The organism is Micromonospora sp. NPDC047620 (assembly GCF_043205005.1).
GTDB lineage: Bacteria > Actinomycetota > Actinomycetes > Mycobacteriales > Micromonosporaceae > Micromonospora.
Map to the genome: position 1 here is coordinate 8,929 of NZ_JBIDDG010000014.1, position 55,692 is coordinate 64,620.

Sequence of the window (55,692 nt, forward strand, 5' to 3'; positions counted from 1 at the left end):
GGTCCCCGCGCCGGCGCTGTCCGCGCCGGTCCCCGCGCCGGCGCTGTCCGCGCCGGTCCCCGCGCCGGCGCTGTCCGCGCCGGTCCCCGCGCCGGCGCTGTCCGCGCCGGTCCCCGCGCCGGTCCTCGTGCCGGCACCGTTCCCGCCGGTCGCCGCGCCGTCGGAACCGGGGCCGCCCGCCGGGCCGGCCGGACCGGAGCGGAGGCTCGACCTGGCCGCCTGACCCGGACGGCGAGGACCGTCCGCCGTCCGGTGGCATCGCTTGCCATATCGCGATGTATCGCGTTAGTGTCCTGCCGTGGGACGCGCCGGGCCGGCGCGTCACCGGAGGGAGGACCGATGACCGGCTGGACCGTGGACGCCCCGCAGCGGCTCACCCTGGACGGGCCGGTCACCCGGCTGGACGTCCACCTGCTCAGCGGCCGCCTCAACGTGGTGGCCACCGACGGCCCGGCCCGGGTCGACGTCACCCGGGTCGGTCGCCGGCCGGTCCTGGTCGAGCACCGGGACGGCCGGCTCTCCGTACGCCAGCAGCGGCGCCGGCGGTGGTCGGAGTTCGTCTGGTGGGTGGGGCCACTTTCCCGGCTGGCCCGGGTCGACGTCTCCGTCGCGGTCCCCGCCGACGTGCTGGCCGACCTCGAACTGGTCGAGGGCTCGCTGGTCGCGTCGGGCCTGCGCGGCCGGACCCGGGTGGAGGTGACGGCGGGGCGGATCACGCTGATGGGGCTGCGCGGCCCGACGTCGGCGAAGACCACGTCGGGCCCGGTCGAGGCGCTCGGCGTGTCCGGCGACCTCGACCTGGAGACGGTCTCGGGCGAGGTGACCCTCGCCGACAGCGCGGCCGGGCAGGTGCGCGCGAGCACCGTCTCCGGCGCCATCACCTGCGACCTGGACAACCCGCGGCGCAGCGACATCCGGCTCAGCACGATCTCCGGCGGCATCACCGTCCGGGTCCGCGAGGACAGCGACCTCGCCGTGCGCCTGCACACCACGTCGGGCCGGATCACCAGCGGCTTCGCCCAGGTGCGGGGCAGCGCCGCCCCCGGGGCGGTGGTCGACAGCGAGGGAGTGCTCGGCGCGGGCGAGGGTAAGCTCTGGGCTTCCGCCACCTCGGGCAGCATCGCGCTGCTCGCCCGCCCGGTGGACGACCAGGAAGAGGAGCTGCCGTGACCGCCGTGTTCAGTCACGGGCGGCTCCGGCTCTACCTGCTCAAGCTCCTCGACGACGGCCCGAAGCACGGCTACGAGCTGATCCGCCTGCTGGAGGAGCGGTTCCTCGGCCACTACGCGCCCAGCGCCGGCACCATCTACCCCCGGCTGCAACGGATGGAGGCCGACGGGCTCGTCACCCACACCGCCGTCGGCGGCCGCAAGGTCTACGAGATCACCGAGGCCGGCCGGGCCGAGCTGCGCCAGCGGGCCGGCGAGCTGGCCGCCCTGGAGTCGGACATCGCGGCCTCGGTCGAGGACCTGTCCGCGCTGGCCGGGGAGATCCGCGACGAGGTACGCGGCTCGGTCCGCGACCTGAAGCGGGAGCTGCGCGAGGCGGCGCGGCAGACCCGACGGGCCCGCTGGACGCCCCCGACACCCGGTCCGGCCCCCGCCCCCGGCCCCGCCGCGGGGCCGGGAACGACGCCGCTCGCCGAGTTCGACCAGCGGCTGGCGGCCTTCGCCGTCGAGGTGGGCGCACTGGTGCGGGCCCGCAGGCTCACCGATTCGCAGCTGCGTACGGCGATCCGGCTGCTCGACGGCGCGCTGGACGGGCTGCGGCGGCTCCTTCGCTGATCACGACGGTCGGCTCACAGGCTTTTTCCAGGAAGTGCCCAGCGCGGACGCAGCGAGAGCGCGGATGATGGGCGCATGGCCGCTACCCAGACCGAGGCGCGACTGCTCGTCGTCGAGGACGATCCCAACATCCTCGAACTGCTCTCCGCGAGCCTGCGCTTCGCGGGCTTCGACGTGGCCACCGCGACGAGCGGCAGCGCCGCCCTGCACGCCGCCAAGGACCACCGGCCCGACCTGGTCGTGCTCGACGTGATGCTGCCCGACCTGGACGGCTTCGAGGTCATCCGGATGCTCCGCGAGGGCGGCACGCGCACGCCCGTGGTCTTCCTCACCGCGCGCGACGCCACCGACGACAAGATCCGCGGGCTGACCCTGGGCGGGGACGACTACGTCACCAAGCCGTTCAGCCTGGAGGAGCTGACCGCCCGGATCCGGGCGGTGCTGCGGCGGACCAGCACCGGCGAGCAGGCGCCCTCCCGGCTGACCTTCGCCGACCTGGAGCTGGACGAGGAGACCCATGAGGTGCACCGGGCCGGCCAGCGGGTGCAGCTGTCGCCGACGGAGTTCAAGCTGCTGCGCTACCTGATGCTGAACGCCAACCGGGTGCTGTCGAAGGCGCAGATCCTCGACCACGTGTGGAACTACGACTTCCGGGGCGACGACAACATCGTCGAGTCCTACATCTCCTACCTGCGCCGCAAGGTGGACAACACCCAGCCCCGGCTGATCCACACCCTGCGGGGCGTCGGGTACGTGCTGCGCAAGCCGGCGGCGTGAACCCGGTCCACCAGGGGAAGGCGCGGCTGCGCAGCGTCCCGCTGCGGGTGAAGCTGGTCGCCGCGGTGCTGGCACTGGTCGCCGCCGCGCTGCTGGTGATCAGCTCGCTGACCGCCTTCTTTCTCCGCAACTATCTGGTCGGCCAGGTTGACGGCCAGATCAAGTCGGCCAGCCAAGGCCTCGGCCAGGCACTTCCCTGGCTGCGCAGCGGTCAGGTCCAGGCGATGCTGCCCAGCAGCTACGTCGTCTCGATCGCCGACGAGGAACAGGTGTACCGGCCGGTCTACGACGTCAAGAGCCTCGACCCCGAGCAACTGCCGAGTTTTCCCACCGACCTCAGCGGATTCGTCGCGCTCGAAGGCGAGCCCGTCTACGTCCTGTCCCGGGACGGTCACACCCGCTGGCGGGTGGTCTACGCGGGACAGAAGGACGGCTCGGTGCTGGCCGTGGGTCAGCCGCTCACCCAGGTGGATCGCGCCGTGAAGCAGCTGATCTGGATCGACCTGCTGGTCGGCGGGTCGGTGCTGATCCTGCTCGCCTCGATCGGCGCGGCGATCGTCCGGACCAGCCTGAAACCGCTGGTGGAGATCGAGCGTACGGCCGCCGCCATCGCCGGTGGCGACCTGACCCGCCGGGTCCCCGACCCGGAGGAGGGGCAACCCGTCCCGACCTCGGAGCTGGGCCGGCTCTCCCGGGCGCTGAACGCCATGCTGACGCAGATCGAGGCGGCCTTCACCGCCCGGGCCGCCTCGGAGACCGCCGCCCGGGCCGCCGAGACCACGGCCCGGGACGCGGCCGGCGCGGCGCGGGCGTCCGAGGCGCGGGCCCGGCGCTCGGAGGAGCGGATGCGGCAGTTCGTCGCGGACGCCTCCCACGAGCTGCGGACGCCGCTGACCACCATCCGGGGCTTCGCCGAGCTGTACCGGCAGGGCGCGGCGAGCGCGCCGGAGCAGACCGCCGACCTGCTGCGCCGCATCGAGCAGGAGGCGGCCCGGATGGGGCTGCTGGTGGAGGACCTGCTGCTGCTGGCCCGGCTGGACCGGGAACGGCCGCTCGCCCTCGCCCCGGTGGAGCTGCCCGTGCTGGCCAGCGACGCGGTCGAGGCCGCCCGGGTGGTGGCGCCGGAGCGCCGGGTGGAGCTGGAGATCGAGCCCGGGTCCGGCCCGCTGGTGGTCTACGGCGACGACGCCCGGCTCCGTCAGGTGATCGGCAACCTGATGACCAACGCCCTCACGCACACCCCGCCGGACGCCTCGGTGACCCTGCGGCTGCGGGTCGAGTCGGGCAACCTGGCCGTGGTGGAGGTGGCGGACACCGGCCCCGGGCTCACCCCCGACCAGGCGGAGCGGGTCTTCGAGCGCTTCTACCGGGTGGACGCGGCGCGTACCCGGCGGGCCGGCGGCAACACCGGCACCGGGCTCGGCCTGGCCATCGTGGCGGCGCTGGTGCGCGCGCACCACGGCACCGTCGAGGTGGCCGACACCCCGGGCGGGGGCGCGACCTTCCGGGTCCGGCTGCCGCTCGTGCCGGACGTCGAGGGCGATGGCGAGTGACTTTCAGCCAACATTCAGGCCGGTTCCAGGCTGGTCGCAGTGCTCCGAGCGAAGGTGGATCCATGACCGAGTACGAGTCCGACCCGCAGCGCCGGCCGGCCGCCACCGACGCCGAGCCGTCGCACCCCACCGCCGAGCTGCCGCGCGTCGAGCGCGCGCAGTCCGACTCCCGCCCCGACCCCGCCCCGGGCGCCCCCGGCGACACCGCCGCCCCGGACCCGGCCGCATCCGCCGCGCCGGCCGCACCCGCCGCTCCGGTGGCGACGGGCGGCGACGCCGTCCGTACCGCCGAGCTGGGCCCGACCGTCGACGCCCCGCTCGCGGGCGACGCCGTCCCGCGCGTTCCGGAGCAGGCCCGGGCCCCCGAGGGCGTCGCCGCCCCGGACCCGGCCCGTGGCCCCGGCGCCCCGGCCGGGCAGCCCGCCCCGGCGGGCCCGTTCCCGCCCGCCACGGCTGGCCCGTCCGCCCCGCCCTACCCCGTGTCCGCCCAGGCCCCCGGTGGCCAGCCGCACGCGGCCGGTCAGCTCGGCCAGCCGCACGCGGCCGGTCAGCTCGGCCAGCCGCACGCGGCCGGTCAGCCCGGCCAGCCGCAGGGCACGACGTACCCGGGCGCGCCGTGGTACGGCCAGCAGTCCGGCTGGAGCGGCGGGGGACAGCCGGGACAACCGGGGGCGGGCTACGGCCAGCACCCGCACCACCCGGGCCAGCCGGTGCCGCCCTGGGCCCCCGCGCCGGCGGTCGGCCCCCGGCCGGGCCGGATCGCCAAGCTCGCCGGCGCCGGCGTCGCGGTCTTCGCCCTGATGCTCGGTTCGGGCGTCGCCGGCGGGGCGCTCGCGCTCGCCGTCGACGGCGACTCCGGGGCCACCCGTACCTACTCCGCCGCGCCGGTGATCAACAGCGCCGACCTGCCCCGGATCGCCGCTGCCGTGCAGCCCAGCGTCGTCTCCATCGCCACCGACAGCGGCGAGGGCTCCGGCGTGATCCTCACCGCCGACGGCTACGTGCTCACCAACAACCACGTCGTCGCCTCCGCCGGCCGGGACAGCGTCCGGGTGGTCTTCGCCGACGGCAAGACCGTCCAGGCCCGGATCGTCGGCACCGACCCGAAGACCGACCTGGCGGTGGTGGAGGCCGCCGGCGTCAGCGACCTGAAGCCGGCCACGTTCGGCGACAGCGACGCGATGCAGGTCGGTGACCAGGTGCTCGCCCTCGGCAGCCCGCTGGGCCTCCAGGGCTCGGTCACCGCCGGCATCCTCAGCGCCCGCGACCGCACCATCCAGGCCGGCAGCGGCGAGCAGCGGCAGGAGCCGGGCCAGGGCGCCAGCTCGATCGCCGGGCTGCTCCAGACCGACGCGCCGATCAACCCGGGCAACTCCGGTGGCGCGCTGGTCAACACCCGGGGCGAGGTGATCGGCATCAACACCGCGATCGCCACCGCCGGTCAGGGCAGCACCGGCAACATCGGCGTCGGCTTCGCGATCCCCAGCAACAAGGCCAAGGACGTGGCCGGCAAGCTCCAGCGGGGCGAGAAGGTTAGCCACCCGTCGCTCGGGGTCAGCGTGACGGCCGCCGAGGGCGGTGGGGCGCTGGTCGCCGCCGTCACCTCCGGCAGCGCCGCCGAGAAGGCCGGGCTCCAGCGCGGCGACGTGATCACCCGGTTCGGCGACAAGGTGGTCAACGACTCGGACGACCTGGTCGGTGCCGTGCAGGCCGGCAAGGTCGGCGACCGGGTAACGGTGACCTACAAGCGCAACGGTGCCGAATCCACGGCAACCGTGACGCTCGCCGAGACGTCGTAGTCCGTAACCGAGACTTTCCTCCTCCCTCCGGCGGCGGGTGGCGGAGCCAAGGGGGTTGGCTCCGTCACCCGCCGCTTCCTCTGACGGCGGTTCGCCCGGTGCGGGTGAGCCGCCGTCACCCGTCGGGCCAGCATCGTCGGTGGCAGACCCGGCGAGGCGTACGGAGGGATGCGATGACCACGGCAGCGGCCGTCCGGACCGACGATCGGATCCAACGGGACGTGCTCGACGAGCTGGCCTGGGACGCCCAGGTGCAGCCGAACGACATCGGGGTGACCGTCGCCGACGGCGTGGTCACGCTGACCGGTTGGGTGGACGGCTCCGCCCGCAAGTGGGCGGCGCAACGCTGCGCGCAGCGCGTACGCGGGGTGCGGGCGGTCGCCGACGACATCGAGGTGCGCCTGCCCGGCGAGGCGGGGCACACGGACGTCGAGATCGCGATCGCGGTGAGCCGGGCGCTGGAGTGGGACAGCTTCGTCCGCGCCGAGCTGCTGGACGTCACGGTGGCCAACGGGTGGGTGATGCTGCGCGGCGAGGTGGAGTTCGGCTGGCAGCGGCGTACCGCCGAACGGGAGGTGCGCCGGCTGCGCGGCGTACGCGGGGTGACGAACCTGGTCGAGGTGCGCCCCGCCGCCCGTCCGGACGCCGAGCGGATCCGGCGCGACCTGCAGCGGGCGCTGCTGCGGGGGATCGGCACCGAACGGGTGACCGTCGAGCTGGACGGGGACACGGTGACCCTCGGGGGCGTGGTCCGTTCCTGGTGGGAACGGGACGAGGCGGAGCGGCTGGCCTGGTCCGCCGTGGGAGTGCGGGCGGTGCGGGACCGGCTCATCGTGGGCGGGTGAACGCCGGCTTGTCCGGTTTAGCCGTGCCGTCACCGGGAAACCGCCCTCGATCCCGCCGTGTGGGGTGACCGGCCGGAGCGCATCCGGGCGCCGACTGCCCACCCGCACCACCGACCGACGGGGAGGACTCGTGGCCGTGAACCACCTGCCGACCGACCGGGCGGCGGAATGGCCGTTGCGGATCGCGATGGTGGTGCCGCCGTGGCTGTCGATGCCCCCGCCCGGCTACGGCGGGCTGGAACAGGTCGTGACCGGCCTGGTGGAGGGGTTGAGCGAGCGGGGACACGCCGTGACCGTGTTCGGGGCGGGCCAGGAGCACGGAACCCCCGCCGCCTTCGTCTCCACCGTGCCGGAGCTGCAGTACGAGCGGCTCGGCGAGGCGCTGCCCGAGCTGGCCCACCTGGCCCGGGTCAACCACCTCGTCGACGCGGCCGACTTCGACGTCGTCCACGACCACACCACGATCGGCCCGCTGGTCGCCGGCCGCCGGGCGGTCCCCACCGTGGCCACCGTGCACGGCAACCCCGTGGGTGAGTACGGCGCCGTGCTCAGCGACACCGACCCGGGCGTCGGGCTGGTCGCCATCTCCCACGCCCAGCGCCGGCTCAACCCGCGACTGCCCTGGGTCGGCACGGTGCACAACGCGATGGACGTCCAGGGCATCCCGCACAAGACCACGCCCAGCCACGGCCCCGTGCTCTGGCTGGCCCGGTTCAGCCCCGACAAGGGCCCGGACGTCGCCATCCGGGCGTGCCGGGTGGCCGGCCTGCCGCTGGTGCTCGCCGGCAAGTGCAACGAGCCGCCCGAACGCCGCTACTTCGACGAGGCGGTCCGGCCCCTGCTCGGCGAGGACGTCCACGTGGTGCTCGACGCCGACCGGGCGGAGGCGCTGCGGCTGCTGGTCGAGGCCCGGTGCCTGATCATGCCGATCCAGTGGGAGGAGCCGTTCGGCATGGTGATGGTGGAGGCCATGGCGACGGGCACCCCGGTGGTGGCCCTGAACCGGGGGGCCGTGCCGGAACTCGTCCGGCCCGGGGTGACGGGCCTGATCTGCGAGGGCGTGGACGACCTGCCCGGCGCGCTGCGTGCCGTGTCCGGCCTCGACCCGGCGGACTGCGTCGCGCACGTGGCGCAGAACTTCTCCACCGCCCAGATGGCCGCCGGCTACGAGCAGGCGTACCGCCGCTTCATCGCCGACTCGGCCCGGTCCGCCGGGATCCGGGAGCCGGCCCGGGTGGCCGGGCGTTGACCATGGCCGGCCGTACCTGACCGGCCCTCTCCGGCGGCCCGCTCGGCCCGCGCCGTCCGGCGCACCGACGCCCGGCCGGCACCGGCACCGGACGGCCGCTTTCCGGCCCGTGCCAGGATGAGGCCATGGCGCGGGGACCGGTGGCGTTCGTGCTCGGGGGCGGGGGAGTTCTCGGCGCGGTCGAGGTGGGCATGCTGCGGGCCCTGTTCCGGGCTGGGATCCGGCCCGACATGGTGCTCGGCACGTCGATCGGAGCGGTCAACGGCGCCCTGGTCGCCGCCGAGCCGTCCGAGGCGGTCACCGACCGGCTGGTCCGGCTCTGGGCCTCGCCGGAGGCGAGCGAGGTGTACGGCGACTCGGTGGCCCGGCAACTGCGCCGGTTCGCCGCCCGGACCCACCTGCACTCGCCTCGCCCGCTGCGCAAGCTGCTGGAGAGCGAGCTGGGCGCGGAGACCACCTTCGCCGACCTTCGGGTGCCGTTCCGCTGCTGCGCCGCGAACATCGAGCGGGCCGCCGAGCACTGGTTCGACAGCGGTCCGCTGGTGCCGGCCGTGCTGGCCTCCGCCTCGGTGCCGGGGCTGCTGCCGCCCGCCCAGATCGGCGACCAGCACTACGTCGACGGCGGGATCGTCAACTCCATCCCGATCGGCGAGGCCGTCGCCGCCGGCGCCGGGCGGATCTTCGTACTCCAGGTGGGGCGGATCGAGCGGGAGCTGACCCCGCCCCGGCGTCCCTGGGAGATCGCCCAGGTCGCGTTCGAGATCGCCCGGCGGCACCGGTTCGCCCGGGAGATGGCGGCCCTCCCCGACGGGGTGGAGGTGCACGTGCTGCCCACCGGCGGGCTGAACCCGCGCGACGACACGCCGTGGGCGTACCGGGACATGGCGGCGGTGGGGCGGCGGATCAGCCGGGCCTACACGGCCTCCCGGCACTACCTGGCCACCCAGGTGGAGCGCTGATGCCCCTGCCGCCGCGGTGGGTACGCCGGGCGCTCCTGGCCCCCGGCGTGGTGCTGCTCGCCTTCCTGGTGGTGACCACACTGCCGGTCTGGGCGCTGTTCGCGGCGGCCGCCTCGCCGCTGGTCCCGGGCCGGCTCCGGCCGCTGCGACTGCTCTGGATCGGCTGCGTCTACCTGGTCTGGGACGCGGCGGCGCTGCTCGCGCTCTTCGGGCTCTGGGTCGCCTCCGGCTTCGGCTGGCGGGCCCGCTCGCCGGCCTTCCAGCGGGCGCACTACGTGCTCGCCGGCTGGTTCCTGCGGGTGCTCTTCTGGCAGGCCCGCTGGACGTTGCACCTGAGCATCGACGTGGTCGGCACCGATCCCGACACGGCCCTGCCCGGCCGGCCGGAACTGGTGCTCTGCCGGCATGCCGGCCCCGGCGACTCGTTCATCCTGATCCACGCCCTGGTGAACTGGTTCAACCGGGAGCCGCGGATCGTGCTCAAGGACAGCCTCCAGTGGGATCCGGCGATCGACGTGCTGCTCAACCGGCTGCCCAACCGCTTCCTCGCGCCCGGCCCGGACGGGCGGGGCTCGGTGACCGAGCAGATCGGGCACCTGGCCGAGGGCCTGGACGACGACGACGCCTTCGTGATCTTCCCCGAGGGCGGCAACTTCACCCCGCGCCGCCGGCTGCGGGCCATCGCGCGGCTGCGCGCGCTGGGCCTGGAGCGCATGGCGCTGCGTGCGGAACGGATGCGACACGTGCTCGCCCCGCAGCCCGGCGGGCTGCTCGCGGCCCTGGACGCCGCCCCCGACGCCGGGGTGATCTTCGTGGCGCACACCGGCCTGGACCGGATGCTCACCGTGGCCGACGTGTGGCGGGAACTGCCGATGGACAAGCGGATCGTCATGCGCTTCTGGTCGGTGCCGCCCGAGGAGGTGCCGACCGGCCGGCAGGAGCGGATCGACTGGCTCTTCGACTGGTGGGCGCGGATCGACGAGTGGATCGCGGCCAATCGGGACGGCGCCACGTAGGGTGCGCTGGTGGACCAGATCTGCGTGGTGACGACGGTGGTGGACGCGCGGTCGGTCGCCGACGTACTGGCGGCCGCGGCCGTCGCCGGGCGGCTGGCGGCCTGCGCGCAGGTGGGCGGCCAGGTGGACAGCACCTACTGGTGGCGTTCCGGGGTGGAGACCAGCACCGAGTGGTCGGTGCAGTTCAAGACCGCACCGGACCGGGCCGCCGCGCTGGTGGAGCAGATCCGGGCCAGCCATCCGTACGAGGTGCCGGAGATCCTGGTGACCCGGGTGGACAGCGGCGACCCCGCGTACGCCGCCTGGGTGCACGAGCACACCCGGCCCTGAGTACGCGCACTCTGGGGCGGTGACGGGAGCCGGTCGACAATGGCCGGGTGCAGACCACCGGTTACCCCTGTCCCGCCTGCGGCGCGCCGGCCTCCCTCGGCTCCGGCTGCTCCGGTTGCGGGCGACCGCCGTACCCGGCCGCCGCCGAGGTGATCCGGCTCGACCGGGAGATCGTCGCGCTCGGCGGCGAGGTCGAGCGGGCCCGCGCGGCGTACCAGGGGCTCGTCGACCGGCTGGCGGCGAGTCGGCGGCGCCGGGCGGAGTTGGCCGCCGCGATCCGGGCGGAGTTCCCCGGCCCCGCCGCGCGTCCGGCTCCCGCCGTCGTTCCGGCATTCGCGCCGGCCCGCCCGACGCCGGCGTGGCCCGCCGGGGGGCCGGTCGCGCCGGTTCCCGCGCCGGCCGCCGTCGGCGGGGCGGAGACCTCGACCCGGACGGTCCAGAGCCTGCTCTTCGTCCTCGGTGGGCTGCTGCTGGGCACCGCGGCGGTGGTCTTCACGGCGGTCGCCTGGGCGGCGGTCGGGGTCGCCGGCCGGGCCCTGATCCTGGCCGCGTTCACCGTGCTCGCCCTGGCCGCGCCGCTGGTGGCGGTGCGGCGGGGGCTGCGCGGCACGGCGGAGACCTTCGCCGCGGTGGGGCTGTTGTTGGTGCTTCTCGACGGGTACGCCGCCTGGACGGTGGACCTGTTCGGGGTGGCCGGCTGGCCCGGCACCCGCTACGCCGCGCTGGTCGGGGGAGCCGGTGCGGCGGTCGCGGCCGGCTACGCCCGGCTCAGCGGGCTGACCGTGCCGTGGTTCGCGGCCCTGGTGACCGCGCATCCGGTGCTGCCCCTGTTCGCCGTCGCGGCCCGGCCGGACGCCGCCGGCTGGGCGGTGGTCTTCGTCGGGGTGGCGCTGCTCGACCTGGCGGTGCTGGTCGCGCTGCGGCCTCGGGGCGGCCCGGCGGGTGGCGCCGCGACCCGGCCCGGCGGGTCACCGACGGTCGCGTCCCCCGGGGCCGGGGCACCCACGCCGGCGGTGGCGGTGCCGGGGCCGGCTGTCGCGCCGCCCGGTCCGGCTGTCGCGCCGCCCGGTCCGGCTGTCGCGCCGCCCGGTCCGGCTGTCGCGCCGCCCGGTGCGGTGGGCGGATCGGGGGAGCGTCCGGTGGTCATCGCCGGGCGCGTCGTCGCCTGGATCGGGTACGCCGGCGCGCTGGCCGTGGCCGCGAGCTGCGCGCTGGTACCGCTGGCCCTCGGCCGGGCCGCCGGCACCCCGCTGCTGGCCGGGGGCCCGCTGCTGCTGGTGGCGCTGGCGTTGCTCGGCGCGGCGGTGCTCACGGGCGGTCGGGTGTTCCGCGCCGTCGCCGCCGGGCTGCTGGTGCCGGTGCTGGCCGGGGCGGTCGTCCGCCCCGTCGCGGAGCTGGGGACGGCACCGGTGCTCACGGCGCTGGTGGTGGTGGCGCTGGCCGGCGCGGTGCGGCTGCTGCCCGCCGGCTGGCGGACCGGTCCCCGGTTCGGCGCGCTGCTGGTGGCCGGGGGGACCGCCCAGCTCGCCGTGCTGGTGGCCGTGGTGCTTGCCGGCGGTGCGGTCGGCCGGTCGCTGCCGCCGTGGCACGGTGCCGCCGCCGGGCCGGACATCGCCCGGGGTTGGCAGTTGCCGGTGGTGATCGCGCTGACCCTGGCGGCCGTGGGGCTGCTGCTGCCCCGGGCCGCCCGGCCGGCGCTGGCCGCGTTCGGCGTGGCGGCGACCGTGCTCGCCGTGCCCGCCGGCTGGCCGTCGCCGTGGCCCGCCGTGGTGGCCCTGGACTTGGCGGCGGGGGTGGGCCTGCTGGCCGCCGGGGTGGGGCGGCCCGGCGCCCGGTCCTGGACGGCGGTGACGGCGGCGGCGTCCGGAGCCCTCCTGCTCGGGCACGGGCTGCTGGTGGGGTTCGCCGCCCCCGGCGGGGTGGGGGTGACGCTCGCGGTGGTCCTGGCCGCCGGGCCCGCCGTGGCCGCCGCCGGGCGGCGCGGCACGGCCGTCCAGCGCGGGATCGCCGGGGTGTCCCTGGCCGTCGCGTCGCCCGCGGTGCCGGCCGTCGCGGCCGTCGCCCTGATCGCGGCCGGAGCGCCGGCCTGGTGGCAGGCGCGGGCGGCGCTGGCCGCCGTCGCGGTGCTGCCGGTCGGGCTGCTCGCGGTCCGCCGGCACTGGCCCGACCTGCGGACGTACGCCTCCGTCGGGCTCGCCGTGGCGGTCGCGCCGGTCGGGTTGGCGCCGGTGGTCGTACCGGCCGACGAATCGGTGGCGCTCTACGCCGCCGTGGCGGTCCTGCTGGCGGCGCTGAGCGGTGCGGCGCGCTCCGACACCGTCCTGCGGGTGGCCGGCGTCGGGCTGCTGGTGATCTCCCTCGCCGCCGCCGCGCCGGTGGCGTTGACGGTGCTCCTCGCCCCGTACGGCGGGGTGTCGCCCTGGTCCGGGGCGCCGGCGGTCGAGCCCGTCCCGGAGGCGTTCCCGGCCGGCGTGGCGCTGGCCGCGCTGGCGGTGGCCGCGCTGCTGGCGGCGGGGCCCGACCGAGCTGCCCCGGGCGCGGTCCGGCCCGGCGCCGGCAGGTCTGGCGCCGTCGGGGGCGGTGCCGGCACGCCGGGTGCGTCCGGGTCCGGTGCCGGCGTGCCAGGCGCCGTCGGGGCCGGCGGCGGAGCGTCGGCGCGCGGCGGGTGGTGGCGGGCGGCGCTCTTCGCGCTGCCGTTCGTGGCGACCGCCCTGCCGGTGCTGCTGGTCGCCGTCGGCGCGCCGTGGCCGGTGGCGCCGGCTGCCACGCTGGCCGTCGGGGTGGTCGCGGTGCTGGTCGCCGCGCTGGCCGCGCCGCGCCCGCTGCTCGCCCCGGTCGGGGTGCCGGTGGGGCTGGCGTTGACCGCCTCCGGGCTGCTCGGGCTGTTGGCCACCAGGGCGGGCACGCTCGCCGGCCTGGGTGTGCTGGTGGTGGCGGCGACCGTGGTCGGCGTGGCCGCCCGCCGGGACGACGCCCGGCTCGTTGGTCGCCTGGTCGCGGTCGCCGCCGCGACCGGCCTCGCGGTCACCGCGCCGCTGGCCGGCGGGCTGCCGCTGCGGACGGCCGCGTTCAGCGTGCTCGCCGTCGCGGTGCTCACGCTGGCCGCCGCCGCGCTGCTGGGCCGCCACCGGGCGCCGGCCGGGGCCGCCCCGGCCCGCCAAGGGCCCGCCACGGCGGCGGTGCTGGACGCGGCCGCCCAGGCGGTGGCGCTGGTCGCGCTGCTGCTCGCGGTCGGGGCGCTCCGGCACGCGGCGGCGGTCTGCGTGCTGTGGGGCGCCGCCGTCGCGCTGCGGGTGCTGCGCCGGGGCGAGCCGGCGGGCCGCCGCTGGGCGTTCGCGGGCATCGCCGGCGGCAGCGAGCTGCTCGGCGGCTGGCTGCTGCTGGCCGCCGGGGGAGTGGCGGTCCTGGAGGCGTACACGGTCCCGGCGGCGGCGCTGGCCCTCGGGGCGGGCGTGGCGGCGCTGCGCACCCGGCCCGGGCTGACCAGCTGGCTGGCGCTCGGCCCGGGGCTCGCGGCCGCGCTGCTGCCGAGCCTGGTGTCGGTGCTGGTGGCGCCGGATCCCCAGCCGTGGCGGCGGCTGCTGCTGGGGGCCGCCGCGCTCGGCGCGGTGCTCGCCGGGGCGACCCGTCGCTGGCAGGCGCCGGTGCTGCTCGGCGGGGTGACCCTGGCGCTGCTCGCGCTGCACGAGCTGGTCCGCGGGTGGGACCTGCTGCCCCGGTGGATCTTCCTGGCCGTTGGCGGGTTCGCGCTGATCGGCCTCGCCGCCACGTACGAGCGACGGCGGCGGGACCTGGCCCGGCTCCGGGCCGCCGTCGGCCGGATGGGCTGACCGCCGGGGCCCGCGCCCGGCGGCCGGGGGTAGGGCCTGCCCTACCCCCGGCCGGGGGGTGGACAGGGTTACTCAGCGCAACCGTTCTCGGGAGACTGGACGGCAGGGGCGCGCCGGCCGGCGCGGTATCCGGGATCGAGGAACGGGAGCCGCAATGGTGCTCGCAGCGGTGGCAGACCCGCTGGTACGGCGGGGCAGTGACTACTCGCAGTTGTCCCGGCGGATCAGCGGGGCGGGGCTGCTGGAGCGGCGCCCGGGCCGGTACGTGACGCGGATCGTGCTCACCCTGGGCGTCTTCGCGGCGGGCTGGGCCGCGGTCGGGCTGGTCGGGGACTCGTGGGCGCAGCTCCTGGTCGCCGTGTTCCTGGCCGTTGCCACCACGCAGGTCGCGTTCCTCGGCCACGACGCCGGCCACCGGCAGATGTTCCGCCGGCGCGGGCCGAGCGAGGCGGTGGGCCTGCTCACCGGCAACCTGGCGGTGGGGCTCAGCTACGGCTGGTGGGTCGACAAGCACAACCGGCACCACGCCAACCCGAACCACGAGGACGAGGACCCGGACGTCGGGGCGGGTGCGTTGGTCTGGACGTACGAGCAGGCCGCCGCGACGCGCGGCGTCAACCGCTGGCTCGCCCGCCGGCAGGCGTGGCTGTTCTTCCCGATGCTGCTGCTGGAGGGGCTCGCCCTGCACGTGGCGAGCGTGCAGGCGGTCGTCGGGCGGGAGCCGGACGGCGGGTTCCGCACCCCGATGCGGCACCGGAGGGTGGAGGCGCTGCTGCTGGGCCTGCACGCGGTGGGCTACCTCGGCGGGTTGCTGCTGGCGATGTCCCCGGGCAAGGCGCTGCTGTTCGTCGCCGTCCACCAGGGACTCTGGGGCCTCTACATGGGCTGCTCGTTCGCCCCCAACCACAAGGGGATGCCGATGCCGACCGCCGACGACGAGCTCGACTTCCTGCGCAAGCAGGTGCTGACCTCGCGCAACGTCCGGGGTGGCCGGTTCGTCGACGTCGCGCTCGGCGGGCTCAACTACCAGATCGAGCACCACCTGTTCCCGAACATGCCGCGGGCGAACCTGCGCCGGGCCCAGCCGATCGTGCGCGCGTACTGCGTCGAGCAGGGCATCCCGTACGCCGAGACGGGGCTCGTGGAGTCGTACCGCCAGGCGCTCGCGCACCTGCACGAGGTGGGCCGGCCGCTGCGCGGCTGAGACGCGCGGCGGGGGCGGCGCCGACCGGCGCCGCCCCCGCCTCCGTGCGGTCGGGCCTAGGAGCCCATGGACTCGATCAGCTCCTGCGGGGCCTCCTGCGTCTCGCTCGCGGCGGGCTTCTTCACGGTGACCGGGGCGCCGAAGTCCGAGTAGGTGGTGGTCATCATGCCCAGCGACTCGTGCAGCACGCTGGTGTCGATGGCGAACTCGACGAGCCGGCCCTGGTCGTCCACCTTGGCGGTGAACGGGACGGCCTTGGCCTTCTCGCCGAGGGCCTTGATGGACGGGTCGTCGGCCTTCGTGCGGGTGTAGTCGAGGGTGCCGGCGTAGCTGCCGGTGCCGGTCTTCTCGACGTCCACCACGCTCTCGATCATCTGCTTCGCGCCGCCCGGGTCGCCCTCGGGCATCAGGTTGAACTGGCCGCTCTTACCGAGCTTGGTGGTGTCCATGTGCAGCCACTTCTTCGGCATCCCCTGCATACCGGTGATCTTCAGGTAGGCGTCGTCGCCGAGCAGCAGGATCCGGAAGGTGCCCTCCGGGCCCAGCTTCATCGTCATGTCGCCGGTCTTGGTGGCCGGGTCCATCATGCCGCTGCCGTTGACGACCGCCGACTTCAGTTCCATCCGGACGCTCTGCTGGTTGAGCTTCTGTGCGGCGGCGGTCAGCTCGGCGCGGGCGTCCGCCGGGGCCGAGCTGGCGGGTGCCGCGCCGGTGCCGTTGCCGGCCGGAGCGTCCGCGTCCGTCTTCGTGCCGCAGCCGGTGAGACCGAGGCTGAGAGCGGCGACGATAGCGACCCCCGTGGTCGCCAGCCGTCGAGTGTTCATGCTGAGAATCTCCTCTGGCAGGGTGGGCCGGGGCGACGCCGGTCGCGGCCCGGCCGGGCCGCCGGTCAGCCTAACGTCCGCCGTCCACAGCCGCGGATCTATGCCCCGCCCCGCCGCCTGCCGGGTGGGACACACCTCCCGCCGCTGGTCGGCGTCGTTCCGACCCCTCCCGGTAGGGTCTCCCCATGGCAGACGTGCTCACCGCCGAGGCGGTGCGAGACGAGCTGGGCGGGCTGGCGGGCTGGTCGGGAGACCCGACCGGGATCACCCGCACCGTGGAGCTGGCCAGTTTCCCGGAGGCCATCGCGGTCGTCGACCGGGTCGCCGTGACGGCGGAGGAGCTGGACCACCACCCCGACATCGACATCCGCTGGCGCACCCTGACGTTCCGCTGCGTGACGCACTCGGCGCGCGGGGTCACCCGGCGTGATCTGGAACTGGCCCGGCGGATCGACGAGATCGTGGGGAGCGTCCGATGAGATTCGAGATCAGCAAGGTGCTCGACGCCATCGAGGGGCGGGTCTGCACCGACCCGTCGCTGGCCCGGGCCGTCCTCGACCTGGCCGAGGTGATCCGCTACCAGGATCTCGACGGCGGCCGGCCGGCCAGCCTGCTCCGCCTCGGCATGGTGATCGACGCCCTCGCCCGGGAGCTGGAGGAGGACAGCGTCCCCGTCTACGCGGTCGTCCACCGGGCGCTGCTCTCCGACGCCGACCTCACCTCCAACGAGCGGATGGTGGTCCGCCGGTGGGCCGACGACGGGCTGGTCGAGGTGCTCGACAACCCGGGCGACCGGATGCTGGAGGTGGCCGACCTGCTCGGGCTGCCGGTGCTCACCCGGGTGCGGACGGACGGCCTTCGCGGGCGCTACCCGTGGCTGGTCGAGCAGCCCGGCCGCGTGCTCGCCCCGGTGCCGGGCGCCGGCGGGCCGGCCTTCGTCGCCCACGTCGGCGGCGGGCACACCCCGGTCGCCGGCGACCGGTCGCCGGTCGGCGTGAAGCTGCTCTCCCGGCAGTGGCGCTGCCCGGAGCCGGGCTGCGCGCTCTTCGGCGGCGGGGGCGGCGGGTCCTTCGCCGACCTGGCCCGGGTGGAGCGCAGCCCCGCTGCCCAGCCCCCGCCCTCCCTGCGCGGTGGCGCGCCCACCTGCCCGCGGCACGGCGCCCGGCTCGGCGACGCCGGTCCGCGACCGCGCAGCGAGGTCCTGGCCGTCCGCGTCGGCGGGCTGATCCGGCGCCGCTTCGTGCTCACCGAGGACCAGCCGGCGCTGGTCGGCCGGGCGCCCGACCAGGCCGGCGGGATCGTGCTCGGCCAGTGGCTCAACGACGAGGCGCGCCGCTGGATCAGCCGCAGCCACGTCCGGTTCGAGCTGCGGGTCGGCGAGGTGATCGTGACCGACGTGAGCACCAACGGCTCCGGCATCCGGCCGGGCGGGTCGATGGCGGAGGGCGACCGCGTCCCGCTGGCGCCGAAGCAGTCGCGGGTGGTGGCCGAGGGCGACATGGTCGAGCTCTACCCCGGGGTGCAGATCGGCCGGCCCGGCGAGCTTCCCGCCGGCGCGCCGTACACGCCGAACTCGGTGATGGCCGAGGCTCCCACGATGGCGATGCGCCTGCCCCGCTGACTGCCCGGAAACGGCGGCGGGCGCCGGGACCGTGTCCCGACGCCCGCCGCTGTCGTACGGGGTCAGCCGGCCAGCACGGCGGCGAGCTGGGCCACCGCGTGGTCGATCTCCTCTTCGGTGATCACCAGCGGCGGGGCGAGCCGGATGGTGGAGCCGTGGGTGTCCTTGGCCAGCACGCCGCGCTCGGCGAGCCGCTCACACGCCTCCCGGCCGCTCATCAGCGCCGGGTCGATGTCCAGCCCCGCCCACAGTCCGCGGCCCCGTACGGCGACCAGGCCCTTGCCGACCAGCGACTGGAGGCCGGCGTGCAGCCGGGCGCCCAGCTCGGTCGAGCGGCGCTGGAACTCGCCGGTGGCCAGCAGCCGGACCACCTCGGTGGCGACCGCGCAGGCCAGCGGGTTGCCGCCGAAGGTCGAGCCGTGCTGGCCAGGCTTCAGCACACCCAGCACGTCGGAGTTCGCGGCCACCGCGGAGACCGGCACGATGCCGCCGCCCAGCGCCTTGCCGAGCAGGTACATGTCCGGCACGACGCCCTCGTGCTCGCAGGCGAAGGTGGCGCCGGTGCGGCCCAGGCCGGACTGGATCTCGTCGGCGACGAAGAGCACGTTCCGCTCGGTGCAGACCCGGCGTACGCCCGGCAGGTAGCCCTCCGGTGGCACGACGACGCCCTGCTCGCCCTGGATGGGCTCGAGCAGCACCGCGACGGTGTTCTCGTCGATGGCGGCGGTCAGCGCGTCCAGGTCGCCGTAGGGCACGACCGTGAAGCCCGGCGTGTACGGCCCGAAGTCGGCGCGGGCGTCCTCATCGGTGGAGAAGCTGACGATGGTGGTCGTGCGGCCGTGGAAGTTCCCCTCGGCGACCACGATGTTGGCCTGGCCCGGCGTCACGCCCTTGACCTGGTAGCCCCACTTGCGGGCCACCTTGATGCCGGTCTCCACCGCCTCGGCGCCGGTGTTCATCGGCAGCACGAGGTCCTTGCCGCAGAGCTCGGCCAGCTCCCGGCAGAAGTCGGCAAACTGGTCGTGGATGAACGCCCGGCTGGTGAGGGTCAGCTTGTCGAGCTGCGCGTGCGCGGCCGCGACGAGCTGCGGGTGCCGGTGCCCGAAGTTCAGCGCGGAGTAGCCGGCCAGGCAGTCGAGATAGCGGCGGCCGTCCACGTCGGTCAGCCAGGAGCCCTCGGCGGAGGAGATGACCACCGGCAGCGGGTGGTAGTTGTGCGCGGTCCACCGCTCCGCGTCGCGGACCGCCTCCGGCGTCCGCAGCATGTCCTCGATCACTTGCTCGCCTTTCCCTGACGGAGTCGCAACGTGCAGCACTTCGGCCCGCCGCCGGCCTTTCGCAGCTCGGACAGGTCGACGCCGATGGTCTCGTAGCCCCGGTCGCGCAGCTTCGCGGCCAGGCTGGTGGCCTGCGCGGGCAGCACCACGTGCCGGCCGTCGCTGACCGCGTTCAGCCCGAAGACCTCGGCGTCGGCCAGGGTGGCGTGCACCGCGTCCGGGAAGAGCCGGCGCAGCACGGCCCGGCTGCCGGGCGAGAACGCCTCCGGCAGGTAGGCCACGGTCCGCTCGTCGAGCACGGTGAGTGCGGTGTCCAGGTGGTAGAAGCGCGGGTCGACCAGCTGCATGGTGACCACCGGGTAGCCGAAGACCTCCTGGAGCTGCGCGTGCGAGGCGTGCGCGGTGCGGAAGCCGGTGCCGGCGAGCAGGAAGTCGCCGGCCAGGAGGATGTCGCCCTCGCCCTCGTTGACGTGCTTCGGGTCGTGCATCTCGAAGCCGGCGGCCTCGAACCAGGCACGGTACGCGGGGGCCTCGTCGGCGCGCTGCGGGTCGCGGAACTGTACGGCCATCGCCTTGCCGTCGATCACCGTGCCGCCGTTGGCGGCGAAGACCATGTCGGGCAGCCCGGGCACCGGAGTGATCTCCTCGACGGTGTGGCCCAGGTCCCGGTAGATCTGGCGCAGCTGCTCCCACTGCCGGACGGCGAGGTCGGCGTCGACCGGGGCCGTCGGGTCCATCCACGGGTTGATCGCGTAGTCGACGGCGAAGTACGTCGGCCGGCACATCAGGAAGCGCTGGCTGGTGGCGTCCATCGTCATTGTCCTGCTCCCAGGGGGTCGGGCGCGCCCCGGCCATCTTCGACCCACGGGGCTGGCGCCGTCCGTCAACGCTATGCGGGCCGGGCCGACAGGATCCACCGGTGATGGTTGCGTGGAGCGGACGATCGTTGCGTATGAGGCCGCGCCGCCGTCGAATCGTTGCGTCCCGGCGGGAGAGGGCCGCAGCCGCCGCCCACCAGTCCGTCGGCCGCCCGGGTCCGGCACACCGCACGCCGGCTCCGGGGGCCGCGACGACCTGTCGGACGCCCGCGAGGGCGTGGCGGGGCCGGACCCGGCGGGGAACCGGCCGACCCCGGACGCACTTCGGGGGCGGCGAACCGCCGCCCCCGAAAGGATGTGCCCGGCTGGTGAACCACCAGGCTGGTCGGGCGTCGCCGATGAACCACCGGCACTGCCGGCGCACCGCCGGCGAGCCCGACAGTGCCCGCTAGAAGCGGTCCGCAAACTGTGAGTCGAGCCACTCCCGCAGGCGCCCCACCCAGTCGCCGTCGGTGGTCGGCCAGTCGAACTGGCCGGTCATCGCGAGCACGCCCAGGACCACCGCCCCGAGGCCGAACGCGATGCCCAGCAGGGCGTCGGTCTTGCCAGCGATGTGCCGGCGCCGGGTGGCCACGAGACCCAGCACGGCGAGGACCGCGCCGACCGCGCCGAGCCCGATGCCGTACCCGGCGAGGGTGCCGGTGAGCACGAAGAGGGCGCCGGCGACGCCGACGACCAGGCCGAGCGTGGCGAGCAGGCTGGCCCGGGGTTTCGGACCGGCGACCACCGGCCGCTCCGGGGCCCGGTCGGCGACGCCGTCGCCGTCCCGGTCGACGGGGCGGTCCACCGGTCGGTCCCGGTCCGTCCCGGCGGCCCGCGCCGCCGCCGCGTCCCGGTCCAGGTCGACCGTCCGCCCGTCGACGGTCCGTTCGAGGGTCGGGTCCGCGTCGGCGACCCCGGGGTCGCGCCGGGTGTCGTCGGCCGCCGGCCGGGCGGTGGCCGCCCGCGCGACGGCGGCGCGCTCGGCCGCCCGCCGCTCGGCGTCGCCGCCCCGCCCGTCGGCTCCCGTCGCCGGCCCATCGGCTCCGGCCGCCGCGCTGCCGCGGTAGGTCGCCTGGTCGCTGTCCCGGTCGGTCACCACCGGGCGGCCGGCCCGGCCGGTGTCCTCGGCCCGGTACCGGCCGTCGGCGTCGTTGTCCGTCGGTGCCGGTTCCGTCCGGCGCGACAGGGAAGGAATCTTGACCACAACACACCTCCTGGTGAATGCGCGGCGGCCGATGGAGCGGGTGGCGCCCGCGCGGTAACGAACCCGAGGTACCCAGCCGCGACCTCCGCGACACCCGGCCGCGCCGGCGCCGGCCCCGGCCCGGCTACCGTTGCCGTCGTGCCTGAGGGACACACCATCCACCGACTAGGCGAGCGGCACGCCGAGCTGTTCGCCGGCGACAAGCTGCACGCCGCCAGCCCGCAGGGCCGCTTCGCCGAGGGCGCGGCCCGGCTCACCGGCACCGTGCTGGAGGCCACCGAGGCGTACGGCAAGCACCTGCTGCACCACCACGCCGGCGAGCTGACGCTGCACGTCCACCTTGGGCTCTACGGCAAGTTCACCGACGGCGCGGGGGAACCGCCGGAGCCGGTCGGCCAGGTGCGGCTGCGGCTGACCAGCGACCGGCACTGGCTCGACCTGCGCGGCCCGACCGCCTGCGAACTGCTCACCCCGCCCGAGGTGGCGGCGCTGCGTGGCCGGCTCGGCCCCGACCCGTTGCGCGCCGACGCCGACCCCGACCGGGCGTACGCCCGGATCTCCCGCAGCCCCACGCCGCTGGCCGCGCTGCTGCTGGACCAGTCGGTGGTGGCCGGCACCGGGCTGATCTTCGTGACCGAGGCGTTGTTCCGGGCCGGGCTGCCGCCGACGCTGCCGGGGCGGCGGCTGTCCCGCGCCGGCTGGGACGCACTCTGGGCCGACCTGGTGGCGCTGATGCGGCTCGCCGTCACGCGCGGCCGGATCGACACCGTCCGCGACGCGCACCTGCCCGAGGCGATGGGCCGCGCCGCCCGAGTCGACCGGCACGGCGGCGAGGTGTACGTCTACCGCCGCCCCGGCGCGCCCTGCCACGTCTGCGGCACGCCCGTGGGCCGGGGCGAGCTGGCCGGCCGCAACCTCTACTGGTGCCCCACCTGCCAACCGGCCTGACGCCCGCCGCGCTCACCCTGGGCCGAGCAGCCAGCGGACCACCTCGACCTGTTGCGGGAAGACCTGCCCCTCGCCGATGCTCCACGCCAGCGTCTGCCCGACCGTCCAGCCCCGCACCCGCTCCCGGTCCAGCCCCAGTTCCGCGCTCAGCCGGTCCAGCCGGTGCCGGACGGCGTCCGGCGAGTGCCCCAGCTCCGCCCCGCGCACCAGCGGCACGACGCCGAACTCCCGCTCGCCGGTCAGTGGCTTCGGGTCGATCACCAGCCACGGCTCCCGGGTCGCCCGCAGCACGTTGCCGGCGTGCAGGTCCTGGTTGACCAGCACCTGCTCGCCCTGACTGCCGACGAGGTCGCCGAGGAGCCCGAGCGCCGCGTCGAGGAGCCGCCGCTCGTACGGCCGGCCGGCCCGTTCCCAGTTCACCGGAAGCCGCTCGCACCACCCGGCGGCCTCCTCGGCGAGCGGGGTGAACGGTGGGCCGGCCGGTCGCCACAGCCGGGGCAGCAGCCCGACCGCCACGTCCAGCGCCGCGTCGGCGGGCAGCTCGTGCAGCGGAGTGCCGGGCACACATCGCTCCACCAGCAGCGCCCGCCGGTCCGGGTCGTGCGCGAGCAGCCGGGCCGCCCCCGCCCCGGCCCAGTGTTCGAGCGCCGTCGCCTCGTGCGCGCTGTCCGGGTCCGGGTACTGGAGCTTGAGCACCGCCGGCCTGCCGTCGGGCAGCGCGGCCGGCAGGGCCAGTGACGCGAAGGCGTACGGGAAGGGGCGTCCCACCCGCAGGTGCCAGCGTTCGACGCACTCCGCCAGCCGGGTCGGCAGCACCGCCCGCCACGCCCGGCCCGCCTCGACTTCCTCGGTCCAGCGCAGTCCGTCGGGGATCTCCAGGTCCACGGCCATCCGGTCATCCTCGGCCACGCCGACATGTCGCGTACAACCGTTTCCGGGCCGGCACCGTCTGGAACAGGGAACCCCACGGAGGCCGACGTGACCACCGGAGCCGTGAACGGTCGGAGGTTGAATAGCTGGCGTGCTGTCTTGAACAACAGGGGCTGGGCGATGCGCTGGACCTGCCGCTGCCGGGCCGTTGGCCCGGCGCTGACCGGTCCGGGGGCGGTCCCGCACCGCCCCCGGACCGGAGCATCTCAGCGCAGCCGGCGGATGTCGCCGTACGCCCGGTAGAAGCCGCCCCGGCCGGATTCGCGGACCTGGGTGACCAGGTAGCGCGCGCCCGGCTCGCGGATGCCCTTGGGGAACTGCACCGACCAGTCCTGGCGGTAGCCGGGGGAGAGCACGTGCACGCGCAGCCGGCCGCGGTCCTCGACGCACTGCACCACCACGCCGCCGTCGACGTCGCTGGTCACCTCGACCGTCGTCCACGCCGCCGGCTCCGGCAGCCGGGGCGGGGCCTTGACGTCGACCACCTCCGGCACGCTGCCGGCCTCCGCCGCCCGGATCGCCGGCTCGCTGGCGTCGACGCAGGCAAGGTAGCCGCCGGTGGTGACCACGTAGAGCCGCTCCTCGTGGTACTGCATCGAGTAGGCCGAGCCACAGCCGGTGCCGAGCTTCCACAGCCGGTTGCCGGCCGCGTCGAAGCAGTAGATCGAGGACTGGCTGTCACCGGCGAAGACGAACCGGCCGCCCTCGGCCGTGGCGCAGGAGAAGACCGGGGCGTCGCACCGGTAGGTGCGCTCGGTGCGGCCGTCCTTCGCCAGCCGCACCACCTCCCGGGTGCCGGTGCCGGCGAACACCGCGCCGGGCTCCTGCCAGCCGAAGAGCACCGAACCCGTGCGGGTGTGCCACAGCTCCTGCCCGGTGCGCCAGTCGTAGCCGGTCACCCCCTGCGAGTGGCCGTGGTAGACCGCGTCGGCGTCGCACCGCACCATCCAGGCCGACCGGCCGCGTCCCGCCCGGCGCCAGAGGAACTCGTCCTCGTGGTCGACGGCGGCGATGCCGCCGTCCGCGTCGGAGACGCCCAGCACCCCGTCGTGGATGTCGAGCCAGTAGATGTCGATGTCGGGGGCGATCGCGTACGCCACCCGGGGCACCTTGCCGGACAGGTCGTAGACGTTGCCGTCGTCGCAGCCCGCGTAGATCCAGGCGTCGTCGGCGACGATGCACTTCACCCCGTCGGGCAGGCGGACCTGGTTGAGCACCCGGGCGTCGTGGTCGAGCGTGGTGATGACGCCGCGCTCGTTGCCGACCATGCAGCTCTGCCCGTCGACGAAGATGCCGAAGGCCGGGGCGCCGGAGTCGTAGCGCCAGAGCACCGGGGCGGTGCGGGCGGTGGAGCGGGTGCTGACGATCTGTCGCCGGGAGACGGCGCGCTTCTGCCGTGCGCCGCGCACGGCCGGCGCGTATCCCTTGCGGACCTTCTCGCCGATCTTCTTGGCGGCGGCCGCGCGGGCCCGGGCGTTGTCCGGGTACGCCGTGGTCTTCACCTGGCCCTGGTCGCCGATCCGGCCGTAGCGGACGGTCAGCGCGGTGTCGTCGACCACGACCTCGTAGAACTTGTGCGCACCATCCACTTCGGACAGTTCGAGGTAGGTCGTCTCCTGCGACATGGGGCCTCCGAGGGGTCAGCGACCGGCCCGACGTGGCCAGCGCGGCGACAGCGGGCACACGCTAACCGCCACCCCCGACAAGGACGGCCGCTGGTAAGGAAGGGCCCCTTCCCAACACCTGAGGTTGGGAAGGGGCCCTTCCTCTACCTCAGGCGTTAACAAGGTGCCCTTCCTTACATCTACTGGTCGGTGGCGGCCAGGGCGTCGACGGCCTTGCGGGCGGCGATCAGCACCGGGTCCCAGACCGGGGCGTACGGCGGGGCGTAGCCGAGGTCGAGGGCGGTCATGTCATCCACCGTCATGCCGTTCCACAGTGCCACCGCGAGCGTGTCGATCCGCTTCGCGGCCTCGGACCAGCCGACGATCTGTGCTCCGAGCAGCCGGCCGCTGGGCTTCTCCGCGATCAGCTTCACCGTCATCGGGCGGGAGCCCGGGTAGTAGCCGGCGCGGTTGGTGGACTGCGCGATCACGGAGACGAACTCGAAGCCGGCCGCCCTGGCGTCCCGCTCGCGCAGCCCGGTGCGCCCCACCTCCAGATCGCAGACCTTGGTGACGGCCGTGCCGATCACGCCGAGGAAGGTGGCGTACCCGCCGCCGATGTTGATGCCGGCCACCCGGCCCTGTTTGTTGGCGTGGGTGCCCAGCGGCACGTGCACCGGCATCCCGGTGACCCGGTGCACGGTCTCCACGCAGTCGCCGGCGGCCCAGACGCCCGGCACGCCGGCCACCCGCATCCGGCGGTCCACCCGGACCCCGCCGGTGACGCCCAGCGGCAGGCCGGCGGCCTCCGCGAGCGCGGTGTTGGGGCGTACGCCGAGACCGAGGACGACCATGTCGGTGGGGATCGGCCCCTCGGCGGTGACGACCGCGGAGACCCGGCCGTCGGTCTCCTCCAGCCCGGTGACGGCGAGGCCGGTGCGGATGGTGATGCCGATCGCGCGCATCGCGTCCGTGACCAGCTCGGCCATGTCCGGGTCGACGGTGGACATCGGCTGCTCGGCCTGCTCCACCAGCGTGACGGAGAGCCCGCGCTGGATCAGCGCCTCGGCCATCTCCACGCCGATGTAGCCGCCACCGACCACGACCGCCCGGCGCGGCCGGGGCTCGGACTCCAGCCAGGCGCGCAGCGCCGCGCCGTCGTCGAGGGTCTGCACGCCGAACACCCCGCCGGTGCCGGTACGCGCCCAGTCCGGCTTCGTCGGCACCGCGCCGGTCGCGTACACCAGGGTGTCGAACCGCTCGCGGACCTCACCGCCGCCCCCGAGGTCCCGCGCGACCACCTCGCGCCGGTCGAGGTCGATGGCGGTGACCTCGTGCCGCATCCGGACGTCGATGGCGAACTTCTCCCGGAACGTCGCCGGGTCGCGGGCGATCAGCTCGTCCCGCTCGGGCACCAGCCCGCTGATCCAGTAGGGGATGCCGCAGGCCGAGTACGACGTGAAGTGCCCGCGCTCGAACGCGACGATCTCCAGATCGCCGCGGTCCCGGCGGCGGCGCGCCTGGGACGCCGCCGCCATGCCCGCCGCGTCTCCACCGATGACGATCAGCCGTTGCGCCACGGGACCATCCTGTCACGGGCGACCCGCCCCGCGGGTCTGTCGCGCGACGTCGGAGACCACGTCCACGAGCGTGCCGCCGCGGGCGAGGACGGCACGCTGCCGGGCCGCCCCGCTGCCGTGCCGGCGCAGCCCGCCGACCAGTTCGGTCACCTCGTCCAGGTCGCCGTGCCGTTCCAGCGCCGGGCGCAGCCGCTCGACGAGCTGGTCGAAAAGCTCCCATGCCGGGCGCAGCTCCCCGTCGGTGAGGTCGACGCCGTCGCCTTCCAGCCCGTCGTGCGCCGCCCGCCAGTGCGCGGCGACCAGCAGGTGGTGGTCGGTGCGGATGGCGCGCCGGCCGGCGGCCATGTCGTCCAGCGCGGTCGCCACCATGGCCCGCACCAGCGCGGCGACGAGCACCGCGTCGTCCACGGACGGGCAGACGTCGCCGATCCGGATCTCCACGGTCGGGTACTTGGCCGACAGCCGGGCGTACCAGTAGAGCATCCCCTCGTCGAGCATCACGCCGCTGGCGACGAGCTGCCGGATCAGCCGTTCGTAGTGCTCGTGCGACTCCAGGAACGGGGTGGGCGCCACCGACGGCCAGCGCTCCCACTCGATCGACCGCCAGCTCGCGTACCCGGTGTCCTCGCCCTTGGCGAACGGGGAGTTGACGGTCACCGCGTGCAGCACCGGCAGCCAGGGCCGGACGTGGTTGAGCACCTGCACCCCGGTCTCCGGGTCGGGCACCCCGACGTGCACGTGCATGCCGTTGTTGCCGGCGCCGGGGACCAACAGGCGGAACCGCTCGACCATCCGGTCGAAGCGCGGCTTGTCGACCACCGGGGGCACCGGCCCGTCCACCGGCCCGGTGCCGATGGCGAGCAGTCGTACGCCGGCCCGCTCGGCGGCGTCGGCGAGCGCGGCACGCAGCACCCCGAGGGAGTGCCGGATGGAGGAGAGTTCCAGGCCGGGCGGGCTGCCGATCTCGATCTGGCTGGTCTGGAACTCCCGCTCCACCTGGCCGCGCAGCTCGGGGGGCACCTGCTCCACGACGAGGTCGACGGCGGGCACCGCGGCCCCGGTGTGCGGGTCGACGAGCAGGAACTCCTCCTCGACACCCACCGTGAGCAGATCCGTCCCCTCGGCCGTCGCGCTCGGGGCCTCCGCCACCTGGCCGGTCATCGCCACCACCGTCCGTTCGAGCCCGGTCGCGGTCCGTCCGTGCCGGGTCGGCCAGTGGTTACCCACCGTGCCGACGCGGGGAAACGCGCCCCGGCGCGTCGACCGGCGTGTCGCCCGTCGCGTGCGGGCCCGCCCGGCACCCCCCCGCCGGCGTCACTGCCGACGGTGTCACCGCTGCCGGCGGCAGGCCGCGCGGGACCGGCGTCACCGCTGCCGCCGGCACGCCGCGCCGAGCGGTCGCCGGCGGTCGTCCTCGCCGCCGGGGCGTCACCGTCGGCGGTCGCCCTCGCTGTCCTGCACCATGGCGCGGACCCGGCGCAGGGTCGCGTCCTGGGCCAGGATGGCCTCCCGCCACCGGTCCAGCGTCCGGCGCAGGTCCCAGACCGTGGCCCGGAGCTGCTGCACCTGTTCGCGGGTCGCTTCGAGTTGCGCCCGGGTGACCAGGGCGGTCTCCTCCAGTTCGGCGACCCGGGTGCGCAGCGGCTGCACCAGCGTGAGGGCGGCGTCGGTGAGGGTGTCGGCGGCGTCCGCCTTGAACTTGCCACGCTGCACCACGACGGTCGCGATGGCGGCGAGACCGCCGGCGCCGCCGAGGACCCCGAGGATGGAGAGCAGGACCTGCACCCACTGGGGTGCGCTCGACGCGGACGGGTTCACCTCCCACCTCCGGTGGAGGACACGCCGCCGCCCAGTCCGGCGGGCCGGGCCGTCTGGGCGGCTCTGGTGAGGGCGCGCAGGTCGCGCACGATCTGTGCGGCGCGCCAGCCCGACCCGATGGACACCGCCCCGACGAAGGAGGTCACGGCGACTCCCTGCTGCCCGGCGACCACCGCCACGGCGACGGCGTACATGCCGGTGATCGTGCCGAGCATCAGCACCGAGGCGAGCTCGGTGCCGAGGGCGGTGGAGAGCCGGCCGGGCCAGAAGATGCCGAGCAGCCCGGCGACGCCGGCGACGACGAGGCCGAACTCCCACCCCACCTGGATGGGGCCCGGCATCGCCATCTCCACCGACTGCGGCCGGACGCCCAGGGCGATCAGGAGGGCACCGCAGACGGGTGCGGTCACCATGACGGCGATCTCGAAGGGCTGGTGCCGCGGGCGGATGCGGTTGTGGGGCACGGTGGCTCCTTGATGGCCCACCACCTCGTCGAGGCGGCCCGTCGGGCCGGGCGGGCGCCCGGCCGTGAGGGGGTGTGCCGGGAGGGCCCGCTCCCGCTGGCCCGGTCGGCTCGGCGGCCTGCCCGATGACTCGGGCGGCGCATCGGTGACCGGTAGTGACGACAGGCCGGCGTTGGCCCGTCGATGCTCCAAGTCGTACCACTCCCACGGAGGCTCCGTCCACCCCGGATCTGTCATAAAACCGCAGGTCAGTGCGGTCGGGGTCGCCGATCGGGCCGGTCGGCGTGACAGCGGGCCCTAGGCTGGTCGGCGTGCCGGGAGCGTGGCGGGTCGTGCTGGGGACGTGGGCGTACGCGCTCACCCACCTGGCCCTGCTCGCCGACCGTCCGGCCGGCCTGCTCGCCGGGGCCGCACTGACCGCCGTCGTGCTGCTCGCCGCCGTGCTCGCGCTGCACGCGGCGGGCGGCGTCGGCGCTCCCCGGGCTGGCCGCGCCGCCGCCCTGCGGGCCCGGGCCCGCCGTCGCCGGGTGCCCCGGCAGGTCGATCCGGACGCGGCCGGGCGTCCCCGCCCCCGGGCGCCCGGGGCCGTTCCCTCGGCCGCGTAGCGCCGCCGCCGCGCGGCCGATTCCGCCGTCACCCGAGGCCCGGCGACGCCCTGTCGTCCCGTCGGGCCGTCACCCGGAATCGGAACGAGGGGCCACCATGCTCGCCTTCGCACCACTGCACGACGCCGTCGGCGCCGCCGGCAGCGCGCTCTCCTGGCTCACCACCCTGCTCGAACCGCTGGCCGGCGGCGCGGCCACCGCCGCCGCGATCGTCGTCCTCACCGTGGCCGTCCGGCTGCTGATCTCGCCGCTGACCCTCGCGCAGGTTCGCGGGGAGCGGCGTCGCGCGGCGCTCGCCCCCGAGGTCCGCGACCTCCAGCGGCGGTACGCGCACGACCCCGCCCGGTTGCAGGGCGAGTTGTTCGCGCTCTACCGGGCCAACGGCGCCAGCCCGGTGTCCGGCTGCCTGCCGATGCTGCTCCAGGCGCCGGTCCTGCTGGTCATGTACCGGCTCTTCACGACCGCCGACGGCGGCGCGGGGCTGCTCGCCGAGCGGCTCGCCGGGGTGTCGCTGGGCCACCATCTCGGCGACGGCCTGGGCGGCGCGGTGCTGCCGCTGTTCGGCGTGCTGCTGGCAGCCCTGCTCGCCCTCGCGTGGTGGACGTCGCGGCGGATGTGGCGTGCCACGGCCGCGACCGGCACGGTGGCCGGTACGCCGGCGGAGGGACCGGGGGCGGCGGTGCTCGGCCGGCTGCTGCCGCTGCTGCCGTACGCGACCGTGCTGGTGGCGCTGGTGCTGCCGCTGGCCGCGGTGATCTACCTGGTCACCACGACCGCCTGGTCGGCGCTGGAGCAGGCGGTGCTGCGCCGCCCGCAGGCCACGCCGGCGGACATCGATCGACATTGACATCTGTCGGGCCGGCACGTACAACTCGTGAGAGAGCGCTCTCTCGACCCGTCCCCGCAGAGAGGCACGTCCATGACACCTGCCCCGGCGGCCCCCGCCGCCCCGCCCCCACGACGCCGGCCGGCCCTGGCGTCGGCCCTGCTCGCCGTTGTCGCCACCACCGCCCTGGCCGGGGTGACCGTGACCGCGAACGCCGCCGTGCCGGCGCCCGCGCCCGGCTGGAGTCTGGTGTGGAGCGACGACTTCACCGGCGCGGCCGGCACGCTGCCGTCCGCCGCGAACTGGATCATCGATACCGGCACCAGCTACCCCGGCGGCCCGCCCAACTGGGGCACCGGCGAGATCCAGACCTACACCAACAGCACCGCGAACGTCAGCCACGACGGCGGCGGCAACTTGCGGATCACCCCACTGCGCGACGCCTCCGGCCGCTGGACCTCCGCCCGCATCGAGACCGTGCGCAGCAACTTCAAGCCCCCCTCCGGCGGCGTGCTCGCCATCGAGGGCCGAATCCAGATGCCGAACGTGACCGGGGCCCAGGCGGCCGGCTACTGGCCGGCGTTCTGGGCGCTCGGCTCGCCCTACCGGGGCAACTACCAGAACTGGCCGGGCATCGGCGAGTTCGACGTGATGGAGAACGTCAACGGGATCAACTCGGTCTGGGGCGTGCTGCACTGCGGCGTGGCCCCTGGCGGGCCGTGCGACGAGTTCAACGGCATCGGCGCGTCCCGGGCCTGTCCCGGCAGCACCTGCCAGTCCGCGTACCACACCTACCGCTTCGAGTGGGACGCCTCGGTCAGCCCCCAGCAACTGCGCTGGTACGTCGACGGCCAGCTCTACCACACGGTGAGCCAGTCCCGGGTCGGCGAGCCGTACTGGTCGCAGATGACCGACCATGCCGGCTACTTCCTGCTGCTGAACGTGGCGATGGGCGGGGCCTTCCCGAACGGAGTCGCGGGTTCGGCCACGCCGACGGCCGCCACCGTCCCCGGCCGGCCGATGCTGGTCGACTACGTGGCCGTCTACAGCCGGGTCGGCGGCACCACCACCCCGCCGCCGACGACCCCGCCTCCCGGTGGCGTGCGGGACGCGTACGCGACGATCCAGGCGGAGTCGTTCAGTGCGCAGAGCGGAGTGATCGTCGAGGCGTGTGCCGAGGGCGGCCAGAACATCGGCGCGCTGCGCAACGGCGACTGGGTGCGGTTCGACAACGTCGAGTTCGGCGCCACCCCGCCGCGCGACTTCGTCGCCCGGGTCGCCTCCGGCGCGGCGGGCGGGGTCAGCGGCCTGGTGGAGGTCCGGCTGGACAGCCCGACCGGCCCGCCGATCGGCAGCTTCGCGATCGCCAACACGGGGGGCTGGCAGAGCTGGCGCTCGGTGCCCGGCAACGTCGCCGGCCCGACCGGCCGCCGGACGGTCTACCTGACCTTCACCAGCGGCCAGCCCGCCGACTTCGTCAACGTCAACTGGTTCACCTTCCGTCGGTGAGCCGCGGGGAACCCGGGCGGTCGCCGCCCGGGTTCCCCGCCCGACCGCCCTGGACAGAAACAGTTAACAGTCCTAATAATAGGCGTCAATGTTGATGCCAATGGATGTCTTCCGGGTGTGGAGGGTGCTGTGAAACGATCCAGGTCTCTGGTGTTGTCGCTGGTCACCGCCGTGGTCGCGGCGGTCGGGGCGGTGTGGGTGGCGATGCCGGCGTTCGCCGCCGGGGCCACCGCGAGCTTCGTGAAGACGTCCGACTGGGGGTCGGGCTGGGAGGGGAAGTACACGATCACCAACGGCGGCGGCACCACCGTCGACGGCTGGGCCGTCACCTTCGACCTGCCGGCCGGGACGACCGTCGGCTCGTACTGGGACGCCCTGCTGACCTCGTCGGGCCAGCGGTACACCTTCACCAACCGGTCCTGGAACGGCAGCATCGCCCCGGGCGCCTCCGTCTCGTTCGGCTTCCTGGGCAACGGACCCGGCGCCCCGGCCAACTGCCAGCTCAACGGCGCGTCGTGCGGCGACGGCACCGCCCCGCCCACCACCGCGCCCCCGACGACGGCGCCGCCGACCACGCCGCCCCCGACCAGCCCGCCGCCGAACACCGGGCTGCCGAAGCACCTCCTCACCGGGTACTGGCACAACTTCGACAACCCCGCCGTGGAACTGCGGCTGCGCGACGTGCCGAACGAGTACGACGTGGTCGCGGTCGCGTTCGCCGAGGCCACCGCCACCCCCGGCGCCGTCACCTTCGCCGTCGACCCCGGCCTGTCCGCCGCCCTCGGCGGCTACACCGACGCGGACTTCTCCGCCGACGTGCGCGCCCTCCAGTCCCGGGGCAAGAAGGTGATCATCTCGGTGGGCGGCGAGACGGGCCGGGTGGCGGTCAACGACGCCGCCTCCGCCGCGGCGTTCAGCGACAGCGTCCACGCGCTGATCCAGCGGTACGGCTTCGACGGCGTCGACATCGACCTGGAGAACGGGCTGAACCCGACCTACATGGCGCAGGCGTTGCGCTCGCTGCGGGCCGAGGTCGGCAGCCGGCTGATCATCGCGATGGCCCCGCAGACCATCGACATGCAGTCCCCGGGCAGCGGCTACTTCAAGCTCGCGCTCGACATCAAGGACATCCTCACCGTCGTGAACACCCAGTTCTACAACTCGGGGGCGATGCTCGGCTGCGACCGCAACGCCGCGTACGCCCAGGGGACGGTGAACTTCATCGTCGCGCTGGCCTGCATCCAGTTGGAGGCCGGGCTGCGTCCCGACCAGGTCGGCCTCGGCCTGCCGGCCGGACCCGGCGCGGCCGGTGGCGGCGTCGTCGCGCCGAGCGTGGTGAACGCGGCGCTGGACTGCCTGGCCCGCGGCACCAACTGCGGCAGCTTCCGCCCGCCGCGCACCTACCCGGGCATCCGCGGCGCGATGACCTGGTCGGTCAACTGGGACGTGACCAACGGCAACGCCTTCGCCCGCACGGTGGCCCCCCACCTCGCCACCCTGCCCTGACGGCCCCCCGGTCAGCGGGTGGCGGCGCCGGCGCGGTCGCGGTGGCGGGCGCGCCGGCGGCGGCGGGACTTCTTGACCGCCCACCAGACGATCATCACCACGAAGGCGGCGACGATGCCGTAGTCGAACCAGTCGCTGTACCGCTCGATCCGCTGCCAGCGGGAGCCGAGGGCGTAGCCCAGGCCGACGAAGAGCGAGTTCCAGACGCCGCTGCCCAGCGTCGTGAAGGCGACGAACTCGGGCAGCGGCATGCGGTTGGCCCCGGCGGGGACGGAGACCAGGCTGCGCACCACCGGGATCATCCGGCCGAAGAGCACCGCCCACCGGCCGTACCGCTCGAACCAGCGGTCCGCCCTCTCCAGGTCGTCCCGGTCGACCAGCGGCAGCCGGTCCAGCCAGCGCTTGAGCCGGTCCTCGCCGGCGACCGCGCCCAGCCAGTAGAGGACGAGCGCCCCCACCAGGGAGCCGGCGGTGGCGGCGAGCACCACCAGCACCACGTTGAACCGTCCCTCACCGGCCAGGTAGCCGGCCATCGCCAGGACGATCTCGCTCGGGATCGGCGGGATGATGCTTTCCAGGGCGACCAGCAGCGCCACGCCGAACGCGCCGGCGGCATCGATGACCCCCGCCACCCATCCGGTGAGCCCGCCGAGCCGGGTCGGGTCGACGTTCTCGGCGAGTGCCATCGCGATCCTTTCGCCGGGTCCGGGGGATCAGAGTCCTCTACCCCGCGATCCGCCGGTCACACCTGCCCGTGTCCGGAGCCACGCCGGCTCAGCCCTCCGGGTGCAGCGCCGCGTCGGCGGGCCCCCGCCGCCACCCGGTGAACCGGACCCGCAGCCCCGCCCGGGTGGGGGAGCAGCAGTACGGCCCGGCCGTCGCCACCGCCTCCGGCGGCAGCGGGGCGAGCCGGACCAGCCGCCACGGCTCGCCGCCGGCCCGGGCCCGCACGGTGAGCGCGTCCCGGTCGCGGCTGACCCGGACGGTGACCTCCCGCCCGGCCCACTCCGGCACCGGGGCGACCGACCAGTCGGACACCTCCCGGGTCACCACGGCGCCGACCTGCGGCAGGCCGTCGCTGACCTCCACCCCGGCCTTCACCCAGTTCCGCTCGTCGACGCGGACCAGCGCGCCGGCCTGGTCGAACTGCTCGCCGTAGTCGAGGTGGAAGGCCACCTCCACCGCGTCGCCGACGGGCAGCGGCGCGAGCAACGCCGGGGCGTCGTCGTGCACGAAGCCGTACGAGGTGTGCCGCCACAGGTCGCTGCCACCAGCCGGCTCCACCAGCAGTTCGCCGGCCGGCCCGTGCTCGACCCGCACCGGCTCGTTCCACCACTCGCCCTCGGCCCAGTCGACTTCACGCGCTCCGTCTCCCATGCCGGCGACCGTACCGCCGGTGACACATCGGAACTAACCCGACGGCCAGGGGGCTAGCTAGAGTTATAGCTAGCTAGGTAGCATACGACCATGTCGACATCGGAAGTACGGATGACGCTGGCTACACAGCGAGTGCTGCAGGTACTTCTGGACAGGCCTGCCCAGGAGAAATACGGCTTGCAGATCTGCGAGGAAGCCCACCTGGCCAGCGGCACCATCCATCCGATCCTTGCGCGGCTCGAGAAGGTCGGATGGCTGGAGTCGCACTGGGAGAACGTGGATCCGCATCGCGCCGGACGACCGCGCAGGCGCTACTACCGGCTGAGCCCCGACGGCGCGCAGCAGGCCCGTTCCGCCCTGGCGGCAGTCGAGGCCCGGCGCTTCCGTGGTGCCGATCCGGCCTACCCGGGTGGCATCGCATGATCAACTTAACGTTGGAGACGGCGTTGAATCTCATTCGTGACCTCGAAGTCCTCGCCGTCTCCTCCGAAGACGTGGCGCAGCGGATCCCCGAAGGTCGCCCGATGGCCGACGTGCTCGCCCGACTGAACAAGGAAGGCCGGGCAATCGTCCGGGACCTGCGTGCCCACGATGAGCGCCGCGCGTACCGGCGGGTGTGTGACCTGGTCGAAGCGCTCGCCCGAGAGCGTGCCGCGGCACTGACCCTCCTCGAAGGAGCTGCGTGCGGGCAGGACGACAACGCGGCTCGTGTCCAGTTCCTCATTCGGAACTTCAATCTCGCCTACCACCTCGCCGACGGGCTGCGACTCCGTCTCGCCGGGTGGCACACGGGCGGTGTCGACGTCGAGATGAGCGTCAAACTCGACCGTGACCTCGCCGGGGATCTCGCCGACAACACCGAGTCGCGAGTGACCGATGACATCGCGTCGGCCCCCGACCTCCGACCAGGAGCACAGGCGCTGCGGCTGGTCGACGTCATCGTCCGGTTCCTCCCGCCCGGCCAGCGGGAACGGTACGGCGAGGAACTCCGCGCCGAACTGTACGGGCTCGCGGAGATGAACCGGCCGTACGGGGCGCAGCTGCTCTACGTCCTGAGGCAGTTCAACCGAGTGTTCGAACTCAGGTATGAGCTGCGCCGTCCGTCACCCCGGAGGCTGAGCCCATAAGCGCCATGCGTTCCGACAATCGCCCGGAGCCAGTGACGGGAGAGTTGGCGAGAGCGGGTTCCCGACGGCCAGCCAACGTCCGGAGGCAACTCTCCGGTGCTGCCGGCCCATAGCCGCGGTCCGACCAGACATACCAACCAGGAGACGGAATGAACGTACCCACACCCCCGGAACACGCCGACACTGACGCCTGGCCGGCGTCGGATCGCATGGCCCCTGAGACGCGGTCGCCTGACGCCGATGCTCACGATCGGCAGCACCGGCGGCGGGTCGAGTTGATCACAGTTCTTGTCTCGCTCGTCGTTGCGGTGGCTGGGCTCATCACCGCGCTCAAGTCCTAGGAATGGATGCCGACCTGCGAACGGGCCGGTCGGCGGTTTGCCGGGAGCCGGCATCGGAGACATAAGTCAGGCATGGCTGACAGGTGGTACTCCGAGGCCGTCGTCTACTGCCTCGACATCGACACGTACGCGGACTCCGACGGCGACGGCGTCGGCGACATCCGGGGCCTGATCGGCCGACTCGACTACCTCGCCCGGCTGGGCGTGACCTGCCTCTGGCTGCACCCCGTCCACCCGTCGCCCAACCGCGACGACGGCTACGACGCCACCGACTTCTACAACGTCGACCCCCGCTTCGGCACCCTCGGCGACTTCGCGGAGCTGCTGCACCAGGCGCGGAACCGCGGCATCCGGGTCATCATCGACCTCGTCGTGAACCACACCTCGGACGAGCACCCCTGGTTCCAGTCCGCCCGCTCCTCGCCGGACTCGCCGTACCGCGACTGGTACGTCTGGTCCGACCACGAGCCGGACGACCGTCACCAGGGCATGGTCTTCCCCGGCGAGCAGAACGAGACCTGGACCTACGACCGGACCGCCAAGGCCTGGTTCTACCACCGGTTCTACAAGTTCCAGCCGGACCTCAACTTCGCCAACCCGAAGGTGCGCGAGGAGATCAAGAAGATCGTCTCGTTCTGGCTCCAGCTCGGCGTCTCCGGCTTCCGGATGGACGCCGTGCCGTTCATCATCGAGCTGACCGAGGCGGGCAACCCGAACTCCCCGAAGGACTTCGACTTCCTCACGGAGCTGCGCCAGCACGTGCAGTGGCGCCGGGGCGACGCCGTCCTGCTCGCCGAGGCCAACGTGGAACCCGACCAGCTGCCGACCTTCTTCGCCGACGCCGGCGGTTCGGCGAACCGCCTGCACATGCTCTTCGACTTCATGCTCAACGGGCGGCTGATGCTGGCCCTGGCCCGGCAGGACCCCGAGCCGATCATCGAGGCGCTGCGGGACACCCCCGCGCTGCCCGAGGGCGGGCAGTGGGCCACCTTCCTGCGCAACCACGACGAGATCGACCTGTCCCGGCTCACCGCCGAACAGCGCAACCAGGTGTACGCGGAGTTCGGCCCCGACGAGGACATGCGCATCTACGACCGGGGCATCCGCCGCCGGCTCGCCCCGATGCTCGGCAACGACCGCCGGCGCATCGAGCTGGCGTATTCGCTCCAGTTCTCGCTGCGCGGCACGCCGGTGCTGCGCTACGGCGAGGAGATCGGCATGGGCGAGGACCTGTCGCTGCCCGGCCGGGAGGCGATCCGCACCCCGATGCAGTGGTCGTACCAGCCGAACGCCGGGTTCTCCACGGCCGACCCGGAGAAGCTGGTCCGCCCGGTGGTCGACAAGGGCGACTTCGGCTACGAGAAGGTCAACGTGACCGCCCAGCGCAGCGACCCCAGGTCGCTGCTCGCCTGGTTCGAGCGGATGATCCGTACGCTCCGCGAGGCCCCCGAGGTGGGCTCCGGCTCGACCACGCACATCGACGTGGCGATGCCGCCGGGCGTGCTGGCGCACCGCGCCGACGGGCGGACCGGGACGATGGTCTTCCTGCACAACCTCGGCACCTCCGACGCCGAGGTGGACCTGAGCATGCTGGAGCCGGAGGCGGACCTCCCCGTCGACGTCCTCGCCGACCGCAACTACGGCGGGGTCGGCAAGCTGGACCGCCTCGAGTTGGCCGGCCACGGCTACCGATGGATCCGCCTCTGCCGCGGCCGCTAGCCCCCGGTGCCATGTCGACCACCGTCCGCCCCACCTCGACGGACGACCCGGTCACTCCCGCCAGCCGGCCAGTTCGACCCCCTTGGCGAGTTCGACCCGGAAGCCCATCGTGATCTCGCCGCTCTCGCCCGGCCCGAGCCGCAGCCGCCAGGTCAGCTCGCCCAGCTCGGTACGCTCGGCCGGCGGCGGGACGACCGTGGCTTCCCGGACGACCACCGCCTCGTCGCGGGACACCGGAAGCTGGTCGCGTACCTCCACCGTCGCCGCCTGGGGCGTGTGGTTGGCGACGCTGATCCGGTACTCCACCTCCCGTCGCCGGGTCGAACCGAGCGTGGCCCGGGTGTCGGCGCGCCGGCCCAGCTTCCGCTCCACCCGTACCCGGTCGTCCACCCCGAGCGCCAGTTCGGTCTCCTCACCCGGCGCCCACGTCGGCAGCCGGGTGGCCGCGACGAAGTCGGCGCCGTGGAAGACCGCCGCCGGGCCGGGAAGCAGCGTGTGCGCCGAGGTGTTGCGGACCGTCGCACGCAGGTGCGCCTCGGCCGCGCGGACCGGCACGGTCACGTGGTCCAGCCGGGCCGGCAGCTCCAGCACGGCGATGGTGGCCCGGTGCGCGCTGCCGTCCGCCGGCACGGCGACCGGGCGGGCCGGCCGGTAGGTGGCGGCGGCGACCCCCTGCTCGACCGTGGCCACGCTCTCCCGCACCTTGGGGCGCGGCGGGGCGGACCGGGGCGTACCAGCGGCGGCGGCCGGCGCCGCGCCGGGTGCCGGGGGCGGCGGCAGCGCGCCGAAGCTCGCCGTCGACATGGGCATCGGCGGCACCGGCCGGACCCGGTCGAGATACCAGGGCGACAGTTCGGGTACGCCGGTCGCCGCTGCCGGCCGGGCGGTCGAGAGCTGGAGTTCGCACTCGGGCCAGTCCTCGCCGGTGTCCTGGCTGACCAGGCCGAACCAGGTGACGGTCATGGTGTCGTCGACCAGCCGCAGGTCGTAGGAGGGCTGCCAGCGGGCCCCGTCGACCAGGTAGGTCAGCTCCAGGTCCAGCTCGGCGTCGTCGGCGTCCACCGCCACGGTCACCTCGGCGGCCAGCCGGTCCGGTTCCCGCTTGCCGTTCGCCGCCGCCAACTGTCGCTCGACGGCCGCCAGCTCCTCGGCCAGGTCGGCACGTCGCCGGGCCAACCCGCGCCGGCGGCTGCGGGAGTCGGCGAGCTGGCCGGCCACCGAGTCGGCGAAGCTGGCCACGTCGGTCGGGGCGGCGTCACCGGAGGCCAACGCGCGGGCGTACGTGCCGCCGGCCCGCTCGGCCAGCCGGCCGATGAACTGCCCCCGCTGCGCCTCGACCTCGTCCGCGTCGTCGACCTCGGCCAGCTCGTCGGCCAGCTCCCGGCTCCGCTGCTCCAGCTCGCGGACCTGCCCGTCGGTGCTGCGTGCCTGCCGCCACGTCGTCACGTCCACGCCGAGCACGGTGACCGCGCCCCGGCCGCCGACCCGTACCGAGTCCCGCCGCAGGCCGAGCGGCAACGGTGCGACACGTACGCGGTGCTCACCGGCGGTCAACCGGGTGCTGCCCCGGCGGGTGACCCGGGCCCGGTCCGGGTAGACGGTGACACCGACGACGGGTGCTTCGATCTCCACTGCGTTCACGGCGGCGACGGTAGCCGAAGCATGCTCGTAACCCCGGTAGGCCGCGGCGGGGCGTCGGCAGGACGGGCGTCCCGCGCCGGGCCGGCACGCCGTACGCCTGCGTTAAGCTCCTCCGATCGAGCGGAAGTTACCGGGAGGTAGGCATGTCGGAGGAGCAGCGGGTCGCCATCGTCACGGGGGCGGCGCGGGGGATCGGGGCGGCCACCGCCCGCCGGCTGGCCGCCGACGGCCTCGCGGTCGCGGTGGTCGACATCGACGAGTCGGCGACCAAGGACACGGTGGACGCGATCGCCGTCGCCGGTGGCCGGGCGCTCGGCGTCGGCGCCGACGTGTCCGACCGGGCCCAGGTCGAGGCGGCCGTGGAGCGGGTCGCCGCCGTGCTGGGCGCGCCGACCGTGCTGGTGAACAACGCCGGCGTGCTGCGCGACAACCTGCTGTTCAAGATGAGCGACACCGACTGGGACACGGTCATGGCCGTGCACCTGCGCGGCGCGTTCCTGTTCAGCCAGGTGGCCCAGAAGCACATGGTCGAGCAGAAGTGGGGCCGGATCGTCAACCTCTCCAGCACCTCGGCGCTGGGCAACCGGGGCCAGGCGAACTACTCCGCCGCGAAGGCCGGCCTCCAGGGCTTCACCAAGACGCTCGCCATCGAGCTGGGCCCGTTCGGGGTGACCGTCAACGCGGTCGCGCCCGGCTTCATCGTCACCGACATGACCGCGGCCACCGCCGCCCGGATGAAGGTCGACTTCGACGACCTTCAGAAGCACGCCGCGGCGGAGATCCCGGTCCGCCGCCCCGGCCGGCCGGAGGACGTCGCGCACACCATCTCGTTCCTGGTCAGCGAGGGAGCGTCGTTCGTCTCCGGCCAGGTCGTCTACGTCGCCGGCGGCCCCAAGGACTGAACCCGCGCCCACGTCCCACCCCGTCCGGCGAGGCGGGGTGGGTCAGGTGCGGGCGGTGCGGGTGCGCCAGAGCCAGAGCAGGCCGAGCACCGGCAGGACCAGCGGGATGTAGCCGTACCCGCTGCCGAACCGCGACCAGACCGTCTCGTCGGGGAACAGCTCCGGGTCGGCCACGCTGAGGATGCCGACGCCGAGCACCCCGGCCAGCTCCACTGTGCAGCAGGCCAGGGCGACGCGCCGGCCGGCGGCACCCGCGCGCGCCAGCCCCACCGCCGCGACGATGTAGATGGCCGCGGCGAGCGCCGAGAGCAGGTACGCCACCGGGGCCTCGTCGAACCTCGTGGCGATCTGGAGGCCGGCGCGGCTGGTGGCGGCGATCGCGAAGAGCAGGTAGACCGCGATCAGCAGCCGTCCCGGGCCGGCGTTGGTCCGCGTCCGTTCCGGGGCCCGCACCTCAGCCACCCAGCACCTCCCACGTCTGTTGCAGCCGCACGACGACCACCGGCGTGACCAGGCAGACCGCGCAGACGATGGCCGAGCCCCAGCGGGTCGGCTCCATCCGGGCCAGCACCCAGGCCAGCGGCGGCAGGCAGACCAGCGTCGCCAGGTAACCGAAGAAGGCCCCCGGCTCCCCGGGGCGCTCGCCGCCGCCGAGGGCGACCCCCGCCACCACCGCGAGCACGAGCAGCGCCGCCTCCAGCAGGGCCAGGCCGGCGAACTGCACCCGGTCCGGCGCGCGATGGCGCAGCGTCGCCACCAGGGCCCAGGCTGCGACGAGGAGCGAGAGCACGATCGAGGCGGTCGCGAGGAGCCCGTCCACCGGCGAACCGGCCGAGGCTGCGCTGGTCATCGGGGCCACCCGGGGCTCGCTTCGGTCACCGGCACAGCCTACTAACCCGCGTAGTACACCCCGCCACCCGCCGCCCCGGACACCCGGAATAGGCCCGGTCACGCGGGCGGGCGCCGGGGCGGGCGACTAGCGTGGACCGGGGCCGCGGGGTGCTGCCGTGGCGCGACGACGACGGTGGGGGTTCTCGTGGTGCGGTTCGGGTTGTTCGGCACCGGTCACTGGGCGGCGCAGACGCACGGCGCGGCGCTGCACGCGCACCCGGGGGCCACGATCGCCGGGGTGTGGGGCCGCGACCCGCGCAAGGCCGCCAGCCTGGCCGACCGCTACGGGGCGCCGGCGTTCACCGACGTCGACGCGCTGCTCGACGCCTGCGACGCGGTCGCGGTGGCCCTCCCGCCGGACATCCAGGCCGACATCGCGGCCCGCGCGGCGGCCGCCGGTCGGCACCTGCTGCTGGACAAGCCGCTCGCGCTGAGCGTCGCCGACGCCGACCGGGTGGTCGACGCCGCGCAGGCGGCCGGAGTCGCCTCGGTGGTCTTCTTCACCGGCCGCTACCAGCCGGACATCGTCGGCTTCCTGGCCTCGACCGCCGCCGTCGGCGGGTGGCACACCGCGAAGGCGGTCCGGTTCGGCTCGATCTTCCAGCCGAGCAGCCCGTACGGCGCCTCGCCCTGGCGGCGGCAGCACGGCGCGCTCTGGGACATCGGCCCGCACGCGCTGTCGGTCATCCTGCCGGTGCTCGGCCGGGTCACCCGGGTCGCCGCGATGGACGGGCCGCGCGGGCTCGTCCACCTGCTGCTCACCCACGACGGGGGAGCGACGAGCACGATCTCGATGACCCTGGACGCCCCGCAGGAGGCGGTGAGCCGGGAGTTCGTCTTCTACGGCGAGAACGGCATCGAGACCCTCCCGGCCGGCGAGGGCGACCCGGCCACCGCGTTGGGGGTGGCGATCGACCAGTTGCTGGAGGAGATCAGGTCGGGCACCCGGGACCACCGCTGCGACGTGCGCTTCGGCCGCGAGGTCGTCGCCGTGCTCGCCGCCGCCGAGACCGCCCGCGCCGAGGGCCGCACCGTCGACCTCCCGGTTTGAGGGCCCGCACGGTCGACCTGCCGGCCCGAGGCGGAAAAGCGGTCGCCGGTCGGCGACGACGGAGCTAGGGTCGCGGGCATGTCCGCGCACGCTCTGATCGAGGGGGTCGGCACGCCGGCCGCCTTCGGGCCACTGATGGCCCGCCTGCGAGTCCGGCGTCCGGCCCTGGCCGACGCGACCCGCGACTGATCCCGCACCGCACGCACGGCGCCCTCCGCCCGGTCCTGGCCGGGCCCTCGGCGCCGCCCACCGCCGCCCGGGTGACGCCCCGGGGCGAGTGCCGCCGTCGGCGCCACCCCGGTCACCCGCCCGGGTGACGTGCCGCGCGCCACCTCCGTCTCCGGCCGGGTGGTGGCGTGCCGCGCCGACCCCGCTCTCCGGCCGAGCGGTGGGTGCCGCCGTGCGCCGCCGACCCGCAGTCCCCGCGCCACGCCCAGGGCCGTCCGAGTCCACTCTTCCCTCGGACAGGCCCCCCTCCGGCTGCCTGTCCGCTCCGTCGCCGCACGGCGACAGACAGGACGACGACCCGTGGCGCCCCGCCGTACCCGAGCAACCGAACGCGACCGCTCCCGGCGCGTACTCTCCCAGAACTTCCTCGTCGACCCGGCCGCGATCGCCCGGCTGGTGCACGCCGCCCGCCCCCGGCCCGACCGGCTCCTGCTGGAGGTGGGCGCCGGCCGGGGCCAGCTCACCCGGCCGCTCGCCGCCCGTTGCCGGCACCTGATGGCGTACGAGGTGGACCCCGCCGCCGGCGCCGAGCTGGCCAGGGTCTGCGCCGGCCTGCCGAACGTCACCCACCGCCAGGCCGACTTCCTGACCGCGACGCCCCCGCCTGAGGAGTTCGACGTGGTCGGCAACATCCCCTGGTCGCTCACCTCGGCCGTGGTGCGGTGGTGCCTGGCCGCGCCGGGGCTGCGCGCGGCGACCCTGCTCACCCAGCTCGAGTACGCCCGACGGCGCAGTGGCGACTACGGCCGGTGGACCCGGCTCACCGTCCTGACCTGGCCGGAGTTCGGCTGGCGGCTCGCCGGGCGGGTGCCCCGCACCGCGTTCCGCCCGGTGCCCGGGGTGGACGCCGGCATCCTGCGCGTCGAGCGGCGGCCGGAGCCGCTGCTGGCCGCGTCGGCGCTGCCCGCGTACCGGCGGATGGTGGAGATCGGCTTCGGCGGGGTCGGCGGCTCGCTCGCGGCCTCGCTGGGCCGGCACCACCCGCGGGCGCGGCTGTCGGCGGCGCTGCGGGCGACGCGGCTCGACCCGGCCACCCCGGTCGGGCACGTCTGGCCGGAGCAGTGGCTGGTGCTGTTCCGGCTGCTGCACGCCAGGTGAGCCGGGTCGCCCGGCGCATGCCGGCTTCGCCCCGTCTGCCGGGGGCCGGGCGCATGTGGGCTGCTGGGCGCACGCGGGCCGGCGCCGCCGGCCGGGGGCGGCGGTCGTGCCGCGGTCAGGCCAGCGTGTTCAGGTCCTCGCTCAGCTCGGCGGGGGAGTCGAACTCCTCCCTCGGCAGGGACCGGAGCATCTGGAGCATCTCCGTGCTGACCCCGTTCTCCTGGCCCCAGCGGACCAGGTCCTCCCGGGATACCGGGTAGTCGAGCCCGGCCAGGTACTCCTGCAACTGCACGCCGGTGACGGTCATGCCGGCGGGCTACCCGCTCAGCCCGCCGGCACACCGCCCGTGCCTCCCGGATCCCGGCCCGCAGCCCCGCTCAGGTCCGGCCCTCGCGCCCTGCCCGGGTACGGCCCTCGCGTCCCGGGTCCCGCTCCGTGCCCGGTCGGTCCGGTCCCGCGCGGCCCACGTCGCGCGGGACCGGCGGGGTGGCCGCCCCGCTCGACGGCCGGCGGTTTGCCCGGCGACACGCCGGGTAGCCGCCCGCCATGCTGGTTCAGCGGCTCGGCGCGCCGAGCGACTTCGACCCGTTGCTGGAGCGCGTCCGGGACGCCCGGATCGTGATGATCGGTGAGGCGACGCACGGCAGCTACGACTACTACCGGCTGCGCGAACAGCTCACCCGGCGGCTGATCGCCGAGTGCGGCTTCTCCTTCGTCGCCGTGGAGGGGGACTGGCCCGACTGCGACCGGGTGCACCGATCCGTGACGGGCGCCCCGGGCGGGGCCACCGAGCCGCGCATGGCGCTGGAACGCTTCGAGCGGTGGCCGACCTGGATGTGGGCGAACGCCGAGGTCTCCCGGTTCTGCAGTTGGCTGCGGGCGTGGAACGTCGAGCGGCCCGAGGCGGCCCGGGCCGGCTTCCACGGCCTGGACGTCTACAGCCTGTGGGAGTCGATGCAGGCGATCTTCGACTACCTCGGCGAGGAGGACCCGGCGTCGCTGGAGGCGGCGCAGGACGCGTACCGCTGCTTCGAGCCGTACGGCAAGCGGGTCGAGGAGTACGGCGCGGCCAGCCGGTTCGTCTCGGCGCGCTGCGAGGAGGAGGTCGTCCGGCTGCTGGCGCGTACCCGCGAACAGGCCGCCGCGGACGGCCCGGACAGCTTCTCGGCCTGGCAGAACGCGGAGGTGGTGGCCGGGGCGGAGCGCTACTACCGGGCCATGGTCCGGGGCGGCCCGGAGTCGTGGAACGTCCGGGACACCCACATGGCGGACACGCTGGACCGGCTGCTGGACCGCTACGGGCCGGGCTCGCGGGGGATCGTCTGGGCGCACAACACGCACGTCGGGGACGCCCGGGCCACCGACATGGCCGCCGACGGGATGATCAACATCGGTCAGTTGGCCCGTGAGCGGCACGGGGCCGACGACGTGGTCCTGGTCGGCTTCGGCGGCTACCGGGGCACGGTGATCGCCGCGCCCCGCTGGGGCTCGCCGGCCGAGGCGATGGTGGTGCCGCCGGCCCGCCCGGGCTCGGTCGAGCGCCGGCTGCACGAGTTGATGCCGGAGCGGGCGGTGCTCGTCTTCGGCGGCCCCGACCAGCCGGGCTGGGTCACCGACACCGCCGACCACCGGGCGATCGGGGTGGTCTACGACCCGTCGTTCGAGTCCTGGGGCAACTACGTGCCGACCCGGCTGGGGGAGCGGTACGACGCCTTCGTCTGGTGCGACGAGACCACCACCCTGCACCCGCTGCCCACCCTGACCACGCCGGGTGAGATGGAGACCTACCCGGCCGGCGTCTGACCGGACGACGCGGCGCCGACGGCCTCGCCCGTCCCCGCCCGGGTCGGGCGGGGACGGGCGGATGGGTCAGGCGCGGGGGGCCACCGGGGCCTTGTCGTCGAGGTGGGCGCGCAGGCCCTCGCCCTCGATGTCGACGTTCGGCAGGGCCCTGTCCAGCCAGCGTGGCAGCCACCAGGCTGCCCGGCCGAGCAGGGACATCACCGCCGGGACGATCGTCATCCGCACCACGAACGCGTCGATGGCGACGCCGATCGCGAGCGCGAAGCCCATCGACTTGATCACCGGGTCGTCGAGGAACACGAAGCCGCCGAACACCGAGATCATGATCAGGGCGGCGGCGGTGACCACCCGGGCTCCGTGCCCCATCCCGTTGATGGTCGCCTGCTGCGCGGTGTCGCCGTGCACGAAGTCCTCCCGCATCCGGGAGACCAGGAAGACCTCGTAGTCCATCGCCAGCCCGAACAGGATGCCGATCAGCAGGATCGGCAGGAAGCTGACCAGCGGGCCGGGCGTGTCCAGGCCGACCAGGTCGGCGAGGTGGCCCTGCTGGAACACCGCCACGGTGATGCCGAACGTCGCGGCGACGGTGAGCAGGAAGCCCAGGGCGGCCTTGACCGGCACCAGCAGCGAGCGGAAGACCAGCATCAGCAGCAGCACCGAGAGCCCGACCACCAGCAGCAGGTAGATCGGCAGGGCGTCGGAGAGCTTCTCGGAGACGTCGATGCCGATGGCGGTCGCGCCGGTCAGCAGCACGTCCACGTCGCGGAACTCGCCGACCGCGGCCCGGACGTCGTTGACCAGGGTCTCCGTGGCCTCGTCGGTCGACCCCGTCTTCGGCACCACGCCGAGCAGCGCGGTGCGGCCGTCCGGGCTGAGCTGCGGCGGAGCCACCGCGAGGACGTTCTCGGTGCGCTGGACCAGCGCGGTGACCTGCGGGACGGCGGCCGAGGTGGCCTGCGGGGTGTCCCCGGCGACCACCACCGCGAGTCGGGCCGTGAAGCCCGGCCCGAAGCCCTCGGTGATCAGGTCGTTGGACGTCCGGGCGGGCGAGCCGACCGGCGCGGTGCCCGCGTCGGGCAGCGCCAGCCGCATGTCCGGCGTGGGCAGCGCGAGCAGACCCAGCCCGAGCAGCCCGACCAGGATGACGGGGATGCGGAACCGGGTGATGGCGCGCGCCCAGCGGAACCCGAGCCCGGACCGGTCCTCGGCCGCCGACGCCACGGCGGCGCCGACCGCCCCGTCCCCGGCCGGCACCGACGAGCGCAGCCTGCGGGGGAGCACCCGGCGACCGGCGAAGCCGAGCAGTGCGGGCTGGAGCGTGATCGCGACCAGCACCGCGACGGTGACCGTGGCGGCGGCGGCCAGGCCCATCACGGTCAGGAACGGGATGTTGACCACGGCCAGACCGGCCAGCGCGATGACCACGGTGGCCCCGGCGAAGAGCACGGCCGAGCCGGCGGTGCCCACCGCGCGGCCGACCGCCTCGTCCGGCGGCAGCCCCTCGATCAGGTTCTGCCGGTAGCGGGAGGTGATGAACAGCGAGTAGTCGATGCCGACCGCGAGGCCGAGCATCAGGGCGAGGACCGGCGCGGTGCTGGTCAGGTCGACCACGCTGCTGAGCGCGAAGAGGCCCGCCATGCCGACGCCCACGCCGATCAGGGCGTTCAACATGGTCATCCCGGCCGCCACGAGCGACCCGAACGTGACCACCAGTACGATCGCGGCGATCGCGACACCGATCGCCTCGGTCGAGCCGCCCTCCGGCACGGCGCTGAGCACCTCGCCGCCGGGCGCGACCTGCCAGCCCTGGGCCTCGGCCCGCGCGCCGACCTGCTCGTACGCGTCGCGCTGGGCGTCGGTCACCTCGTCGGCGCCGGTGGCGAACTGGACCTGGACCAGCGCGTACCGGCCGTCGGGGGAGACCGCCCCCACCTGGAACGGGTCGACGGCGCCGACCACCCCGGGCAGCGTCGCCGCCTCCTGGGCGAGTTCCCTCACCACGGCCTGCCCCTGCGGGCTGCCGAGCGCGCCCTCGGCCGGTGCCTTGACCGCGATGGTGCCGGTCGCGCCGCTGGCCGCCGGGAACTGCTCGGCGAGCAGGTCCAGGGCGCGCTGCGACTCCGTGCCGGGCATGGTGAAGTTGTCCGCCATCGGGCCGCGCAGGGTCGCGGCGGCGAGGCCGAGTCCGACGAGTACGACGAGCCAGATCGCCGCGACGAGTCGCCGCCGGCGCATCGAGCCCCGGCCGAGCCGGTAGAGCAGGGTCGCCATGAGTTCCTTGTCCTCGGTCGTGTATGGGTGGGAACGAGTCAGTCGACGGGCTCCAGCGCCCGTCGTACGAGTGCCAGCAGGGCGGCGCGCAGCTCCTCGTCGGGTACGTCGGCGAACTCGCCGCACGTCTCCGCGATGCCGGCGAGCAGCACCAGCGCGGTGATCCGGGCGGAGGGGCGTTCCGGTTGCCCGGCGAACGCGTCGACCAGCCGCTCGGAGATCCGCTGGACGTGCGCGAAGGCGGGCTGCCGGAGCAGCTCCTGGTACTCGCCCCGGAGCAGGGCGATCTCGCGCCGGAACCGAACCGCGAGGTCGACGAAGCCCTCGGCGGCGACCCACTGGGCGTCCGCCCCCCGGTGCGCGGCGATCCGCTCGTCGAGCGCCTGGAGGACCTCCATGAGCCGGGCCATCAGCTCGGTGAGGATGGCCTCCTTGTTGGCGAAGTGGTAGAGCACCGCCGCCTTGGAGCAGCCCACCTCGCGGGCGATGTCCTGCAACGAGGTGCCCCGGTAGCCGGTCACCGCGAAGCGTCGCGCCGCCGCCGCCAGGATGTCGTCGCGTGTCTCCGGTACCACCCGCGCCATACAGGTCCACCTCCTCGAACCAGCATGCCTGACCGATCGGTCAGAGCCTGACCGATCGGTCAGATCAAAGGCGTGGCGTTACTCACAGGTGGTCGGGGTGTGGCGTCTGCTCGGCGGTTCGCGAGGGGGTGCGCGGCGTCAGGCCGGTTCGTCGCCGGTCCAGTCGGCGAGCCACTCGCCGGTCCAGGTGAGCGTCCCGGCGTGCAGGTCGGCGACGAGGGCGTGGACCCAGGCCAGCTCGGCCCGCATCATGGCCAGCCGGTACTCGTCCTCGACGAGGAAGAGCCGGGGCAGTTTGACGGCGGCCAGCACGGCCTCGCGTTCGCGCAGCCGGGCGGTCAGCACCTCGACCCGGCGTTCGAGCTGCCGGGCCGCCTCGGCGGGCGGGAGGATCGGCAGGAACGACAGCGCCGCGGGGAACTCCGGGAACTCGCGGGCGGGAGCGGCGAGCGCGTCCGCCAGCCACCCGTCGAGCGTCCGGCGGCCCGTGTCCGTCAGCTCGTAGACGGTGCGTTCCGGGCGGCCCTCGTCCCGGTCGGTGCGGCTGACCCGGACCAGCTCCTCGCGCCGCAGGCGCTCGATCGTCTGGTAGATGCTGTTGCGCTGCGCGACGTTGACCACGTCCTGCTTGTCGCGTTCCCGGATGACCTGCTGCATCCGATACGCGTGCATCGGCTCCTCGACCAGCAGCGCCAACACCATCATCGCCAGCGGGGAGCGGCGCTGTGCGCGGGCAGCCATGCCCTCACCTTAGGTGACGACCTTCCCCATGATAGTCAAGATATGTATAGTCATTCCATGACTAACGCTCTGATCATCGGGGGCGGCATCGCCGGCCCGGTCGCGGCGATGGCGCTCCAGCGCGCCGGCATCGAGCCGGTGGTGTTCGAGGCGTACGAGCGCGACGCGGTCGGCGTCGGCGCGTTCCTCACCCTCTCCGTCAACGGCGTCGACGCGCTGCGCGCGGTCGGGCTGGACGGCCTGGTTACCGGGCTGGGGCACCCGACCCCGCGGATGGCGCTGCACAACCACCGGGGGCGCCGGCTGGCGGAGTTCGGCACCAGCGGCACCCGCACCCGCGGCTCGGGCAGCACGACGGTCCGCCGCTCCGACCTCTACCGTGCGCTGCGCGACGAGGCGGTCCGCCGGGGCGTGCCGATCGCGCACGGCGCGCGCCTGGTCGACGCGGAGCCCGCCGGCTCGGGAGTGCGCGCCCGGTTCGCCGACGGCCGGACCGCCGAGGGGGACCTGCTGGTCGGGGCGGACGGGCTGCGCTCGCGGACCCGCCAGGTGATCGACCCGGCGGCCCCGGCGCCCCGCTACGTGCCGCTGCTCAACGCCGGCGGGTTCACCCGGCTCCCCGGGCTCGGCGGCGAGCCCGGGCTGATGAACATGGTCTTCGGGAAACGCTGCTTCTTCTGCTGGATCGCCGTCGGCGGGGACGAGGTCTGGTGGTTCGCCAACCCGCCGCAGCCCACCGAACTGACTCCGGCGCAGCTCGCCGCGATCGACGCCGAGGACTGGCGGTCCCGGCTGCGCGTCCTGTTCGCCGAGGACGCCGGGCCGGCGCTGCGGATCATCGACGCCACCGACCGGATGGAGTACGGCTGGCCCACCTACGACCTGCCCTCGGTGCCCGTCTGGCACCGGGACCGGATGGTGATCATCGGCGACGCCGCCCACACCGCCGCCCCCTCCTCCGGGCAGGGCGCCGCGATGGCGTTCGAGGACGCGGTGCAGTTGGCGCGCTGCCTGCGCGACCTGCCCGACGTGGCGGAGGCGTTCGGGGCGTACGAGCGGCTGCGCCGGAAGCGGGTCGAGCGGGTGGTGGCCCAGGGGCGGCGGACCAGCGGCACCAAGGCGCTCGGGCCGCTGGGGCGAATGCTGCGGGACGCCGCGCTGCCGCTGTTCGCCCGTCGGGTGGCCCGCGACGGCGGGGCGTCACTGGCCTGGCTCTACGACCACCACGTCGACTGGGACGCCAAGGTTGCCGCCTAGCCCGCCTCCCCGTGCGCCCGGTCGTACGCGTCGCGCGCCTCGGCGATCGCGTTGCGGTGCCGCTCGGCCCAGCTCGTCAGGGCGACCAGCGAGTCGTAGAGCTCCAGCGCGATCGGGGTGGCGGTGTACTCGACCTTCGGCGGCACGGTCGGATAGACCGTCCGGTGCAGCAGGCCGTCGCGTTCCAGGTTGCGCAGGGTCAGGGTGAGCATCCGACGGCTGATCCCCTCCACCGTGCGCTCCAGCTCGGTGAAGCGCACCGGCCCCTGGGAGGCGGCGACCAGGATGCCGATGCTCCACTTGCCACCCACCCGGTCGAGCACCTCGCGGACGGTGCACGCCTTGGCCTGGCCGGGGGTGAAGGGCGCGTTGTCGGCCGCGCACGCCTGTGTCCGGTCCACGGACACATCGGTGTTCCCCTGGGACATCAAAGTGCCTCCTTACGCTCCGCCTCATGGTCACAGAAGATGGCTCTGGTAACAAAACGTGCACCTAGGAGGCGTCCGTGTCCACCCGTACCGTCGAATCCCGCTGGCCGGCGCTGCTCGTGCTCTGCGCCGGCAGCCTGATGATCATCCTGGACGGCAGCATCGTCGCGGTGGCGCTGCCCGCCATCCAGCGGGACCTCGGCTTCACTGCGACGGGCCTGGCCTGGGTGGTCAACGCCTACCTCGTCGCCTTCGGCGGGCTGCTGCTGCTCGCCGGTCGCCTCGGCGACCTGCTCGGCCGGCGGGCGGTCTTCCTGTCCGGCGTCGCGCTGTTCACCGTCGCCTCGCTGTTCTGCGCGGTGGCGACCGGCCCGGAGGTGCTGGTCGTGGCCCGCTTCCTCCAGGGCGTCGGCGGGGCGCTCACCATGGCGGTGAGCCTCGGCATGATCGTCCGGCTCTTCCCGGAACCGGCCGAGCGGGCGCGCGCGATCGCCGTCTTCAGCTTCACCGGCGCCGCCGGGGCGTCGATCGGCATGCTGGCCGGGGGCGTGCTCACCGACCTGGCCGGCTGGCCCGCCATCTTCGCGGTCAACCTGCCGATCGGGCTGCTGATCCTGCTGGCCGCCGTACGCCTGCTCGACGCCGACCGCGGCGTCGGGCTGCGCGCCGGCCTGGACGTGCTCGGCGCGGCGCTGGTCACCGGGGGCCTGATGGTCGCCGTGCTGGCGATCGTCGGCACCGGCGAGCACGGCTGGGCCTCGGCCCGGACGCTCGGCGCCGCCGCGCTCGCGGCGATCCTGCTCGCGGCGTTCGCGCTGCGGCAGCGGTCGGCCGGGACCCCGCTGCTGCCGCCGCGGGTGCTGCGCACCCCCGACCTGGCCGCCGCCAACGTCGTGCAGTTCCTCATGGTCGCCGCCTTCTTCGGCTTCCAGTTCCTGCTCGCGCTGGAACTCCAGCTCGTGCTGGATCTCGACCCGACGGCCACCGGGTTGGCCTTCCTGCCCACGCCGGTGACGATCGCGGTGGTCTCGCTCGGCCTCGCGGGCCGGCTGATCGCCCGGTACGGCGCGCGGGCGGTGCTGGTCACCGGGCTCGCGCTGGCGGTGGCCGCGTTCCTGCTGCTCGCCCGGCTCCCGGTCGACGGCGGCTACCTGCCCGACGTGTTCCCGTCGATCCTCCTCTTCGGCGTCGCCGGCGGGCTCGCACTGCCGGCGGTCACCACGCTGGCCATGGCCGGCGCCGACCCGGCCGACGCCGGACTGGCCTCCGGGCTGGTCAACACCACCCAGCAGGTCGGCGGCGCGCTCGGGCTGGCCGTGCTCGCCACGCTGGCCGCCAGCCGCACCGACGGCCTGCGGGACGTCGGCTGGACCGAGGCCGACGCGCTCGCCGCCGGCTACCGGACCGCGTTCGCCGTGGCCGCCGCCCTCGTCGCGGCCGCGCTCCTGGTCGCCGTGGTCGCCCTCCGCCGCAGGCCCGCCCCGGCCGCCGGGCCGTCCCCGGTCGCCGGGCCGTCCCCGGTCGCGGAGTCGGCCCCGGTCGCCGGGCCGTCCCCGGTCGCGGAGTCGGCCCCGGTCGCCGAGCCGGCTGCGGAGCCGGCCCGGGGCGGCCGTCGCCACGAGGATCCGGCCCACCAGCCGGTCAGCTGACCGGCCACGACGATCCACGTTCTGCGTCGATCTCCCGGCGTCGTGTGGCTCGTCGGGCGGCGGCTCCGCGCCCGGGCCGGCGGTGGCCCGGGCGCGGGTGCGGTCGGCCGAGGTCAGGTGGCTCGACTGGCGCGGCGCATCGAGGCTCGGACGATCGACGCGGTAGGTCGTTGCGGCCTCAGCGGCTCACGGCGGTCTGTCGGTCGACGCGCGACAGCTTCTCGGGATTGCGTACGTGGTAGAGGCCGGTGACGTAGCCGTCGTCGACCCGCACCGCCAGCACGCCGTCGAGCTCGCCGTTGACCCGGACGAGCAGACCCGGGCCACCGTTGACCTGTACCAACTCGACCGACCTCTCGGCGTCGCGCTTCCACCAGCCGACCGCCAGCAAGCGAGCCACCTTGCCGACCCCCACGACGGGCCGCAGCAGGGCATGTCTGATTCCGCCGCCGTCGCTCAGGGCGACGACGTCCGGCGCGAGGATGTCGAGCAGGCTCTGCAGGTCGCCGGTTTCGACCGCTCGTTGGAAGGCCTGGAGGGCGGCTCGGGTCTCGGCCGGGGAGGCGATGCCGCGTGGTCGGCGGGCGGCGACGTGTGCCCGTGCCCGGTGGGCGATCTGGCGGACGGCGACGGGGGTCTTGTCGACGGCTTCGGCGATCTCGTCGTAGTCCAGATCGAACACCTCGCGCAGCACGAACACCGCCCGCTCGATCGGCTGAAGCGTCTCCAGCACCACCAGCATCGCCATCGAGACGCTGTCGGCCAGCTCGACGTCCTCGGCCACGTCGGGCGCGGTCAGCAACGGTTCGGGCAACCACGGCCCGACGTACGACTCCTTGCGCCGACCGAGCGCACGCAGCCGGTCCAGCGCCTGCCGGGTGACGATCCGCACCAGGTAGGCGCGCTCCTCCCGCACGGTGCCAGGATCGACGCCCACCCATCGCAGCCACGTCTCCTGCAGGACGTCCTCGGCGTCAGCGGCCGAACCGAGCATCTCGTAGGCGACGGTGAACAGCAGGTTGCGGTGGGCGAGGAACGCCTCGGTGGCGGAGTCCAGCGGCGGCTCGGCGGTGTCCGTCGTTCGCTCGGCACGCTCGCTCATGCCCCGCTCCTGCCTGTTCGCTCCCGGCTCTGCCACACGCACATGACGCCGGTCTAGGCCGTTCTGTGACACCCATGATCGATGGTCCACCTCACACGACCGTGCTGTCACGGGGAACGGCGAGTCGACGTCTCGTGCTCGTCCGGACGCCACACGAACGGTCCGGTCCGAGATCGAGAAGGGACGACCTCACCATGTCCACGCCCACGACGACCGAGCTCCGGTCGCGCATGCCCAACCCCCTCGCGTTCATCCCCGAGGTGGCCGAAATCGCCGAAGGCATGCACAAGGTCTTCCGGAACGGCGCCATTCCACCGACCACCGTCGGCCTGCTGCAGCTCCGCGCCGGGCAGATCCTCGGTAGCACGTACTTCACCATTCGGGAAACCGGCAACCTCCGCGCGGCCGGGGAATCCGAGGAGCGGATCACCGCCGTGGCGACCTGGCGGGACGCCCCGTATTTCACCGACGCCGAACGGGTCGCACTGGAGCTCGTGGAGGCCGTGCTCACCCCGAACCCGGCCGGGGAGCGCGTCCCGGACGCGCTGCACGTCAAGGCGTCCGCGCACTACGACGACAAGGCGCTCTGGACGCTGATCATGGCGATCGCCCACATCGGCTTCTTCACCCCAGCAGCTCTCATCGCCAAGCCGATCCCCGGCATGCCCCCCGGCCAGAACTACAGCGAGTAGTGCTCACCAGGCATCCGATCGCGTATCAGAAAGGCACGGCGCATGAGCATCAGGAAGTTCGCAGTGGCCGGAGCGACCGGCCGGCTGGGACGCAACGTCGTCGACGTCCTCACCGAACGGGGGCACCAGGTCGTTCCGATGTCCCGGGCCACCGGCGTGGACGTCATCACCGGTGACGGCCTCGCCGAGGCCCTCACCGGGGTCGACATCATCATCGACGTCGCGTCGTGGCACGCCTCCGAGCAGCCTGCGGCGACGGAGTTCTTCCGCACGTCGGCCCGCAACCTGCACAAGGCCGGCCAGCAGGCGGGAGTCGCTCAGATCACCGTCGCGTCCATCATCGGCATCGACAAGGCCACCGCAGGCTTCGGCACCGCCAAGAAGGTGCACGAGGAACTCCACCTCGCCGAACTCCTCCCCGTCCGCATCCTGCGGGCCGCGCAGTTCCACGAATTCGTCGGTCAGTTCCTGGACTGGCGGCAAGGCGACGTCGCCTACGTCCCGGCCTGGCCCAGCCAACTCGTCGCGGCTCGCACGGTGGCCAAGGCGCTGGTCGACCTGGCCACCGACCCCGACGCGCCCGCCCGGCCCGCTCCGGGAACGCCGATCCCCGAGATCGCCGGACCCCGCAAGGAGAACCTCGCCGAGGCGGCCAAACTCCTTGGCGCCCGCCGGAACATCAAGGTCGTCGGCGTCGACAACCCCAACCTGCCCGACGCCGAGTACGCCGCCGGCGGAGGGCTCCTGCCCGGCCCGCACGCCAAGCTCGCCGGACCCACCTTCCAGGAGTGGCTCGACACCCAACCCTGACCCGGCCGGGGCCGGCCGCGCCCGGCCGGCTCACCGGTCTCGGTACCGAGCCGCCGCGCGAACGATCCCGCGGCGCGCGACACCAACTAGTGAGGACGAAAGTCATGGCACACACGAAGGCGCAGGCTCCGGCGGTCACATCGCGCCGCTGGGCCGCGCTGTTCTTCATCGGGCTGGGCCAGCTCATGATCATCCTGGACGCGACCGTCGTGAACATCGCGCTGCCGTCGCTCCAGCGCGACCTGGGGATCTCCGACGGCGACCGGCAGTGGATCCTGACCGGGTACACGCTGGCGTTCGGCAGCCTGCTGTTGCTCGGCGGCCGGATCGCCGACTACACCGGCCGTAAGCGGGCCTTCCTGGTCGCGCTGCTCGGCTTCACCGCGGCGTCGGCGCTCGGCGGCGCGGCGACCAACTTCGAGATGCTGTTGACCGCCCGCGTCCTGCAGGGCGCATTCGGCGCGCTGCTCGGGCCGTCCGCGCTCTCCCTGCTGACGGTGACGTTCACCCAGCCCAGGGACCGCGCCAAGGCCTTCGGGATCTGGGGCGCCATCTCCGCCGCGGGCGGCGCGGTCGGGCTGCTGGCCGGCGGGGCACTGACCGACTACCTGGACTGGCGCTGGTGCCTCTACGTCAACATCCCCCTGGCGCTGATCGCGGCGATCGGCGGGTACGCGGTGCTCGCCGAGTCGCGGCGCGCGGGCAAGGCCCGCTTCGACATACCCGGCGTGCTGCTGGTGACCGGCGGGCTGGTCGCGATCGTGTACGCCACCAGCCAGGCCGAGTCCGCCGGCTGGCGCTCGGCGGAGGTCATCGGCCTGCTGGCCGCCGGCGCGCTACTGCTCGCCGCCTTCGCCCTCGTGGAGAGCCGGGTGCGGCAGCCATTGCTGCCGCTGCGGGTGATCGCCGACCGCACCCGCGCCGGTGCCTACCTGTCCGTCGGCATGGCCGTCATCGGAATGTTCGGGGCGTTCCTCTTCATGACCTACTACATGCAGGTCGTCAAGGGATACTCGCCGGTCAGAACGGGCGTGTCCTTCCTTCCGATGGTCACGGCG

The 55,692-nt window shown here is 74.5% G+C and carries 52 protein-coding genes and 1 pseudogene (1 of these 53 only partly in view); 32 read left to right on the top strand and 21 right to left on the bottom strand.

All coding sequences use genetic code 11. The features are described from left to right. The 13 genes from ACGF5C_RS18650 to ACGF5C_RS18710 form a co-directional block, all read left to right on the top strand. Positions 1-223, top strand: a 223-nt coding sequence (locus ACGF5C_RS18650; RefSeq protein ID WP_393303165.1) for a hypothetical protein, incomplete at its 5' end; no start/stop codon positions are given. A 116-nt stretch (positions 224-339) separates the two neighbouring features. Next, complete coding sequence (locus ACGF5C_RS18655; RefSeq protein ID WP_393303167.1) at positions 340-1,170, top strand: DUF4097 domain-containing protein; 831 nt, start codon at positions 340-342, stop codon at positions 1,168-1,170. Continuing rightward, entirely contained in the window at positions 1,167-1,784 is a 618-nt protein-coding gene (locus ACGF5C_RS18660; RefSeq protein WP_393303169.1) for a PadR family transcriptional regulator, read from the top strand. The genes ACGF5C_RS18655 and ACGF5C_RS18660 overlap by 4 nt, the downstream gene beginning before the upstream one ends. Positions 1,785-1,859: 75 nt before the next feature. Next, positions 1,860-2,561, top strand: a complete 702-nt coding sequence (locus ACGF5C_RS18665; protein WP_091103329.1) for a response regulator transcription factor — start codon at positions 1,860-1,862, stop codon at positions 2,559-2,561. After that, positions 2,558-4,114, top strand: a complete 1,557-nt coding sequence (locus ACGF5C_RS18670) for an ATP-binding protein (protein WP_393303171.1) — start codon at positions 2,558-2,560, stop codon at positions 4,112-4,114. Before ACGF5C_RS18665 ends, ACGF5C_RS18670 begins: the two co-directional genes overlap by 4 nt. Positions 4,115-4,176: 62 nt before the next feature. After that, a complete protein-coding gene (locus tag ACGF5C_RS18675) occupies positions 4,177-5,913 on the top strand; it encodes a trypsin-like peptidase domain-containing protein (RefSeq protein WP_393303173.1) in 1,737 nt (578 codons plus the stop codon). Between the two features lie 173 nt (positions 5,914-6,086). After that, positions 6,087-6,758, top strand: a complete 672-nt coding sequence (locus ACGF5C_RS18680; RefSeq protein WP_393303175.1) for a BON domain-containing protein — start codon at positions 6,087-6,089, stop codon at positions 6,756-6,758. Between the two features lie 187 nt (positions 6,759-6,945). Beyond that, entirely contained in the window at positions 6,946-8,007 is a 1,062-nt protein-coding gene (locus tag ACGF5C_RS18685) for a glycosyltransferase family 4 protein (RefSeq protein ID WP_393303473.1), read from the top strand. A 125-nt stretch (positions 8,008-8,132) separates the two neighbouring features. Further along, positions 8,133-8,966 (top strand): patatin-like phospholipase family protein, encoded by an 834-nt coding sequence (locus tag ACGF5C_RS18690; RefSeq protein WP_393303177.1) that lies wholly within the window; start codon positions 8,133-8,135, stop codon positions 8,964-8,966. After that, positions 8,966-9,982 carry a 1-acyl-sn-glycerol-3-phosphate acyltransferase gene (locus ACGF5C_RS18695; RefSeq protein WP_393303179.1) on the top strand — a complete coding sequence of 339 codons (1,017 nt, stop codon included), beginning with the start codon at positions 8,966-8,968 and terminating at the stop codon, positions 9,980-9,982. The genes ACGF5C_RS18690 and ACGF5C_RS18695 overlap by 1 nt, the downstream gene beginning before the upstream one ends. A 9-nt stretch (positions 9,983-9,991) precedes the next feature. Then, entirely contained in the window at positions 9,992-10,312 is a 321-nt protein-coding gene (cutA, locus tag ACGF5C_RS18700) for a divalent-cation tolerance protein CutA (protein WP_350703705.1), read from the top strand. A gap of 47 nt (positions 10,313-10,359) precedes the next feature. Then, positions 10,360-14,142 (top strand): SCO7613 C-terminal domain-containing membrane protein, encoded by a 3,783-nt coding sequence (locus ACGF5C_RS18705; protein ID WP_393303181.1) that lies wholly within the window; start codon positions 10,360-10,362, stop codon positions 14,140-14,142. Between the two features lie 154 nt (positions 14,143-14,296). After that, positions 14,297-15,346: a fatty acid desaturase family protein gene (locus ACGF5C_RS18710; RefSeq protein WP_393303182.1), complete on the top strand. Its 1,050-nt coding sequence runs from the start codon at positions 14,297-14,299 to the stop codon at positions 15,344-15,346. 56 nt (positions 15,347-15,402) lie between these two features. Here the strand turns inward: ACGF5C_RS18710 and ACGF5C_RS18715 are convergent, their stop codons facing one another. Further along, the gene (locus tag ACGF5C_RS18715; RefSeq protein ID WP_393303184.1) at positions 15,403-16,170 is read right to left on the bottom strand and encodes a hypothetical protein; all 768 of its coding nucleotides are present in this window, start codon (positions 16,168-16,170) and stop codon (positions 15,403-15,405) included. A gap of 185 nt (positions 16,171-16,355) precedes the next feature. Between ACGF5C_RS18715 and ACGF5C_RS18720 the strand changes: the two genes are divergently transcribed. Together ACGF5C_RS18720 and ACGF5C_RS18725 are read left to right on the top strand one after the other, a co-directional pair. Then, positions 16,356-16,649 carry a 4a-hydroxytetrahydrobiopterin dehydratase gene (locus ACGF5C_RS18720; RefSeq protein ID WP_350703699.1) on the top strand — a complete coding sequence of 98 codons (294 nt, stop codon included), beginning with the start codon at positions 16,356-16,358 and terminating at the stop codon, positions 16,647-16,649. Next, complete coding sequence (locus ACGF5C_RS18725) at positions 16,646-17,791, top strand: FHA domain-containing protein (RefSeq protein ID WP_393303186.1); 1,146 nt, start codon at positions 16,646-16,648, stop codon at positions 17,789-17,791. The genes ACGF5C_RS18720 and ACGF5C_RS18725 overlap by 4 nt, the downstream gene beginning before the upstream one ends. A gap of 62 nt (positions 17,792-17,853) precedes the next feature. Here ACGF5C_RS18725 and rocD read toward each other — a convergent pair whose 3' ends face one another. The 3 genes from rocD to ACGF5C_RS18740 form a co-directional block, all read right to left on the bottom strand. Continuing rightward, entirely contained in the window at positions 17,854-19,068 is a 1,215-nt protein-coding gene (gene rocD / locus ACGF5C_RS18730; RefSeq protein WP_357698084.1) for an ornithine--oxo-acid transaminase, read from the bottom strand. Further along, positions 19,065-19,880: a dimethylargininase gene (gene ddaH, locus ACGF5C_RS18735; protein WP_393303475.1), complete on the bottom strand. Its 816-nt coding sequence runs from the start codon at positions 19,878-19,880 to the stop codon at positions 19,065-19,067. The genes rocD and ddaH overlap by 4 nt, the downstream gene beginning before the upstream one ends. 454 nt (positions 19,881-20,334) lie before the next feature. After that, a complete protein-coding gene (locus ACGF5C_RS18740) occupies positions 20,335-21,132 on the bottom strand; it encodes a thrombospondin (RefSeq protein ID WP_393303188.1) in 798 nt (265 codons plus the stop codon). Between the two features lie 138 nt (positions 21,133-21,270). On the opposite strand from ACGF5C_RS18740, the gene ACGF5C_RS18745 reads away from it, so the two are divergent. After that, positions 21,271-22,080 (top strand): Fpg/Nei family DNA glycosylase, encoded by an 810-nt coding sequence (locus ACGF5C_RS18745; protein ID WP_393303190.1) that lies wholly within the window; start codon positions 21,271-21,273, stop codon positions 22,078-22,080. A gap of 12 nt (positions 22,081-22,092) precedes the next feature. Here ACGF5C_RS18745 and ACGF5C_RS18750 read toward each other — a convergent pair whose 3' ends face one another. The 6 genes from ACGF5C_RS18750 to ACGF5C_RS18775 form a co-directional block, all read right to left on the bottom strand. Then, entirely contained in the window at positions 22,093-22,971 is an 879-nt protein-coding gene (locus tag ACGF5C_RS18750) for an aminoglycoside phosphotransferase family protein (RefSeq protein ID WP_393303477.1), read from the bottom strand. Positions 22,972-23,216: 245 nt separating this feature from the next. Next, complete coding sequence (locus ACGF5C_RS18755; protein ID WP_393303191.1) at positions 23,217-24,635, bottom strand: WGR domain-containing protein; 1,419 nt, start codon at positions 24,633-24,635, stop codon at positions 23,217-23,219. A gap of 179 nt (positions 24,636-24,814) precedes the next feature. After that, on the bottom strand, positions 24,815-26,194 hold the full coding sequence (locus tag ACGF5C_RS18760) for an FAD-dependent oxidoreductase (RefSeq protein ID WP_393303193.1): 1,380 nt from the start codon (positions 26,192-26,194) through the stop codon (positions 24,815-24,817). 12 nt (positions 26,195-26,206) lie between these two features. Beyond that, a complete protein-coding gene (locus tag ACGF5C_RS18765; protein ID WP_393303195.1) occupies positions 26,207-27,355 on the bottom strand; it encodes a glutamate--cysteine ligase in 1,149 nt (382 codons plus the stop codon). Positions 27,356-27,622: 267 nt separating this feature from the next. Then, positions 27,623-27,970 carry a hypothetical protein gene (locus tag ACGF5C_RS18770; RefSeq protein ID WP_393303479.1) on the bottom strand — a complete coding sequence of 116 codons (348 nt, stop codon included), beginning with the start codon at positions 27,968-27,970 and terminating at the stop codon, positions 27,623-27,625. Positions 27,971-28,008: 38 nt separating this feature from the next. Further along, positions 28,009-28,476, bottom strand: coding sequence for a hypothetical protein (locus ACGF5C_RS18775; RefSeq protein WP_393303197.1), 468 nt, complete (start codon positions 28,474-28,476; stop codon positions 28,009-28,011). Positions 28,477-28,787: 311 nt separating this feature from the next. Between ACGF5C_RS18775 and ACGF5C_RS18780 the strand changes: the two genes are divergently transcribed. The 4 genes from ACGF5C_RS18780 (at position 28,788) to ACGF5C_RS18795 (ending at position 32,922) form a co-directional block, all read left to right on the top strand. Then, positions 28,788-29,081, top strand: a complete 294-nt coding sequence (locus ACGF5C_RS18780) for a DUF6412 domain-containing protein (RefSeq protein WP_393303199.1) — start codon at positions 28,788-28,790, stop codon at positions 29,079-29,081. 97 nt (positions 29,082-29,178) lie between these two features. Then, a complete protein-coding gene (locus tag ACGF5C_RS18785; protein ID WP_393303201.1) occupies positions 29,179-29,928 on the top strand; it encodes a YidC/Oxa1 family membrane protein insertase in 750 nt (249 codons plus the stop codon). Positions 29,929-30,000: 72 nt separating this feature from the next. Continuing rightward, on the top strand, positions 30,001-31,416 hold the full coding sequence (locus ACGF5C_RS18790) for a carbohydrate-binding protein (RefSeq protein WP_393303202.1): 1,416 nt from the start codon (positions 30,001-30,003) through the stop codon (positions 31,414-31,416). Between the two features lie 129 nt (positions 31,417-31,545). Beyond that, entirely contained in the window at positions 31,546-32,922 is a 1,377-nt protein-coding gene (locus tag ACGF5C_RS18795; RefSeq protein WP_393303204.1) for a chitinase, read from the top strand. Positions 32,923-32,933: 11 nt separating this feature from the next. On the opposite strand, the gene ACGF5C_RS18800 is transcribed toward ACGF5C_RS18795, so the two are convergent. Then, positions 32,934-33,608 carry a DedA family protein gene (locus ACGF5C_RS18800; protein WP_393303206.1) on the bottom strand — a complete coding sequence of 225 codons (675 nt, stop codon included), beginning with the start codon at positions 33,606-33,608 and terminating at the stop codon, positions 32,934-32,936. Positions 33,609-33,696: 88 nt separating this feature from the next. Continuing rightward, complete coding sequence (locus ACGF5C_RS18805) at positions 33,697-34,299, bottom strand: DUF1349 domain-containing protein (RefSeq protein ID WP_393303208.1); 603 nt, start codon at positions 34,297-34,299, stop codon at positions 33,697-33,699. 90 nt (positions 34,300-34,389) lie between these two features. Between ACGF5C_RS18805 and ACGF5C_RS18810 the strand changes: the two genes are divergently transcribed. The 3 genes from ACGF5C_RS18810 to ACGF5C_RS18820 all read left to right on the top strand — a co-directional run bounded on the left by ACGF5C_RS18810 (position 34,390) and on the right by ACGF5C_RS18820 (position 37,486). After that, positions 34,390-34,722, top strand: a complete 333-nt coding sequence (locus ACGF5C_RS18810; RefSeq protein WP_393303210.1) for a PadR family transcriptional regulator — start codon at positions 34,390-34,392, stop codon at positions 34,720-34,722. Then, positions 34,719-35,426, top strand: coding sequence for a hypothetical protein (locus ACGF5C_RS18815; RefSeq protein ID WP_393303212.1), 708 nt, complete (start codon positions 34,719-34,721; stop codon positions 35,424-35,426). The genes ACGF5C_RS18810 and ACGF5C_RS18815 overlap by 4 nt, the downstream gene beginning before the upstream one ends. 413 nt (positions 35,427-35,839) lie before the next feature. Continuing rightward, the gene (locus ACGF5C_RS18820) at positions 35,840-37,486 is read left to right on the top strand and encodes an alpha-amylase family protein (protein WP_393303214.1); all 1,647 of its coding nucleotides are present in this window, start codon (positions 35,840-35,842) and stop codon (positions 37,484-37,486) included. A 51-nt stretch (positions 37,487-37,537) separates the two neighbouring features. On the opposite strand, the gene ACGF5C_RS18825 is transcribed toward ACGF5C_RS18820, so the two are convergent. Further along, positions 37,538-39,127: a DUF4139 domain-containing protein gene (locus ACGF5C_RS18825; RefSeq protein ID WP_393303216.1), complete on the bottom strand. Its 1,590-nt coding sequence runs from the start codon at positions 39,125-39,127 to the stop codon at positions 37,538-37,540. A gap of 143 nt (positions 39,128-39,270) precedes the next feature. Here ACGF5C_RS18825 and fabG point away from each other — a divergent pair, with 143 nt between their 5' ends. Beyond that, the gene (fabG, locus tag ACGF5C_RS18830; RefSeq protein WP_393303218.1) at positions 39,271-40,029 is read left to right on the top strand and encodes a 3-oxoacyl-ACP reductase FabG; all 759 of its coding nucleotides are present in this window, start codon (positions 39,271-39,273) and stop codon (positions 40,027-40,029) included. Here fabG and ACGF5C_RS18835 read toward each other — a convergent pair. Continuing rightward, a pseudogene (locus ACGF5C_RS18835) lies at positions 40,002-40,491 on the bottom strand (hypothetical protein). The gene fabG and the pseudogene ACGF5C_RS18835 overlap by 28 nt on opposite strands. After that, positions 40,484-40,879, bottom strand: coding sequence for a hypothetical protein (locus tag ACGF5C_RS18840; protein ID WP_350703661.1), 396 nt, complete (start codon positions 40,877-40,879; stop codon positions 40,484-40,486). Before ACGF5C_RS18840 ends, ACGF5C_RS18835 begins: the two are co-directional and overlap by 8 nt. Positions 40,880-41,065: 186 nt before the next feature. Between ACGF5C_RS18840 and ACGF5C_RS18845 the strand changes: the two genes are divergently transcribed. Further along, positions 41,066-41,971 carry a Gfo/Idh/MocA family protein gene (locus ACGF5C_RS18845; protein WP_393303481.1) on the top strand — a complete coding sequence of 302 codons (906 nt, stop codon included), beginning with the start codon at positions 41,066-41,068 and terminating at the stop codon, positions 41,969-41,971. 528 nt (positions 41,972-42,499) lie between these two features. Continuing rightward, positions 42,500-43,297 (top strand): ErmE/ErmH/ErmO/ErmR family 23S rRNA (adenine(2058)-N(6))-methyltransferase, encoded by a 798-nt coding sequence (gene erm, locus ACGF5C_RS18850; protein ID WP_393303220.1) that lies wholly within the window; start codon positions 42,500-42,502, stop codon positions 43,295-43,297. Positions 43,298-43,412: 115 nt separating this feature from the next. On the opposite strand, the gene ACGF5C_RS18855 is transcribed toward erm, so the two are convergent. Beyond that, positions 43,413-43,604 (bottom strand): DUF2795 domain-containing protein, encoded by a 192-nt coding sequence (locus tag ACGF5C_RS18855; RefSeq protein ID WP_393303222.1) that lies wholly within the window; start codon positions 43,602-43,604, stop codon positions 43,413-43,415. Between the two features lie 239 nt (positions 43,605-43,843). Between ACGF5C_RS18855 and ACGF5C_RS18860 the strand changes: the two genes are divergently transcribed. Continuing rightward, complete coding sequence (locus ACGF5C_RS18860) at positions 43,844-45,100, top strand: erythromycin esterase family protein (protein ID WP_393303224.1); 1,257 nt, start codon at positions 43,844-43,846, stop codon at positions 45,098-45,100. Positions 45,101-45,166: 66 nt separating this feature from the next. On the opposite strand, the gene ACGF5C_RS18865 is transcribed toward ACGF5C_RS18860, so the two are convergent. The 3 genes from ACGF5C_RS18865 to ACGF5C_RS18875 form a co-directional block, all read right to left on the bottom strand. Further along, positions 45,167-47,371, bottom strand: a complete 2,205-nt coding sequence (locus ACGF5C_RS18865) for an MMPL family transporter (protein ID WP_393303226.1) — start codon at positions 47,369-47,371, stop codon at positions 45,167-45,169. 38 nt (positions 47,372-47,409) lie between these two features. Next, a complete protein-coding gene (locus ACGF5C_RS18870; RefSeq protein WP_393303228.1) occupies positions 47,410-47,955 on the bottom strand; it encodes a TetR/AcrR family transcriptional regulator in 546 nt (181 codons plus the stop codon). 138 nt (positions 47,956-48,093) lie between these two features. Further along, positions 48,094-48,696 carry a PadR family transcriptional regulator gene (locus ACGF5C_RS18875; protein WP_393303230.1) on the bottom strand — a complete coding sequence of 201 codons (603 nt, stop codon included), beginning with the start codon at positions 48,694-48,696 and terminating at the stop codon, positions 48,094-48,096. Between the two features lie 57 nt (positions 48,697-48,753). Here ACGF5C_RS18875 and ACGF5C_RS18880 point away from each other — a divergent pair, with 57 nt between their 5' ends. Then, positions 48,754-49,953 (top strand): FAD-dependent oxidoreductase, encoded by a 1,200-nt coding sequence (locus ACGF5C_RS18880; RefSeq protein WP_393303232.1) that lies wholly within the window; start codon positions 48,754-48,756, stop codon positions 49,951-49,953. Here ACGF5C_RS18880 and ACGF5C_RS18885 read toward each other — a convergent pair. Beyond that, complete coding sequence (locus ACGF5C_RS18885; RefSeq protein ID WP_393303234.1) at positions 49,950-50,381, bottom strand: winged helix-turn-helix transcriptional regulator; 432 nt, start codon at positions 50,379-50,381, stop codon at positions 49,950-49,952. The genes ACGF5C_RS18880 and ACGF5C_RS18885 overlap by 4 nt on opposite strands. Positions 50,382-50,458: 77 nt before the next feature. On the opposite strand from ACGF5C_RS18885, the gene ACGF5C_RS18890 reads away from it, so the two are divergent. Next, positions 50,459-52,030: an MFS transporter gene (locus ACGF5C_RS18890; protein WP_393303236.1), complete on the top strand. Its 1,572-nt coding sequence runs from the start codon at positions 50,459-50,461 to the stop codon at positions 52,028-52,030. A 178-nt stretch (positions 52,031-52,208) separates the two neighbouring features. Here the strand turns inward: ACGF5C_RS18890 and ACGF5C_RS18895 are convergent, their stop codons facing one another. Further along, on the bottom strand, positions 52,209-53,132 hold the full coding sequence (locus ACGF5C_RS18895) for an RNA polymerase sigma-70 factor (RefSeq protein ID WP_393303238.1): 924 nt from the start codon (positions 53,130-53,132) through the stop codon (positions 52,209-52,211). 194 nt (positions 53,133-53,326) lie between these two features. On the opposite strand from ACGF5C_RS18895, the gene ACGF5C_RS18900 reads away from it, so the two are divergent. The 3 genes from ACGF5C_RS18900 to ACGF5C_RS18910 all read left to right on the top strand — a co-directional run. Beyond that, complete coding sequence (locus tag ACGF5C_RS18900) at positions 53,327-53,824, top strand: carboxymuconolactone decarboxylase family protein (RefSeq protein ID WP_393303240.1); 498 nt, start codon at positions 53,327-53,329, stop codon at positions 53,822-53,824. Positions 53,825-53,866: 42 nt separating this feature from the next. After that, the gene (locus ACGF5C_RS18905; RefSeq protein WP_393303242.1) at positions 53,867-54,634 is read left to right on the top strand and encodes an SDR family oxidoreductase; all 768 of its coding nucleotides are present in this window, start codon (positions 53,867-53,869) and stop codon (positions 54,632-54,634) included. Between the two features lie 104 nt (positions 54,635-54,738). After that, positions 54,739-55,692: the 5' portion of an MFS transporter gene (locus tag ACGF5C_RS18910; protein WP_393303244.1), read on the top strand. 537 nt of this gene lie beyond the right edge of the window; the window shows 954 of its 1,491 coding nt (coding positions 1-954); its start codon is at positions 54,739-54,741; its stop codon lies beyond the right edge, outside the window.

Excerpts from the sequence above, each read along its gene's own strand:
- ACGF5C_RS18655 (WP_393303167.1), top strand. The coding sequence starts at position 340 with ATGACCGGCTGGACCGTGGACGCCCCGCAGCGGCTCACCCTGGACGGG.
- ACGF5C_RS18665 (WP_091103329.1), top strand. The coding sequence starts at position 1,860 with ATGGCCGCTACCCAGACCGAGGCGCGACTGCTCGTCGTCGAGGACGAT.
- ACGF5C_RS18675 (WP_393303173.1), top strand. The coding sequence starts at position 4,177 with ATGACCGAGTACGAGTCCGACCCGCAGCGCCGGCCGGCCGCCACCGAC.
- ACGF5C_RS18680 (WP_393303175.1), top strand. The coding sequence starts at position 6,087 with ATGACCACGGCAGCGGCCGTCCGGACCGACGATCGGATCCAACGGGAC.
- ACGF5C_RS18685 (WP_393303473.1), top strand. The coding sequence starts at position 6,946 with ATGGTGGTGCCGCCGTGGCTGTCGATGCCCCCGCCCGGCTACGGCGGG.
- ACGF5C_RS18690 (WP_393303177.1), top strand. The coding sequence starts at position 8,133 with ATGGCGCGGGGACCGGTGGCGTTCGTGCTCGGGGGCGGGGGAGTTCTC.
- ACGF5C_RS18695 (WP_393303179.1), top strand. The coding sequence starts at position 8,966 with ATGCCCCTGCCGCCGCGGTGGGTACGCCGGGCGCTCCTGGCCCCCGGC.
- ACGF5C_RS18710 (WP_393303182.1), top strand. The coding sequence starts at position 14,297 with ATGGTGCTCGCAGCGGTGGCAGACCCGCTGGTACGGCGGGGCAGTGAC.
- ACGF5C_RS18715 (WP_393303184.1), bottom strand. The coding sequence starts at position 16,170 with ATGAACACTCGACGGCTGGCGACCACGGGGGTCGCTATCGTCGCCGCT.
- ACGF5C_RS18720 (WP_350703699.1), top strand. The coding sequence starts at position 16,356 with ATGGCAGACGTGCTCACCGCCGAGGCGGTGCGAGACGAGCTGGGCGGG.
- ACGF5C_RS18725 (WP_393303186.1), top strand. The coding sequence starts at position 16,646 with ATGAGATTCGAGATCAGCAAGGTGCTCGACGCCATCGAGGGGCGGGTC.
- ddaH (WP_393303475.1), bottom strand. The coding sequence starts at position 19,880 with ATGGACGCCACCAGCCAGCGCTTCCTGATGTGCCGGCCGACGTACTTC.
- ACGF5C_RS18750 (WP_393303477.1), bottom strand. The coding sequence starts at position 22,971 with ATGGCCGTGGACCTGGAGATCCCCGACGGACTGCGCTGGACCGAGGAA.
- ACGF5C_RS18755 (WP_393303191.1), bottom strand. The coding sequence starts at position 24,635 with ATGTCGCAGGAGACGACCTACCTCGAACTGTCCGAAGTGGATGGTGCG.
- ACGF5C_RS18765 (WP_393303195.1), bottom strand. The coding sequence starts at position 27,355 with ATGACCGGCCAGGTGGCGGAGGCCCCGAGCGCGACGGCCGAGGGGACG.
- ACGF5C_RS18785 (WP_393303201.1), top strand. The coding sequence starts at position 29,179 with ATGCTCGCCTTCGCACCACTGCACGACGCCGTCGGCGCCGCCGGCAGC.
- ACGF5C_RS18790 (WP_393303202.1), top strand. The coding sequence starts at position 30,001 with ATGACACCTGCCCCGGCGGCCCCCGCCGCCCCGCCCCCACGACGCCGG.
- ACGF5C_RS18800 (WP_393303206.1), bottom strand. The coding sequence starts at position 33,608 with ATGGCACTCGCCGAGAACGTCGACCCGACCCGGCTCGGCGGGCTCACC.
- ACGF5C_RS18805 (WP_393303208.1), bottom strand. The coding sequence starts at position 34,299 with ATGGGAGACGGAGCGCGTGAAGTCGACTGGGCCGAGGGCGAGTGGTGG.
- ACGF5C_RS18810 (WP_393303210.1), top strand. The coding sequence starts at position 34,390 with ATGTCGACATCGGAAGTACGGATGACGCTGGCTACACAGCGAGTGCTG.
- ACGF5C_RS18815 (WP_393303212.1), top strand. The coding sequence starts at position 34,719 with ATGATCAACTTAACGTTGGAGACGGCGTTGAATCTCATTCGTGACCTC.
- ACGF5C_RS18820 (WP_393303214.1), top strand. The coding sequence starts at position 35,840 with ATGGCTGACAGGTGGTACTCCGAGGCCGTCGTCTACTGCCTCGACATC.
- fabG (WP_393303218.1), top strand. The coding sequence starts at position 39,271 with ATGTCGGAGGAGCAGCGGGTCGCCATCGTCACGGGGGCGGCGCGGGGG.
- ACGF5C_RS18840 (WP_350703661.1), bottom strand. The coding sequence starts at position 40,879 with ATGACCAGCGCAGCCTCGGCCGGTTCGCCGGTGGACGGGCTCCTCGCG.
- ACGF5C_RS18855 (WP_393303222.1), bottom strand. The coding sequence starts at position 43,604 with ATGACCGTCACCGGCGTGCAGTTGCAGGAGTACCTGGCCGGGCTCGAC.
- ACGF5C_RS18860 (WP_393303224.1), top strand. The coding sequence starts at position 43,844 with ATGCTGGTTCAGCGGCTCGGCGCGCCGAGCGACTTCGACCCGTTGCTG.
- ACGF5C_RS18865 (WP_393303226.1), bottom strand. The coding sequence starts at position 47,371 with ATGGCGACCCTGCTCTACCGGCTCGGCCGGGGCTCGATGCGCCGGCGG.
- ACGF5C_RS18870 (WP_393303228.1), bottom strand. The coding sequence starts at position 47,955 with ATGGCGCGGGTGGTACCGGAGACACGCGACGACATCCTGGCGGCGGCG.
- ACGF5C_RS18875 (WP_393303230.1), bottom strand. The coding sequence starts at position 48,696 with ATGGCTGCCCGCGCACAGCGCCGCTCCCCGCTGGCGATGATGGTGTTG.
- ACGF5C_RS18880 (WP_393303232.1), top strand. The coding sequence starts at position 48,754 with ATGACTAACGCTCTGATCATCGGGGGCGGCATCGCCGGCCCGGTCGCG.
- ACGF5C_RS18885 (WP_393303234.1), bottom strand. The coding sequence starts at position 50,381 with ATGTCCCAGGGGAACACCGATGTGTCCGTGGACCGGACACAGGCGTGC.
- ACGF5C_RS18895 (WP_393303238.1), bottom strand. The coding sequence starts at position 53,132 with ATGAGCGAGCGTGCCGAGCGAACGACGGACACCGCCGAGCCGCCGCTG.
- ACGF5C_RS18900 (WP_393303240.1), top strand. The coding sequence starts at position 53,327 with ATGTCCACGCCCACGACGACCGAGCTCCGGTCGCGCATGCCCAACCCC.
- ACGF5C_RS18905 (WP_393303242.1), top strand. The coding sequence starts at position 53,867 with ATGAGCATCAGGAAGTTCGCAGTGGCCGGAGCGACCGGCCGGCTGGGA.